Genomic DNA, 56,081 nt, shown 5'->3' on the forward strand with positions numbered 1-56,081 from the left:
GGCCCGAAGGATTGCGGGACTTGCGCAATCGTCGCGTCGCCATGGTATTCCAGAATTTTGGCCTGATGCCGCATCGGACCGTGCGAGACAATGTGGCGATGCCGCTTGAAATTCGCGGTACAGGTAAGGCGCGGCGCTGGGAAGAGGCCGAGCGTGTCCTTAACCTGGTGGAGCTGACCGGTTGGGAAGACAAATATGCGCATGAACTGTCGGGCGGGATGCAGCAGCGCGTCGGGTTGGCCCGCGCCATTGCGTCGGATCCGGAAATCCTGCTGATGGACGAGCCTTTTTCTGCGCTTGATCCATTGATCCGCAAACAGTTGCAGGATCAGTTCATGGCGCTGAGCCGCGAGTTGAACAAGACAACGATGTTCATCACCCATGACCTAGACGAGGCAATTCGCATTGGTCACCGAATTGCAATCATGAAGGATGGGCGCATCGTGCAGGTGGGCACCCCGGAAGAGATCATCCTTAACCCCGCAGATGACTATGTCGCGGACTTCGTCGCCGGAATATCAAAGCTTCACATGATCTTTGCACATTCCGTCATGACACCTGTTGATGAACACGAGGCCCAGAACGGTCCCATACCCGATGACCCTCATCAAGCGCATCCTGAGATGGATCTGGACGAACTCATGAACCTGTGCGTCGAAGGACATGGGATTGTTGCCGTCGTCGATGATGGCAAGACAGTCGGAGTGATCAATCGCACCGGCCTTATCCGCGCAATTCAACAAAATCAGGCGTGAGGACTGGCATGTCGGATATTAAACCGGAAACCGCCGAAAGACTGGGCCGTCTGGTCGAAGAATTTGTTGGCAACGGCGCGGATTACTACCGCAAAACATTTGCCTATATGATGGAAGCCCCTGGCTATCGCTTCACGCTGAATCTGGCCGCTGCAATCCTTGGGCCGCTCTGGTTTGGCGCGCGCGGTCTTTGGTCGTGGTTTCTGAGCTTTATGGTGCTGGAAACCTTTGCCTATATTCAGATTGGCAAAGGTCTTTTTGGGGATCTTGGCCGCGAAGCCCGGCAGCGCGCGGAAAAAATCGGAGAGACGCTCGACCTTCGTCGTGAACAGATCGCAGTCGCTGAGCAAACAGGGGCATCATCTCTGGATTCCTTGAAACGGGCTGCAGAGTCACTGGAAACAGCTCTGGCACAAGCTCAGGACGCGGCGGTTCAGGCGGATGCGACTGGACTTGGATTCATTATTGTTGGGCTGCTGTTGTTGGTGGCGTTCAAATTTATCCAAGCCGCTCTTGCCAACTGGACGCTTGAAGGCCAGTTCGCGCGGTGGCGCTCGGACCGAAGCGCAGCCAGTGGGTGGTCACCCCAGCGTCTGCTGGTCGCGGTGTTTCTTTTTGGCAGCGTTGTGAGCCTGTCGGTAATTAAGTTTGCCCAGCCTGATGCGTTTGCTGTGCTGAAGTCCTTTCCCACGGATCGCACCTGGAGATTGACCGTCGGCGATGGCGTTCAGGCCGTATTTGATTGGACCAAAACCACTGGACGCGGTTTTTTTGACAGTCTGACATTCGGCATGAGAACCCTTCTTGACTGCATAGAGGTTATTCTTGTGCAAACCCCGTGGCCCGTCGTCGGGCTTGTCATCGTGTTGCTGGCCTATCTCACTGCTGGTGCTCGCGTTGCCATCTTCACCGGGGCTGCGCTCGCATATTTGGGTTTGCTCGATTTCTGGGAAAAAGCAATGACAACCATTGCATTGTTAGGGGCTGCGGCGTTGATCTCGATCACGCTTGGCATCCCACTTGGGATCTATTGCGCCCGTCGTCCCAAGGCATTTGCAATTGTTCGTCCGATCCTCGATTTCATGCAGTCCATGCCAAGCTTTGTCTACCTGATCCCGGTTGTTGCATTTATCGGATCGGGCAAACCCGCGGGTGTCGTTGCGACCATGATCTTTGGCAGCCCACCGGTCATCCGTTTTACTGTACTCGGGCTTCAACAAGTGCCTGAAACCGTACGCGAAGCCGCATTGGCGTTTGGTGCGACACCGCGCTATTTGCTGTGGCGTGTCGATCTTCCGCTTGCGGCGAAGACCATTATGGCAGGCGTGAACCAGACTATTCTTCTGTCTCTGGCGATGGTGGTTGTGGCCTCACTGATCGGTGCTAAAGGGCTGGGTGAAGATGTGCTTGAAGCTCTGCAATACGCGGCAGCGGGACAAGGCATTCTTGCCGGTCTAGCGATCTTGTTCTGCGCTCTGATCCTTGACAGGATTGTCGCCGGAAAACGATAGCCGCCGCCTTTGCGAAGGAAAGTCGGTCTAGAGCAGAAGCTGTTTAACGCAAGTAAATGGCCAAAGGTGCGCCAAACCGGACACGCTTATCCGGCTTAGCGCCAAGCCAAGTTTGCGGGTGCTAACCTCAGACCGTTTCCGGCTCGGTTGCCGCCATGAGTGTTGGCAGGCCTCCGATCCGAGCAAGAAGAGACACGATATCATCCACCCCTTTGCGATGTCGAAGTGACGCAAATACGAAAGGTCTGCCGCTGCGCATCCGTGTCGCGTCGCGGTTCATGACGTCCAACGATGCGCCGACATGCGGTGCCAGGTCGGTTTTGTTGATAATCAGAATGTCGGATTTGGTGATCGCGGGGCCACCTTTGCGAGGGATTTCCTCGCCAGCGGCAACGTCGATTACGTAAAGCGTCACATCCGCAAGTTCCGGGCTGAATGTGGCTGACAGATTGTCGCCACCGCTTTCGATCAGCACCAAATCGACCTCCGGATGGCGGTCCTGCATTTCGGCCACGGCGGCAAGGTTGATCGAAGCATCCTCGCGGATCGCCGTGTGGGGGCAGCCTCCGGTCTCGACACCGATGATCCGGTCCTGCGGCAGGATCTGCATGCGCATAAGCGCTTCGGCATCTTCGCGGGTGTAGATGTCGTTGGTGATCACGCCCACCGAAAGCTTGTCGCGCAGTGCCTCTGCCAGAGCGGCGGTCAGGGTGGTTTTGCCTGCACCCACGGGGCCTCCGATGCCCACGCGTAGGGGGCCGTTCATACTGGTCATGTTCGGAACATCCTTGAATATTGGGTTTCGTGTTTCATCGACGCGATGTCGGACAAGAAGGCGGTCGCGCCAAGGTCGTCCATTTTAGCTGCAAGAGCACCCGTTGCGACGCGTTGGCACAACGGGGTCAAATCCCGGATCAACCGCTGGCTTTCTGTCTGGCCCAACGGCACAAGACGTGTCGCGCAGGCGACCAGGTTCGACATGAATGCCTGAAGGTACATCTGCGCGGTCAGCGCCAAGGGCAGCCCCCACAGTCCGGCGGCATGGCCCAGCGCGACAGGATAGGTCAGGGGTGGCAGGTCAAGCGACCAGACATCGGCTGTAAGCCCGCTGAACGCCTCACCCAGAAGACGTGTTTCCCGCAGACGCTCGGATGAGGGACAGAAGGCGCGTGCGGTTTGATCGATTTCGGCCAGAGCATCTGCCGGAGCGGCATATGCCGCCGACAGCAAGATACAATCGTTGCGTCCTGTGCCGAACTCGACGAGATCGGCAATCCACGCGCCTGTTTCGGCGACCGAGGAAACGCTGCCGCTCTCGATTTCCCATTCCAACCCATGCGAATAGGCAAATCCGCCTACGGGGTAGGCAGGTGAGAGCCATTGCGCCAGCGTCAGTATGTCGGTGTCAGTGGGCGTGGCCATGGGTCCTGCCGTGGCCATAGGCCCCACCTTCGGGGGTGAAAGGTTCGCGCACCTCTCGCACCGTGGCGCCAAGTTTCAGCAACATATCGCGAATGACGTGATCGATCTGTATCAGCAGACGCTCGGTTTCGACCTGGCAGGGCGTATGACGGTTGCCGATATGCCAGGCGATGCGGGTCAGGTCAGGTGCGGTGACTTCCAGTAATGCTTCGGGGGCGGCCTGAATGACCACCTCGCGCCCATCATCAAGGACAAGCGCGCCACCGTGATCTAGCGAGGTGGTCTGGGCGAGATCGATCAGAATTTGCTCGCCGCTGTCGCAGGTCAAAACCTTGCGGCGCAGAAAGCGGTCTTCATAGGTCAGCGACAGATGATCGGCCGGTTCACCATGTGAGTGGTTCGAATATTGGCGCGCGGTGCAGAGTAGGGCGGTCATATGCTTGCCCCCTCTGCAGCGGAGATTTTCAGAGCCAGATCGAGTCCGCAAATACCCGGTGAACGATCCGATCCCGTGTCAGTCCACGTTTGCGAAGTTCTTCGTCGCTGAGCGATTGCAGGAATTCGACTTGCCGTACGCGTGTCTGGACTTCGGCCACGCGGATCAATGCCAAATAGATTCGCGATGTGGTGGATGCGATCAGGCCGGACAGTGAAACCCGCGCCGGAGTGTGCGTTGCTGAATGTGCCATTTGGACCCTCGTTTCCGTTGGTCCTCCCATGAGCTTGAAAATGTGTCATGTCAGCCTCGTTGAGTAGTGGGTTTTTGGTCATGGCCGTGTTGCAAATGCCGCAACGCAGCACAATTTTTAGTCAAAACATAAAGTACCGCTGGGCCATCGGCAGAACCTCGGCCGGTTGGCAGGTCAGCAATTCGCCATCGGCGCGGACCTCATAGGTTTCTGGGTCAACCTCAACCTGCGGCGTGGCGTTGTTCAGCAGCAGGTCGCGCTTGCCGATATTGCGGGTGTTCTGCGCCGCAACGGTTTGCTTTGCCAGACCCAGTGTATCACCAATCCCCGCCGCCTGCGCCGCGCCCGAGACAAATGTGATCGCCGAATGCTCGACCGACCGCCCATAGGCCCCAAACATCGGTCGGCTATAGACCGGTTGCGGCGTCGGGATCGAGGCATTCGGATCACCCATCTGCGCGCAGGCTATGGTGCCGCCCAGCAAAACCATCTCGGGCTTCACGCCAAAGAATGCCGGGTTCCACAGGACCAGATCGGCGCGTTTGCCTTCTTCGATGCTGCCGATCTGATGGCTTAGGCCGTGGGCAATTGCCGGGTTGATGGTGTATTTTGCGATATAGCGGCGCACGCGCATATTGTCGTTCTCGCCGGTTTCCTCGGGCAGGCGACCGCGTTGTTTCTTCATCTTGTCGGCGGTCTGCCATGTGCGGATCAGAACCTCACCCACACGACCCATGGCCTGACTGTCGGAGGCGATGATGCTGAACGCGCCCATGTCGTGCAGGATATCCTCGGCCGCGATCGTCTCGCGCCGGATGCGGCTTTCGGCAAAGGCCACATCCTCGGGGATAGATTTGTCGAGGTGGTGGCACACCATCAGCATGTCCAGATGCTCTTCGACCGTGTTCACGGTGAAGGGGCGCGTCGGGTTGGTGGACGAGGGCAGAACGTGGTTCTCGCCACAGATCTTGATGATGTCGGGGGCATGACCGCCGCCTGCGCCCTCGGTGTGGAAGGCATGGATCGTGCGGCCCTTCATGGCGCCCACGGTGTTCTCGACAAAGCCGGATTCGTTCAGCGTGTCGGTGTGGATCATCACCTGCACGTCCATCGCATCGGCCACCGAGAGACAGCAATCGATGGCGGCAGGGGTCGTCCCCCAATCCTCATGCAGTTTCAGGGCGCAGGCACCTGCGTTGACTTGTTCTTCCAGCGCGGCGGGCAGCGAGGCGTTGCCTTTGCCTGCAAAGGCGAGGTTCATCGGAAAGGCGTCGGCGGCCTGCAGCATCCGCCCGATATGCCAGGGGCCAGGTGTGCAGGTGGTGGCCAACGTCCCATGGGCCGGGCCAGTGCCGCCGCCCAGCATGGTGGTCAGGCCGGAATGCAGCGCATCTTCGATCTGTTGCGGGCATATGAAATGGATATGGCTGTCGAACCCGCCGGCGGTCAGGATACGCCCTTCGCCCGCGATGGCCTCGGTGCCGGGGCCGATGATGATGTCAACACCGGGCTGCGTGTCGGGATTGCCGGCCTTGCCGATCTTGGCGATGCGTCCGTCTTTCAGACCCACATCCGCCTTGTAGATGCCCGAGTGATCCACGATCAGCGCGTTGGTGATGACCGTGTCCACGGCCCCCTCGGCACGCGTGGCCTGAGACTGCCCCATCCCGTCGCGTATCACCTTGCCTCCGCCGAATTTGACCTCTTCGCCGTAAAGCAACGCGTTGTCTCCGGTCCCCCCGGTTGCGGCGGCCCCCGCGCGTTCTGCGGTCAGGTCGCGTTCGACCTCGATCACCAGATCGGTGTCGGCCAGCCGCAGTTTGTCGCCGGTGGTGGGGCCGAACATGGCGGCATAGTCAGAGCGTTTGATTGTTGCTGGCATCAGAGCGACCCCATGACCTTTTGATTGAACCCGTAAACCTTGCGCGCCCCCCCGATGGGGATCAGCGAGACTTCGCGCGCCTGACCGGGTTCGAACCGAACGGCGGTGCCCGGCGCGATGTCCAGGCGCAGGCCATGTGCGGCAGTGCGGTCGAATTCCAGCGCGGGGTTGGTTTCGGCGAAATGATAGTGCGAGCCGACCTGAACCGGGCGGTCGCCGGTATTGGCGACCATGAGGGTGATTGCCTCGGCATTCGCGTTCAGGGTGATCTCACCCTCGGCTGGGAACAGCTCACCGGGGATCATTTGTTCAGCTTTGTCATCACGACCAAAGCTGCCAGCGCGACAACCGCCAAACCGACGCCCAAAGTGGCATAGTCTGTGCCATGCGCATGAATATGCGTGTCGGTATGGGCGGCTGCAGGGCCAGCAAGGATCAGGGCTGGGAAGAGCATACGGGTCATATTTGTGTTCCTTTGTTAGCGAATAGGGTTGTGGACGGTCACCAGTTTGGTGCCATCAGGGAAGGTGGCTTCGACCTGAACTTCGTGGATCATCTCAGGCACGCCTTCCATGCATTGCGCGCGGGTGATCACTTCGGCCCCGGCTTGCATCATGTCAGCCACCGATCGGCCATCGCGCGCTCCTTCGACCACGGCGTCGGTGATCAGCGCAATCGCCTCGGGGTGGTTCAGCTTGACGCCGCGGGCCAGCCGTTTGCGGGCGACCTCGGCGGCCATGGCGACCAGCAGTTTGTCTTTTTCTCGGGGGGTCAGGTTCATGTCAGATCATCCAGCATCTGGGAAGCGTGTCATTGTTCAGTCGCCGCAGAACCGGCATCAGCGTGCGGCGGAGGGTAAAGCTGTTCTCGGCCAGCACCCGGATTACCAGCAGATCGTCTTGGATCAGCGAGGCTCCGGCGGTTTCGGATAGCATATCGCGGATGGGGTCGAGCTGGCCCTCGGCTGTGGGAGAGACAAAGGCAACCAGCGCCATCGCCCCCGCGCCGCCTGCGATATGCGGTTTGGCCAGATGCGCGTGCAGATCACCGTCGTATTGCATCGCGTCCAGAAACAGCGGTGTGCCATCGCGCAGGATCTCGACCCGGTCGCGCAGGCGGATATCGGTCAGGGTCTCGCCCATCGCCATGCGGCCAAAGACCAGCGGTTCTACCATCAGTGCGGTTGCTTCCGGGGCAAGGTCGATCTGCAACCGACGCTCCAGCGCGCTGCCGTCAAACAGGATGGTTTCCTGCGGCAGCCAGTTCAGCCGCGCACCCGGAGCGACGCTTAGGTGGTTCACGATCTGGCCCGAGGGACCAGGTTTGGCTTTATACGCGCGCTCGCAGGCCTGAGTTGTTAGCGTCAGGGTGGTGTCGTCGCCCGCATGGCCGGTAAAGCGGAAATTGTCGCCGCCGGTGATCCCGCCAGCGGTGTTCAGCAGCACCGCGTTCAACGCGTCGCCATCGGTGCGCGGAAACAGGCACTTGAACGAGCCCGACTGCCGGAACCCGTCCAGAACCGAGGATGTGCCCAATCGTTTGGCACTCAGCCGAATCGCACCTTGCGCGCGCGGCGGGGTCGCGGCTTGCGTGGGCAATATCGAGGCATGATGTGTAATGGCGCACCTGCGGATCACTTTGTTCTGCCGCTTGTTTCGCCGTTTGGACGTCGGAACTCTATTCTGCCTTGTCGGAATTGGGCCAATATCCGGCGGATTGGATTAATTTTTGAGCGAATTGGTTAACGACTGCCTGAAAATTAAACAAATGAGGCGGATTGTCGGAAATGATCTGTCAACTATTTGCCAAATTCTCTGCGATGCAGAAACGGTATGGGTGCCCGCCACGGGGACGATCCCCGAGGGTGTGTGACGGCTGCGCGAATTGGACCTCGGACACAACCGCCACACGGATCGCAACAACAGTTGCGGGGATCAGGTAGAAGAAGAGTGCGTATCTGCGCAAGCCCTCTCTCCCGGCCCCGCCCAGGAGAATCATATGACATCTCTCAAATCCACGCTCGCCGGATCTCTTGTCTTTGCCGCCATGGCGACCGCTGCACTGTCTGCCGAAGACACGATCAAAGTCGGTGTATTGCACTCGCTTTCTGGCACCATGGCGATTTCGGAAACCACGCTGAAAGACACCATGTTGATGCTGATAGACCAGCAAAACGCCAAGGGTGGCCTGCTGGGCAAACAGCTTGAGGCGGTTGTCGTCGACCCCGCATCCGACTGGCCGCTGTTTGCTGAAAAGGCGCGCGAGCTGCTGACCGTGCATGAAGTGGATGTGATCTTCGGCAACTGGACCTCGGTCAGCCGCAAATCGGTTCTGCCGGTGATCGAAGAACTGAACGGCCTGCTGTTCTACCCGGTTCAGTATGAGGGTGAAGAATCGTCCAAGAACGTCTTCTACACCGGCGCCGCGCCGAACCAGCAGGCAATCCCTGCGACCGACTATTTCTTGGAGGAGCTGGGGGTCGAGAAATTCGCTCTGCTCGGCACAGACTATGTCTACCCCAGAACCACCAACAACATTCTGGAAAGCTATCTGAAGGGTAAAGGCATCGCGGACGAGGATATCTTCGTCAACTACACCCCCTTCGGTCATTCCGACTGGTCCAAGATCGTTGCGGACGTGGTCGCGCTGGGTGCAGACGGTAAGAAAGTTGGCGTGATCTCGACCATCAATGGCGACGCAAATATCGGCTTCTATAAGGAACTGGCAGCAGCAGGCGTTTCGGCGGACGATATTCCGGTCGTGGCCTTCTCGGTCGGAGAAGAAGAACTCTCGGGTCTGGATACCACCAACCTGGTCGGTCACTTGGCCGCGTGGAACTACTTCCAGTCGGCAGATACCGATGTGAACGCCGAATTCGTTGAGACGTGGAAAGCCACCATGGGTGAAGACCGCGTGACCAACGACCCGATGGAAGCACACTATATCGGCTTCAACATGTGGGTGAACGCCGCGACTGAAGCCGGCTCGACCGAAGTCGACGATGTGCGCGCCGCGATGTACGGCCAGGAGTTCCCGAACCTGACCGGTGGAACCGCAGTCATGCTACCGAACCACCACTTGGCCAAACCGGTTCTGATCGGTGAGATTCAGGAAGACGGTCAGTTCGACATCATTAGCGAAACTGACGTTGTTCCGGGCGACGCCTGGACCGACTTCCTGCCGGAATCGGCGGTACTGAAGTCTGACTGGAAAGATCTGGGCTGCGGTATGTACAACACCGAGACCAAGACCTGCGTTCAGACGCTGTCGAACTACTAAACGACACGCAAGGCGGGTGTGATCGCCCGCCTTGCCCTTAAGACACCTCGGGTTTCTCTACATGTTACGACTATTCCTTGCGGGCCTCGCAATCCTGTGCGCCTGCCTGACGGCCAACGCGCAAGAGGGCGGTCTGCAACCGATCCTGCAAGAGCATCAGGAGATCATCGCCAAAAGCTCGCGCAAGACGATCGGACCGGCGATTGAAGCGATTGCCAGCAGCGGGTTGCCGCAAGCGCAGGTCATGCTTGAGACGTGGGCCGCCAAAAACGTGTGGATGCGCAAGTCCGATGGCCTGTTCTTTGCCGGCAAAAAGGGTGAAGGGCGTTCATATGAGCTGACCGATTTCGACACCGGAGAGGTCGTCGGGACGTTTGAGAAATCCGACCTGAAACAGTTGAAACCCAATAGCGGCATCCGCGCGATGATCGGCACGGCACTGGTACAATTCCAACTGACCGACCCGGATCGTGCAAAACGACTGGCCGCTTTGACGTCTATCCAACGCGATCCCGAGGGCGCTCTGCTTGAGCCGCTGCGCGCGTCGATTGATGGCGAACCCGATGCCGATCTGAAAGCGCAGAAGCAACGCCTCGAGCGGTTGCTGACCATCGGCTACGACGAAGATACTGAAGCCCGTGTGGTCGCGATCGAGGAGATGTCCGACGATCTGGGTGTGGACGTGCGCGCGGCTTTGAACCCTCTGGTCGTGACCAGGCTGCAAACGGCGACAGATTTACCTTCGGATGTGAATATCGCCGGTGTACTGCAACCGGGCTCGAATGACCTGTCGCGTGATGCCGCCTATGATCTGTTGGTCGCCGGTGACCTAGCCAAACCCCGTGTATCGCCCGATGACATCCGCACGGCGCTGGCCGCCAATATAGACGGAGGCCGCGTGGGCGGTGTTCCGGTTGCGCAACTGACCACTGACGCCGCCCGGGCGCAGGCTTATGCGGCATTGGCCGAAGCCGGAACTGTCCCCGCGTTGATCACGCAGACTGACATCGACGCAGCGCTGGGTGCGCATGTGTTCTTTGAAACCTATGCAGAGCCGTCGGGCGAAGTCACAGCCGCCGCCGAAAAGGCGTTGGACCAGATCGAGCTAAAAGTCGGCCTGAACCAGACCCTCGACCTGACGCTGGACGCGATTTCTCTGGCTTCGATCTATTTCCTCGCCGCTATCGGTCTTGCCATCACCTTCGGCGTGATGGGCGTGATCAACATGGCCCATGGCGAGTTCATCATGATGGGCGCCTATACCGGCTATGTGGTGCAGCAGTTTATCCCCGACCATACGCTGTCGATCATCGTCGCCATCCCGATGGCCTTTGCCGTCACTTTCGCCATGGGCGTCGCGATGGAGCGGCTGGTGATCCGTTGGCTTTATTCTCGCCCGCTGGAGACTCTGCTGGCGACGTTTGGTATCTCTATTGCGCTGCAACAACTGGCCAAGAACATCTTTGGCACGCAGGCCCGCCCACTGACTGCACCGGGCTGGCTGGACGGAGCATGGGTGCTGAACGATGTGGTCTCGATCAGTTACATCCGTATCGCGATCTTCGTTCTGGCGATGATCTTTCTGGGACTGTTCCTGTACATCATGAAACGCACGCGGCTGGGGCTTGAGATGCGCGCCGTCACGCAGAACCCGCGCATGGCCGGGTCGATGGGCATCAACCCGGGGCGGGTGAACATGCTGACCTTTGGCCTCGGCTCGGGCATCGCCGGGATCGCGGGGGTTGCGATTGGGTTGTTCGCCAAGGTCACGTCCGACTTAGGCAGCGATTATATCGTGCAAAGCTTCATGACCGTGGTTGTCGGGGGTGTCGGCAACATCTGGGGTGCTCTGGCTGGTGCGGGCATGATCGGCTTCCTGCAAAAGGGGATCGAGTGGATGAACCCGTCGAATACCCTTGCAGCGCAGACCTACATGATCATCTTCATCATCATTTTCATCCAGTTCCGGCCAAGGGGCATCATCGCCCTCAAAGGCCGCGCGGCGGGGGATTGAGCCATGGAACGCAGCTTTGTTGCCAAAAACCCCTCGGTACTGGTCTTTCTGGCCATCCTGTCCCTGTTCACTTTGGGCGTCACCGTCCTGTCCGAAGGGTTCGGGATCGGCGTGATCTCGACCAGTTTCGTCAAGACGCTGGGCAAAACCCTGTGCCTTTGCCTGATTGCCGTAGCAATGGATCTGGTCTGGGGCTTCACCGGCATCCTTTCTCTGGGCCATTTCGCCTTTTTCGGGTTGGGCGGCTACATGATCGGCATGTGGCTGATGTATGAACGCACGCGGCTGATCGTCGTCGAGTCACTGTCGCAAGCCGAAATCCCTCCGACGTCATCCGAGGTCGTGGACGCCATCGGCACGCAGATCTTCGGTGTGGTCGGGTCGTCCGAGTTCCCGTTGATCTGGGCCTTCTCGGACAGCCTGTTCCTGCAGCTGGTACTGGTGGTGCTGGTACCGGGCCTGCTGGCGCTGATCTTTGGTTGGCTGGCGTTCCGCAGTCGGGTGACGGGCGTCTACCTGTCGATCCTGACCCAAGCGATGACTTTGGCACTGGCGCTGTACCTGTTTCAGAACGACAGTGGCTTGCGCGGCAACAATGGCCTGTCGGGCCTACAGAACCTGCCGGGTGTCACCGTCTCGCAGGACGTGGTGTCGATCTGGTTCCTTTGGGCCTCGGCACTGGCCTTGGGGCTGGGCTATTTGCTGGCGGCATGGGTGGTGTCGGGCAAGTTCGGCTCGGTCATTCGCGGCATCCGCGATAACGAGGCGCGGGTGCGGTTCCTCGGCTATTCGGTCGAGGTCTACAAGCTGGCCGTCTTCACTCTGACCGCCTGCATCGCCGCCATCGCGGGCGCACTCTATTATCCGCAGGCGGGCATTATCAACCCCGAGGAGATGGCCCCCATCGCCTCGATCTATCTGGCCGTTTGGGTCGCCATCGGTGGGCGCGGTCGCCTGTACGGTGCCGTCATCGGCGCGGCGTTCGTCAGTCTGCTTAGCACATGGTTCACCGGCGGGCAGGCCCCGGACATCCCGCTGGGCTTCTATACAATCAAATGGGTTGACTGGTGGCAGGTGCTGCTGGGCGTGTCCTTCGTGCTGGTCACACTGTTCGCCCCACAAGGGATCGGGGGGCTGTTCGACCTCTGGACCAACCGCAGGGCACCGCAGCGCCACGGTGCGGCCCTGGGGCCTGATGAAAGCGCGTTGCGCGAAAAGGAGGCCGCGGAATGAGCACTCTGCTAGAAGTCAGCGGCGTTTCCGTCACCTTTGATGGGTTCCGCGCCATCAACAACCTGTCGTTCCAGATCGGCAACGCGGAACTGCGCGCCGTGATCGGGCCGAACGGTGCGGGCAAGACCACTTTCATGGATATCGTCACCGGCAAGACACGTCCTGACGAAGGCCGCGTCATCTGGGGCGAGAAATCCGTTTCCCTGCTGCGCATGAGTGAGGCCAAGATCGCGCAGGCCGGGATCGGGCGGAAATTCCAGAAACCCACCGTGTTCGAAGATCAGAGCGTGCAGGAAAACCTGCTGATGGCGCTGAAGAACAAACGCGGATGGTTGGGCGTGCTGTTCTACCGCCCTTCAAAGGGCGATCTGGAGAAAGTCGAGGAACTGGCCGCCGAGATCGGCTTGAAGGACGAGTTGACCCGCAAATCGGGCGAACTCAGCCACGGGCAGAAGCAATGGCTTGAGATTGGGATGCTTCTGGCACAGGAGCCGCGCTTGCTTTTGGTAGACGAACCCGCTGCCGGGATGACCCCGCAGGAACGCGAACACACCACCGATCTTCTGGTGCAGGCCGCGAAAACCCGCGCCGTGGTTGTGGTGGAGCATGATATGGAGTTTGTCCGCCGTTTGAACTGCAAGGTGACTGTGTTGCACGAGGGCTCGGTTCTGGCCGAGGGGTCCTTGGACCACGTGACATCAAATCAGGACGTCATCGACGTTTATCTGGGGCGCTAGGCGATGCTGAAACTGAACGATCTGACCCTGCACTACGGGCATTCGCAAATCCTGCACGGTGTTTCGATGCAAGCCGCGCAGGGTGAGGTGACCTGCGTGATGGGCACCAATGGTGTCGGAAAGACCAGCCTGATCAAGGCAATCTCGGGCACGCATCCCCGCTCTGGCGGTACGCTGGAGCTGAATGGTGAGGCCCTCCCGCCCTTTCCGGCACATAAAATGGCGTGGAAGGGGGTGGCATACGTTCCCCAGGGGCGCGAGATCTTTCCCCTGCTGACTGTGCGCGAAAATCTGGAAACTGGCTTTGCCTGCCTGCCGTCCAGCGAACACTTTATCCCCGATGAGATTTTCGACTTGTTCCCGGTTCTCAAGAAAATGCAGAACCGCCGCGGAGGTGATCTGTCAGGTGGCCAGCAACAACAACTCGCCATCGCACGTGCCCTGATCACCAAACCCAGCCTGCTGCTGCTGGATGAACCTACCGAGGGTATTCAGCCCAACATCATCCAGCAGATCGGTGAGGTCATTCGCCATCTGCGCTCTAGAGGTGAGATGGCGATCGTTCTGGTCGAGCAGTATTTCGATTTCGCCTATGACCTCGCCGACCGCTTCGTTGTTCTGAGGCGCGGTGAGATTTTGATGCAGGGATCGCGGCAGGAGTTGTCGCGCGAGCAGGTCCTGCAAGGCGTGACCGTGTAGCACACCCAATCCGCGAATTGGGGGCAAATGTGGCCGATCTGTGTCCTCAGATCGGCCATAAATGTGTTTGCGGTGTGAAATAAGCGGGAATCACCGGTCGAATCGCTGATTCAACGCAAGAGCAAGGTCACAAATCCGCCTTAAACGACAAAAAATTCCCGTTATACGGGAAAACCTTTTCGTTTGTGGGGAGGCTCTAAAGGTTCACGGCTGGTAAACATTTTATTAACGGGGATGCTGCCTGGTACCTCGTAAGCGTGCGGATTTCGCACTTGGTAAAACAGTCTGGAGTAAAAATTATGTCGAAAACTATTCGCAAGTTCTTTCTGAAGCTGCGTAAAGACGAGCGCGGTGCGACCCTGGTTGAATATGGTATCGCCCTGCTGGTTGCGATCGTTGCCGGTGGCGGTGTTCTGATCACCGTTGCGCAGAGCACCAGCTCGAACTTCACTGAAGCTAACGGTTCGATCACCAACCGTACTCCGTCGCCGTAAGCGATAAGTTGCAACGGTTGCGTGAGCCGCTGTTTCTCGGTGTGTTAAGCAACTGGCCGCTCTAGGTTGCAAAGTCGGGTTTGACCTAGGCTTTGAAATAGCGGACCGAAAAACTCCAGCTTTCCCAGCTTTGCGCTGGGTAAGTTGGCCTACAAAGACCCAAAATTGCGTCAGTTTGAACGCTGATTTACTCAGTTTGATTGAACATCGCCCAAACCTGACAGCCAAAGCTCACTTCGGAAATTGGAGGGCAACATGCGCATTAAATCTTTATTGATGACTATCTTCGGTGTCGGCCTTGCTGGAGGCGCAGTTTTCTGGGCCCAGGACCAGCTGGCACGGAATCAAGCTGCTGCAGTAGACGCGAGCATCGTTCGCGTTGTTGCTGTTTCAGAAGACATCCCGTTTGGAAATCCGATTGAAGGCCACAAGTTAACCACTATCGAATGGCCCGCTGAGTCGGTCCCCGTTGGAGTGTTCACGAGTTTTGATGACGTGCTGCCAGCCGCAGGCGGGGAGCCGCGCCGGGCCAAGCGTGCGCTGGCGCAGGGTGAAATCCTGCTTGCTTCGAAAGTTTCGGAATTCGGAGAAAAAGTCACCATCGTTCAGACGATCGGTGAAGGCAATCGCGCGATGGCGATTAATGTCAACGCGCAGTCGGGCGTTGGTGGATTTGTCACGCCGGGTGACTTCGTGGATGTTGTTCTTACACGCGGCACAGATGAATCGCTGCGTGCCTTGACCATCCTTCAAAATATCCGCGTCATTGGTGTTGACCAAAAGGCTGATGAAGAGATCGACCAGCCCGGTATCGCGCGGACCGTCACCGTTGAGGTGACGCCGGAACAAAGCCAGCGGCTGGCTTTGGCGCAAAAAGCCGGACAGCTTAGCCTGTCTCTGCGTTCACTGGATGAGACTGAAAATAAACCTCTTGAGGCCGTTCGCCTCAGCGACATCCTGCTGGAAAAATCACCAGTCGAAGACGGTGCCCCGCAACCTGTTGTGAAAGTGCGCCGCGGTATTTCGGATATTCAGGAAGAAAAAGTGACAATTACGGCAACCGACGACGAGGTGCCGGAAGTTGAAATCACAGCATCCGAAGAAGAGGTCCCGGTCACGGATACATCAAGCACCGTGAATTGATACCAGTCAGGGTCAGGGAGGGTTAACGATGACTTTTGTTTCCAAGTTCAAGAAAGAAGAAGACGGAACGATCCTGATTTTTGTGGCACTTTGCCTGGCTATGATCCTCGGCTTCGCCGCCCTGACCTTTGACCTTGGCCGTATGGCCTCGACCCAGACCGACCTGCAGTCTTATGCCGACCATGTGGCTTTGGCCGCTGCGGGTGAGCTTGACGGCAATGCAGACGCAATTACCCGCGCTCGTACAGCCGCCGAGAACATGATCGCGGATCGCCAGTTCTTTGCCGATGGGGATCAGACGCTGGACTCGGCTGCCGATTTCAGCCTGCGCTTTCTGACCGGTTTGCCGGACCCTGCTGTCGACCCGGATGATGATGACGCGGTAGACGGGTTTTTGACCAACGATGCGAGTGCAGCCATCATGGTCGAGGTGCAAGCAACGCCGCGAACCGTTTTCCTGCCTTTTGCCCGTGGATTGGCAACGTTGTTGGGTGCTGCGGTTCCCAATGAACAAGTCGGAGCGACAGCGATTGCTGGGTATACGGGATTTGCCTGCGACGTGACCCCCTTGATGTTTTGCATTCCGGGCGGCTGGACGGCTAACGCAAATGTCGGTCAGGCTATCCAGTTGCGTACCGGTGGCAACGACTCGGCCTGGGGTCCTGGAAACTTCGGCTTTCTTGACCCTCAAGATATTGGGATCAATCCCAACGGCCCCTGTGCGGGTTTGAATGGATCAAGCCTTTATATCTGTCTTATCGCCGCCGAGGGCAACTTGACTAAGTGTGTGTCGCAGCGTGGGGTGGACACGGAACCGGGGCAACGGAACGGTATTGGTTCGGCCATCTATAACTCTCGTTTTGATTTATTCCTCGCAACGATGAACAGCTTGCGGAATGATCCGGCCTATGCCCCTGGTCCTCAAGTTATTGCTGGGTGGGAGAATCCGACCGGCCAGTGCTTGAAAAACAATCCAACGATTTCAGATGACACCATGCCGTTCCCGCGCGACGACTGTTTTGATGCCGGAAACTGCGCCACATTGGTGCCCGAAGGTGCCGGCCGCTTCGGTGATGGGGACTGGGATGATGGGAGAGCCGCCTATTTGGCGACGAACTATGGTACTGGAACAGACCCTTTAAACCCGCTGCAACCGCATCCGCTGATTGCTGATGGGACCATAAGCTTGCCTACCGGCAACACGCGCTACCAGATGTATCTGGATGAGATTACCAAGTTCGCTGGCCGTGACATTCTTGAGGGACGCAGTGAAACGGGTCGTCGGCAATGTGCGAGCACAACGAACCCTGACCCTGATCGCCGCACATTCATCGCCGCCGCTATCGATTGCGATGCCAATCCAGTTGTAGGTCGCGCCGTAGACGTGCCGGTGCAGGAATTCGTAAAAGTCTTTCTGATCCAGCCACTGGAGCAAACCTCGGGAACTGATTTCGATATCTACGTCGAAGTGGTCGAACAGGTCGGTGGCGCCGGAACCGGTATTGACGAAGGTATCTTCCGCGATGTCGTGAGGTTGTACCGGTGAAACGTTTGCTGTCCCATATCACTCGCTTCAAGCGCTGCGAATCCGGTGCCCCAATGGTTGAATTCGCCATGGTCATGCCCTTGATCCTGCTGTTTCTGGCCGTGATTATTGAAGGCGGCCGGATCACCTGGATCCATCAGGTGACTTCGGCAGGGGTGCGTGATGCTTCGCGCATGATTGCCCGAATTGCACCGCTGGATCTGTGCGCGGCTGGCACAGTCGGAACCTATGACGCGCTGGCAACGGACATTGTTCAGAACCAGCTGGGCGGGTCGACTGTCATCCCCGGAGGCGCGACACTTCTGGACGTCACGCCGACCTGCATTTCGCGTTCTGGAACCTATCGGCTTGACCCGACCTCGGTGGTCGAAGTTACCGCCGATGTGCGCATAGATCTGATTTTCGGCGGAATCTTCGACTTCTTTGGTGATGGGGTTGGCCCGCTGAATATCCAAATCGCGGATCAAAGCAGGGTGTATGGCGTATGAATCGGGTTCCACATATCCTTCAAGCCGTTGCCCGCAATCAGCGTGGTGCCGCTTTGGTCGAGCTGGCAATCGTTATTCCGTTGTTTCTGTTTCTGATTTTCGGGGTCGTTGACTACGGACGTCTGTACTGGTCGACAACAGCGGCGCAAAAAGCGATGCACACGGCCGCCCGTTTGGCGACGGTGGGTCCGCCGCAATGCGGGGCGCTGCCTGCAACACATACTCTTTCCAACGGTGCTCCTGCAAATACAAGATTTGGTGCTCTGTGCCGCAACGGCGGCATCTGCGCCGTGCCCAACCTGCCTGCGCCCTGCACGCTGGATACCTCAACCCCATACGGCGCGCGCATCTGGAACCAGATCGGTCCGCTGCTGCCGCCCGGTACAGGCCCACAGAACGTTCAGTTCACCTATTCGCATGATACCCGTCTGGGTTTCCTGGGTGGCCCCTATACTCCGGTTGTGACGGCCGATCTGATCAATGTCGATTTCAATTTCGTAATGCCGCTGGCTGGTCTGGCTGCGTTGGCCTCGGGCAATCCGGCGGTCACGTCCAATACCCCGAACAGTATTTCCCTTCCCGCGATGAGCACTTCGGTTCCTGCCGAAGACCTGGCTGTCGGGGCGGTAGAGTAAGGAGTAAGATAATGAATTCCAAGCAGATTTCAGTGTTTTTGATTTCGCCCGATGAAGAGATTTACTCGGCTATCGAAGGGTCTCTGGCGGATCAGGAGAATTGCAGCTTTACTGGTCGGAAAGAAACGGTGTCCGGCGTCAATGGAAAGGCCGCAAACCTTGCGTCTTTGCATGATGTTGTCCTGTTCGATGTCGAAGATGACGCCGATGGTGCGTTGAAGACGGCGCAGAATATCTGCGATGCGCGGATGCCAAACGCCATCATCATCGCACTGGCCCCCGAAGATCTGCCGCTGGAAAAGGCGCGGCAGCTCACGAAGCTGGGCGTGGACGAGGTTTTGCCCCGCAAAGCCATCAATGAAGAAATCGTGCCGCAGGTGGATGCAATCCGCAACCGCCGTCAGGCGCAACTGCCCACCGTTTGGAGTGGACATGCAACGCTCGGCAAGGTGATCGCGGTTGCCAAGTCGCGTGGCGGCGTCGGCTCTTCGCTGGTGGCCGCGAATATGGCCAACGAGTTGCAGGCCAAAGAGGGTTTCTTCAAGAAGAAAGCGACCAACGAGGTTGCGGTTGTGGATCTGGATTTCCAGTTCGGCTCGATCGCGGCGCTGATGGACGTGGAAGAAAGCGACGCGATGTGGCGCATGGCGATGGATGAAAGCATCCCCGACGGTGCGTTTCTGGAACAGGCTATGGTCAAGGCACCCTGCGGTGTTGACGTTCTGGCTGCACCCTCGCGCTACGGCCCGCTGTCAGCCATTCAGGAAGACCAGATCACGGCAATTCTGGATAACCTGAAGCGGACTCATGACTATGTGGTCGTCGATCTGCCGCGGGCCCTGGTGGAATGGATCACTCCGGTGCTGACACAGGCCGACAGGCTGTATCTGGTCACGGATGTCGCCGTCCCGTCGGTGCGGTCGGCCCGCAAACTGATGGATTTCTATCAAAGCGAGAACCCCGCCATCGATATCCAACTTGTGGCGAGCCTTGAAAAGAAACCTCTGTTGCCCGCAGCCCATCACCGCGCAGCGGCGAAGTTGCTGGAACAGGATTTTGCCCATTGGGTGCCCAAGGATGACCGCACGGTTCGTGAATCAGTGGACCGGGGCATCCCGTTGCAAGATGTTTCCAACCGTGCGCCAGCAACGCGAGCAATCAAGAAACTGGCCGATGACGCGCGCGCTGCTATGCCGCCGCGTGTTAACAACTCGTAATCGCATATCCGCAGACGTGAAGTGAATAGTAGTAAAGGTTTAAGAACATGTTTCGTGAATTTGACAGGACTGGTCGCACAACTTCGAACGCCGCGAAGGTCGTTCCGCTGGATACGAAGCAGGTTTCTGATAAAGCTTCGGATAACGTTGTGTTTGAAGCCGAGAAATTGGCGACCAAGCATGCCAGAGAGATGGACCGCATCGATCTGAAAGCGCGGATGCACAATTCGCTGCTGGACAAGCTGAACCTGGCGGTGATCGACAAAGTTGAAGAAGACACGCTGCGCGGTGAGATCGGCAAACACGCCACCGAACTGTTGCGCCACGAAGGCCGCGCCATGCGCAGCGAAGAGGTCAAGCAACTGGTCGAAGAGCTGATGCATGAGGTTTTGGGCCTTGGCCCGCTCGAGCCATTGCTTGCCGATCCGACGATCAACGATATCCTCGTCAACGGTCATCAACAGATTTTTGTGGAACGCTCTGGTATTCTTGAGAAAACCTCGGCCCGGTTCCGGGATGAGCGTCATCTTCTGCGCATCATCGACAAGATCGTCAGCCGCGTAGGTCGCCGCATCGACGAACGTCAGCCTTGGGTGGACGCGCGTCTTGAGGATGGCAGCCGTGTGAACGCGATCATTCGGCCCTGTGCGTTGGACGGCCCGGCCCTGTCCATCCGTAAGTTTGCCCGCGTACCGCTGACCATGCAGCGCCTTGTGAACAATGGCGCGCTGAATGAAAGTGCTGCGGCGCTGCTGCAAGGGCTGGTCGAAGCCAAGATGAACATTCTGATCTCGGGCGGTACCGGGTCCGGTAAAACGACGATGCTGAACGCTCTTTCGACTTATATTGGTGGAAACGAGCGGATCGTGACCATCGAAGACGCCGCTGAATTGCAACTGCAACAGGAACATGTGCTGCGCATGGAAACTCGCCCTGCTGGTTTGGATGGAACCGGTGCTGTTGCGCAGCGTGATCTGGTTCGAAATGCGCTGCGGATGCGTCCCGATCGTATCGTGGTGGGCGAGGTACGTGGTTCTGAAGCGTTCGACATGTTGCAGGCCATGAACACCGGCCATGATGGCTCGATGACGACGGTTCACGCTAACAGCCCGCGCGACGCGCTGTCGCGTGTAGAGCAGATGGTTCAGATGGGTGGTATGGAACTGCCGCACTCGGCCATCCGCGCGACCATCGCGTCGGCCATCCACTTCGTGTTGCAGCTTAACCGTCTGTCCGACGGGACCCGCCGCGTCACTTCGATCGCAGAAGTGACCGGTATGGAAGGTGAGATCGTCACCATGCAGGATATCTTTGTCTTCAAACGCGAAGGCAAGGACGAGAACGGTAAGGTTAAGGGGCGCTTCATACCAACGGGCATCCGCCCGAAATCAAGCGATGCGCTGGCCGCTGCGGGTATCGATCTGTCCTCGATCCAGTTCAATTAAGGGAGGACCGGCAAAATGGAACAGCTTCGCGCATTCATCGAGAACCTGGACCTCAGCGCAATTGTTGGTCCGGAAATGGAAGTCGCCGGATTTGATGTTCGGTTCGTGCTGGCCTTGGCCATCTTTGTCGGTGCATTGATCGCTTTCGAAGGGATCCGGCAGTTTGCCCGCCGTGGTGAAAACCGGGACGAGGCGATCAATCGCCGTATCCAAATGCTGAACGAAGGCAAGACGGGGGAGGATGTCCTCAATCTGCTTAAACCTCAGGAGGCGCGTCCGTTCCTGCGCAACTTCCCCTTTGTGGGGGACTTGCCCGCCGCCTTAAAAGCAGCTGGCCTGAACATGGTGCCCGAGATGTTTCTGCTCGGGTGTGGTGTTGCCTTCCTGATCTGTGCCATTGGCGGCTCGACAATTGCGAACCCGATTCAAGTTGTGGCATTGTCCGCTTTCGTCTTCCTGATCGCTCCCTTGATGCTTTTGGGAGCGACTTTGAACCAGCGTAAGGCGAACCTGCTGAAACAGTTGCCGGATGCACTGGATCTGATGTCTCGGGGCTTGAAGGTTGGTCATCCTTTGAACACCACCCTGCAAAGTGTGGCAGAAGAAATGCCGGATCCGATTGGAACGGAATTTGGGTTGGTTGTCGATCAGGTTGCCTTTGGCGAAGAACTGACGACGGCCATGAAAAGTATGGCTGATCGGATTGATGAGGAAGACGTCCGGTACCTGGCCGTTGCGCTGATGATGCAGCATGGCACAGGCGGTGATCTCGCCGGAATTCTGCGGACCCTGGCCCGCGTGATCCGTGCACGACTTTCGTTGCGTCGCAAGATCAAGGCCATTTCGGCCGAAGGACGCATGACCGCCTATATCTTGTCCGCTATCCCGGTCGCAATTGCGGTATTCATGACGATCCTGACCCCATCTTACTATGGCGACGTTATGGACGCTCCAGCATTTTGGCCCGTCATGGGAGCCATTGCAGTGGCAATCGTCCTGAACGCCATCGTCATGTTCAGACTCGTGAATTTCCGGATATAAGGAGGATTTACGATGGAATTCATAAATTCTTTGCTTCAAAACAACATTGTTTTACAGATCCTGATTTTCGGCCTGGTTCTGATTGGCGCGGTTGTAGCCTTCTTCGGCATCTCATCCTCGTTGAGCGAACGGTCGACCGCAGCTGAGCGGATGCTGCCCAGTCGCCCACGTCAAAATCTGGCGCGCGCGAATATCGATCGAGGGGAAGACCCCGAGCCGACTGGCCTGAGCGCAGCGCTGATCCCGGCGGACGCCAGTGTTCGTTTCGAAGTTGGTCAGGTTCTGGCGCAATCCGGTTTCCGTGGCAAGAACGCGATCGCCGGCTACTATATGATCCGTCTGGGTCTGGCGACGTCTCTACCGTTGCTCTTTATCCTGCTGTTGAACTGGCAGCCGCCGACCAGATTTGGCGCGTCCATTTCAGAATATATGTCCGGCCTGGACCTGATCGCGATACTTCGCAACGTTGCATTGCTGTGCGGGCTGGGATTTTTTGGCCCACACTACTGGATGAACGCGCGCATCAAGGAGCGCCGTCGCAAGATGGAAAATGCGTTCCCGAACATGCTGGATCTTCTGCAGATCGGGGTTGAGGCTGGGATGGGCTTTGATCAGGCGTTGCTGAAAGTAGCCGTAGAGATGCAGTTGGTCTCTCCCGAGATGTCCGAAGAGATTTTGATTGCGCTCAGCGAAATTCAAGCTGGCCGCGACCGGGACACCGCATTGATGCGTATGGCCCGTCGGACTGGGATTGAGGAAATGAGCTCATTTGTGAGTGTCGTTCTGCAATCGACCCGCTTTGGTGTGCCGTTGGCTTCGGCTTTGACGACTTACGCAAACGAAATGCGGGAGTTGCGCGAGCTGCGAGCGCAGGAATTGGCCAACAAATTGCCGGTAAAGATGTCAGCGGTTATGGCATTCCTCATGCTGCCAGCGATTGCGGGTTTGATCCTTGCACCGATTTTCATCCGCTATGCTGAAGCGTTTGGGAACTAAACGTTGAAAACCGACATCGCAATCATGGCCAAGCCTGACGCCCCTATGGCGATGCCCATCGGAAACTCTCGTGATTGCGCTGTCGACTCGAATTTGGGGGACAAACGCTTGGCGTAGCGCCGAAAGAGGGACATCCCGATCAAACCCAGAGCCATGGCCGCGGAAAATACAATCATGTATGTGGGCACGACGCTTGGGGGCATGGCCAAAAAAATGACTGGCAACATCTTTGCGTCCCCTCCGCCCAGCCAGTTGATCGCAAATAGCCCCAGGCAGATAAGAAAACACGCCCCGCCGATTAGCAAACGGATCAGCAATTCGTTCCAGTCCAAGAAAGGGGCGGCGACAACGCATAGTGCTAGGCCAATTAAGCAGTATAGGTTCGGGATACGAAGTTGGGTGAAATCGGTCCATGCGATCGCCACGAACAGCGGGGCGAACAGCCAAAGCGAGATCCAGTTTTGCCAGTCTAGTTGTGGCATTAAGCCCTTGCTTGATGCTGTTTCCCATGCAGAGCTTCACGCTCTTCAACGGATACTAGCCGACGGGCCAGCATATGGAAGTTGTCCAGACCTGTTTTGGAATAGATATGCTTGAGGTGTGTCCTGACAGTAGCAGCGCCAATGTCCAACTCGGCGCCAATAGCCTGCGAGGACAATCCTCGAGATACCAGTACACAGACCCGCCACTCAGCCCGCGTCAGGCCAGTCGGGTTGTCGGTGCTGAGAATCGCAACGTTTTCCGTGCTACTTTTCCGAATGGTCGCGACCGACTGGCGCGACAGCGCTTCGGTTACCAGACCGGGACGGCGACTTTGGAATGTTTCGGACAATTGGGGTGCAATTTGTTCAATTGCCTCTTTGAAACCCGGTTCCGGGTTGCGCCCGAAATGCAGCTCCAAGAAGTCAATCTCACCGCCCTGGTGATCAAGACAGACAAACAGAATTTCCGAAAGGCTGCGATGTGAAATCCACTCGGTCAGGACGGGGGAAAGATCGCTCGGGTCTTCGCCATCTTCAACCAGACTAAAGACCGAGGCCCGCTTGGGCATATTGCGAAACGGCCCCAACGCGTCATTCGCGAAAGACAGGAATAGAGGACGGCAATGGGCAGGATCTCGGGTGTCAGCCCTGGCGGCAACGCGATGAGAACCCTTGTTCAGCCACAGACGGCTGATTACGGCGCATTCGGCGCCAAATGCTTCGGCAATACCATTCAGCGCGGCGTCCAATACAAGACCGCCCTGACTCCAATGAATGAAATTGATGATCGCTCTGGCATGTTGCGCGTTTGGCAGCCACGCACCGCTATGAGCTTTCCCCCCAATCATGAGTTACCGTTCCACACTGGTTAAAACAACTTACTGGCTAATGGCACGAATTGTATTTTCGCCTCAACCGATTCTTCAATAGTCCAAAAATCCTACCAATCGTACATGAACCGAAAATTAACAATACATAAATCCTGACTGTGCATCTAATCATGTGTCTTATTGGTCGTAAGTCGGAGACAAACGGTTGTAAAGTATCGAAATGTGTCTTTGGAAGTCTCAATCAGAGATGCGTTCTATGCCCAGATATGGCGGCTCTCGCGTTAAAATTTGAACAAAATGGTTGCCGTGGCGTCGTTTCTCAAAGCGAAAGGCAGTTGGCACAAACCTTGATATTCTTAATGGAAATAGAGAGATAGCTGCGCTTCAGTCAGAGAACCCTGCTGACCTGGTGTGTTGTCATTGACGAGAGAGTGTTTCGAGGGCAGCTCGATGCTTTGAAACTGTTTTCTTGCACAACTCTGCGATGCCCCTCAGTTTCGGCTGTGACTGGATAGGTTTGACGGCATGACACGGGGAATGGAAAGAGTGGATGAGTAACAAATCTGTCACACGTCGCTACACGCTGACCGGTGGAGTCGTAGCGAGCACCGGCCTTGCGTTGCCTATGATCTTTCCCGCCTCGTCCTCTGATGCTTTCACGAATGCACCAAACGGAAGCACGGTTACGTTCGGCTTCAACGCTACTTTGTCTGGACCCTACGCAGAGGAAGGCAATGACCAGTTGCGCGGACAGAAACTGGCCGTCGAGCATCTTAATGGCCAAGGAGATGGCGGGTGCCTGAATACTTTTTCCTCGCGGGCTCTGTCCGGGAATGGTGTTTTGGGCAAGAAAGTCACGCTTGTCGTGGCAGATTCAGAAGGCAAGGCGTCCAAGGCGCATTCTTCTGCCAAGGCAATGATAAATTCCGATGGCGCAGTGATGCTGAATGGCGGATCGACGTCGGGCGAGGCCATTGCGGTTCAGAATTTATGCCAAGACGCGGGCGTGATCTTCATGGCTGGCCTGGCCCATGCAAATGACCTCACGGGTAAGGAGAAGAAAGCCAATGGTTTCCGCAATTACTTCAATGCCTATATGACGGGTGCCGCCCTTGCTCCGGTTTTGAGGGCTGAGCTGGGCACGGACCGCCGTGCTTATCATCTGAGTGCTGACTACAATTGGGGCTGGTCCCAGGAAGAGGCGATTGTTGCCTCGACCGAAGCGTTGGGATGGCAAACAATCAATCGGGTCAAAACCCCTCTGACATCGACGGAATTCACGACATATATCGCGCCGATTCTGAACTCGGGCGCGGATGTTCTGATCCTGAACCACTATGGTGCCAACCTGGAGGATTCGTTGGCCAGCGCGTTGCAATTCGGTTTGTTGGACAAGGTCGTGAATGGCAAGGATTTCAAGATTGTCGTCCCGGTACTTTCCGATCTCATGGCCGCGAAGGCGGGTGCGACTATCGAGGGCGTGCTGGGTTCGGTGAATTGGAGCTGGCAGCTGCAGGATAAAGGGACAAAGGCGTTCGTGTCGTCCTTTCAGGAAGCATATGGCTTCCCGCCTTCGATCGCGGCACAGACCGGCTATTCTCAGGTTTTGCTTTATGCCGATGCAGTCGAACGGGCGGGAACCTTCAACCCATGTGGTGTTGTCGAAGCTCTCGAAGATTTCGAGTTTGACGGTTTGGGTAATGGGCCAAGCTGGTACCGTGGTGCGGATCACCAGTGTTTCAAAGACGTACTTGTTGTGCAGGGACGTGATAGCCCGACCGACCCTTATGACAGGCTGGAAGTCGTCGATGTTACCCCAAGGGCGCAGGTCGAATATGACCCTCAGCATCCGATGTTTTCTGGTGGCCAGTTAGGAAAGTGCAATCCGGGCGCATAATTGACGCACAAGAATTTTCGACGAAAATTCTCTGTCTCGCCGAATACGGGAAACCCCCAATATCTTCGGAGGGCGCGGGCGGTTAACTCTAGTTCATCCAAGGTTATACCGAGGACAATCCACTTCCCCGGATGAGGGGCTGGCTACTTTCCCCCTCGGCCGGCCCTTCATTTTCGGGTCAGGCTGTTTCTTCCAACATCGTCAGCGACGCCCTCACCGCTGACGGCAATTCTATCGCTTGGTCATAGCTGAGCATGTGGGGGATCTCGTCAATCAATGATTTGCGATAGCCTTTCGTGAATAGCAGGAATGGAACCTTTGCGCGTTGCGCTGTTTCCGCATCGACCTCGCTGTCGCCGATGAACAAGCGCGGACCGGTTTGAGGGATCGCGTCAAAACTGGCGTGCAGATGGGCGGGGTCGGGTTTGCGGGTGTTCAGCGTATCGCCGCCGAAAACGGTATCGAAAAATTGCGACAGCCCTAGCGCGTCCAGGATGTGGCGAGCCGGGGCCTCGGGCTTGTTGGTGCAGATGCCAAGTACGCAGCCCATTTGCTGCAATTGGGCCAAAGCCTCCGGTACGCCCGGGTAGACAACGGTCTGCGCACTGGAGGCCGCCCCGTAGTAGTCCAGAGTTCGTTTGGCCAATTCGCTGTGGCGGTCTAGCGGTATGTCGCAGTGGCCCATCACACGCTCAACTAGTTTCGGCAGGCCGTTGCCCACGAATTTCTGGATGATCTCCTGCGGCAGCGCGGGTTTGCCTTCGTCGCCCAGCATCCGGTTCGCCGCTGCGGCGATATCGGGCAAGCTGTCAATCAGCGTACCATCCAGGTCGAACATCAGCGTTGCGGTCATTGAAACCTCGGTCGTTGAAATTGTTCAGTCAGACCTAGCCTTTTCGCAATTTCAGCGCAATTCCACACTCTTGGTTGCAGCGTATAGATTGCCGCTTGACATACCTGAGTAAAATAATCAGATTATCCAGCAAGACACATAGCCAACCCGGAATCGGGTCAGCCATCCCAAAAAATGAGAACAGAAATCGGCCTTTCGCCCGTGACCCTCTGGAGTTGACCTGATGAATGTGCAGAACCCGAACCCGACGCAATCCTACCCCGTATCGATGCTGCCGGCACACAAGGCCGAAGAGCTGACCAAAGGCGGGAACCTTGCTCATATCGCGTTGGGCGACCAGCTTTACACCCTGCGCATTACACGCGCGGGCAAGCTGATCCTGACTAAATGACCGCCTCGTTATCACGCGGAGGGGCGGCGGTTGGAAAGCTGTCCGATCTCAGCCCGATCGAGGCCAGCGCGGTCCTGTACCTGCGGCTTTGGGGCGACGCAACGGCGCGCAAAGATATCGCCTGCAAGATCGGGGTCGACCTTGGCACCGGACCTGAAGCTGTTGCAATGATGACCATTGATCGACTGTGTGCGCTCTGTGCGCATCACGGGCGACGCCCTTTGATCCGTCATCAGGTTGGGTGTTCCTGTCTTGGCGCGGATGAGAACTGTTTTGCGCAGATGATCGCTGCGGCCTCGGAAGGGGCGCGCGAGGACGCGATGATGATGGCGACGCTGATTGTCCGGCCGGACTTTGCCCCCGCACTTACCGCCTTGTCCGAAGAGCTGGGTCTGGCGCTGCGCCGGATGACCGCGCCGCAACCTCTGCCCTCAACCGGGCATCTATCCCCCTCGGCCGCGTTGCATTGACAGCGATGCCGATCCAGACCTCTGGTCATTTCTGGCCAGAGGTCTGATCGTTCAGCAGCACCCGCAGCCGGCATGGTGGTGATCATGATCACATGTTGGGGCAGGGGCATAGTCGCCCACCTCGGCCAAAACATTCCCCAATGCCCACAGAATCATGTCAACGTCCTCGGCTTCGATTGTCAGAGGCGGTCGGATTTTGAGGATATTGTCTTTGGGCCCTTCGCTGCCGATTAGAATGCGATGATCGCGCATCCGGTTCTTGACGTATTTGCAGATCTCGGTGCCCTCGGAGCCGTCTGAGTTGATCAACTCGACCCCCAGAAACAGGCCCATGCCCCGCACATCGCCGACACAACCGAAATCGGCCTCGATCCTGCGTAACCCGTCCATCAGCCGTCCGCCCATCACGCGGGCATTGTCCTGCAGCCCCTCGTCATCGACGATGTCCAGCACCTCTTTCCCGATCCGGCAAGACAAGGTCGATCCGCCGAAGGTCGAGAAGAACTCGATCCCGTTGTCAAAGCTTTGTGCGATTTCCCTGGTCGTGACCAACACGCCCAAGGGGTGCCCGTTGCCGATCGGTTTGCCCATCACCACGATATCGGGCAGCGCGCCCTGGTGCTCAAAGCCAAAGTAGTACTCACCCAGACGCCCCAGTCCGGTCTGCACCTCATCGGCGATACACACCCCTCCGGCGGCGCGGATTTTTTCGTAGACTGCGGGCAGATATCCTTTGGGAGGGATGATCTGACCCCCGACCGAGGGGAAGGTCTCGGCGATGAAACCGGCGATGCCGTGGCCCTTGTCCTGCAAAGCGGCAATCGCAGGGTCCACAAAATTCGCGAATTTTGTGGCGCGGTCGGGATCGTCGCGCTTGAACGATCCACGATAGTCGTTGGCCATTTCAACCAGTTCGACCCAATCCGCCTGACCCACGCCACCAGGCTTGTTGAACTTATAGGCCGAGATCGCAACCGCCGCATTCGTATTGCCATGATAGCCGTGATCGGGTGTCACGATCCCTTTGGCCCCGGTATGTGCGCGGGCCAGCCGCAGGGCCAGTTCGTTCGCCTCGGTGCCGGAGTTCACAAAGAAACAGACTTCAAGGTGATCAGGCAATTTCGACAGCACCTTATCGGCAAATTCGGTCTGCGCCGGGTGCAGATAGCGAGTGTTCGAGTTCATGCGCCGCAACTGATCAGACGCCACCGCTTGAATGCGCGGATGCGCGTGGCCTACATGGGGGACGTTGTTATAGGCGTCCAGATAGGGGCGACCCCATTCATCGAATAGGTGGTGCTTCCAACCGCGCACCAGCATGACTGGGTCGTCATAGGTCAGGCTCAGATTGCCTCCAAAGTGGTCGCGCCGCCCCTGCAGAATCGCGTGTTTGTCGGCCGGCTGATAAAACACCTTGTCATCGGGCAGGTTCAGCAGCGCCGCCGGGTTGGGGCAAACCGCCTGCCACAGCTCCATCTCATCCGGGTCGCCCACGCCGGGCCAGTCGCTTTGCATCCCGTCGGTGGTCATTGCCAGTTGAAAATGAACGTGTGGGGCCCAGCCGCCGTTCTGCTTGGCATCCCCCAACCGCGCGAACGCTGCGCCCTGCGCCACCGGATCACCGGGCTTCAGTCGATCACATACCTCGGGGTCGAGATGACCATACAGCGTATAGAACGCATCCCCTTCGGGCGTTTCATGATGCAGGATCACCACGCCGCCATAGTCCAGATGAGTATCGCGGTTCTCGACCGCCTCAACCCGCCCGCTGACCGGAGCATGCAACACGGTACCCGTCGGGGCAAAGACGTCTACGGCCAAATGCACCGTGCGCCGGTCAGAGGCCTTCCACGGCCCCTTGCGGAACCCGGGTTCGGCATAGATCAGGCGCGGCTCGTTATAGTAGCCTAGCCACAGGCCTTCGCCATATTCCTCACCTACGCGCGCGGCCTCGGCCAAGGGCATGTGGAACGGGTTTTGCGGCCAGACGCAGTTTTCAACCGACAGCGACCCCATCGGCACATCACTCAGATCCTGTCCGAAAATCGGGGCGAACTGCCCTCGATGTTCGGTTAGGTAAGCGTGGACCCGTTCGGCCCCATCGGTCACAGGCAACCCGCAGGCCACGCGCAACCGCGCGCCCATCAAGCCGCCATTGACCGTATCATTTTCCAGAAACCGCCAGGCAGGGGCCTGGCTAATTGTCACATAGGGATCATTTGGGTTCTCAATTGCCATCAAGGTCGAGTTTACAACCGACACCGCCAACCGCATCCGCAACAGCGGCCAGATCAGATCAACCTCATCTGCCCGCAATCGATTGGCCGCATGATACCCTCGTACCAAAGCGGCCAGCGCTCTCTCAGGCTGTGGGTGGTCTAGAACGATATAGGCACCAGCGATCGCCAGATCACAAATCCGGGGTGCCGCGCACATGTCCCCAAGATCAATTAAGCCTGCGATAGATTGGCGCTGCCCTAATTCTCCCTCAACCAAAATGTTGTAGTCATTGGCATCGTTGTGGATGGCTTGTCTCGGAAGGTCGTTCAAAGTCTCCCGGACAGTGTCGAACTCTGCGCAAATGTCGGACAATAACAAGTGGCGCGCGGCGTCACTGATCGTATCCAGATGATCCGCAATCCAACTGGCTTGCATCAGGTCCCATTTGAAACCCGCGCGATGCAAACCCTCGTGATCGAACCGCTCAAGCGCTCGGTCGGTCGCTCCCAGAACTCGGCCCAGTTTCAGGATCAATTCCTCGGATTTAGGCGCGGCGTTGGCGTAACACGAACCCGGCAAACATTCGAGCAGCCACACCAGCCGGGGGTTTTCGTCCTGATCCGTAATCTGGGGCAATAGCCTCCCATTCAAATCGCTAAGCACCTTGGGAAACGGGAGTCCGGGCGCTTCCGAGGCCAGATGCTCCAACGCCTTGATCTGCAAGTCCACCAGCCCGGCCTCGCATCCTGGCCGCATAACCTTCAGAACATAATCCTGCCCATTGGTCGCCCGCGCCAAGAAGTTCAGATCATATTCGCCATCCAGCCGGGTCAGCTTGGCGTCCAATCCCCATTGCGTCCGCAACGCGGCCGCCCAGAACACAGTTATATCGTCCATTCCAAACCCTGACCCGCGCAAAACGGGATCCTCTTCATCTGGCCAAAAATATCCTTGGGGGGAATCGCGCCCCGGCGCGATGGGGGGCAGACCGCCCCCCTTTCCCTATCACCCCAAAGCGCGCAACCGCTTGATCAGCGAGGACGTATCCCACCGTCCCCCGCCCAGTTTCTGCACATCCTTGTAGAACTGATCGACCAAGGCTGTCACCGGCAGCGAGGCTCCGGTCTCATCCGCGGTATCAAGGCAAATCCCCAAATCCTTGCGCATCCAGTCGACAGCAAAACCATGGTCGAAATGATCGTCCAGCATCGTCTCATAGCGATTGGCCATCTGCCAGCTGCCGGCCGCCCCCTGGCTGATCACTTCAACAACCGATCGCCCGTCCAACCCGGCCTTTTCCGCGAAATGCAGCGCCTCGCTCAGACCTTGCACCAATCCGGCAATGGCAATCTGGTTGCACATCTTGGTCATCTGACCTGCGCCGCTTTCGCCGATACGGCGACAGATTTTGGAATAGACCTGCATCACCGGTTCTGCCGCATCATAAGCCGCCTGATCTGCGCCGCACATGATTGACAAGACCCCATTCTCAGCCCCCGCCTGACCGCCTGAGATCGGAGCATCAACAAACGCAATACCTGCGGCTTTTCCGGCCTCGTAAAGCTCACGCGTGACTTTGGCGGATACGGTTGTGTGATCAATAAATATCGACCCGTCGGACATACCATGAAACGCGCCGTTCGGACCATTGCAGACCATGCGCAGATCGTCGTCATTGCCCACACAAGCCATGACAAACTCTGCGCCCTCAGCGGCTTCGCGTGGTGTCGCCGCCATCGAGCCACCATGCTGGGCGACCCAAGCCTCAGCTTTGGCTGTGGTGCGATTATAAACGGTGACGTCGTGACCGGCGGCTTGCAAATGGCCGGCCATCGGATAGCCCATTACACCCAAACCCAAAAACGCGACTTTTGCCATGTGGAGATCCTCTCTGCTGTCCGATACCCACCTAGTGCAGCAGATCGGAATGTTTAGCAGAGACAAAGCAAAGCTGCGGGAAAAGGGCAACCCTGCGCTATGGTTTGCCGCCCAAATCTTGCAGGATCGGACAATCTGGACGGTCGTCCCCGGCACAGGCCTCTACCAGATGGCGCAGCGTATCCCGCATGGCGTTCAGATCGGCGATCTTGGCCTCGATCTGCGCGAGATGTGCCCGGGCGACCTTTTTGACATCCGCGCTGGCGCGGGTTTCGTCCTCATAAAGTGCCATCAGGGTTCGGCAGTCTTCGATGGTGAACCCTAAGGCGCGAGCGCGGCCCAGAAAGTTCAGCTTGTGCACGTCCTGGCTGCGAAATACCCGATACCCGTTGTCGTCCCGCAGCGGTTTGACTAGCCCGATGTCTTCATAGTACCGGATCGTTTTGGCGGGCAGGCCCGTCTGGGTCGACACGTCTCCGATATTCATTAGGCCACCGCCTGAGTTTGGTGTTTCATGTCCCGTTCGGGCAGGCTGGCCCGCACCCGTCGCAAACGCAGGGCGTTGGTGACGACAAAGACGCTGGACAAGGCCATCGCTCCTGCTGCCAAAGCCGGGGACAGCAGCGGTCCGCCAAGGGGAAACAAAGCGCCCGCCGCCACCGGGATCAAAAGGGTGTTGTACCCGAAGGCCCAAACCAGGTTCTGACGGATGTTGCGCATCGTCCGGCGGCTGATCTCAACGGCATTGGCCACACCGCGCAGATCGCCGGACATCAGCACGACATCGGCGGTTTCAATCGCCACATCCGTGCCGGTTCCAATCGCCACGCCGGTGTCGGCAGCGGCCAGCGCAGGGGCGTCGTTGATGCCATCGCCCACAAAGGCCAGCGCGCCAAATTGGTCCCGCAGAGCATTGATCGCCTGCAACTTGCCATCGGGCAGCACCTCGGCGGTCACGTGGTCGATGCCCAGCTTATCGGCCAGCGCCTGCGCTGTGCGGGCGTTGTCCCCCGTGACCATGGCAAGTGTCAGGCCCATCGCGTGCAGCCTGTCCAGAGCCTCAATCGTGCCGGGTTTGACGGGGTCCGACACCGTCAGCAAAGCCGCAGCCTGACCGTCAATCGCCACAAACAAAGGCGTGGCCCCTGCGGCGGCGCGCTGATCTGCCTCGGGCGTCAGGCCCGACAAATCCACCCCGTTCCGGTCCATCAGCCGGGGAGAACCGATCACCACCTCGCGCCCTTCAACCACGGCCCGGACGCCCAGCCCGGTCTGAGATGTGAATTCTGTTGGCTGCGGCAAGTCCGCAGGCCCGGCGCGCGTGATGGCGGTGGCGACGGGGTGCTCGGAGCGCGATTCCACCGCAGCGGCCAGGCGCAACACGTCGTCGCGATCGAACCCGTTGACGGTGGTGACACTTTCCAGCTCGGGCCGGCCCATGGTCAGAGTACCGGTCTTGTCCAAGGCCACAACTTTGGCCTGTTGCAACTGTTGCAGCGCATCGCCCTTACGGAACAGAACACCCAACTCAGCCGCGCGCCCGGTGCCGACCATGATCGAAGTTGGCGTCGCCAGACCCATCGCGCAGGGGCAGGCAATGATCAGGACCGAAACCCCCGTGACCAGCGCCATCGGCAGGGCAGGTGCTGGTCCGAAGATCAGCCAGATCGCAATGGTCAACAGTGCAACAGCCAGCACGGCAGGCACAAACCACGCGGTAATCTTGTCGACCAGCCCCTGAATTGGCAGCTTGGCCCCCTGCGCCTGTTCAACCATCCGGATCACCTGCGCCAGAACCGTATCGGCCCCGACCCGCGCCGCACGCACGCGCAGTGCGCCGGTGCCGTTCACCGTGCCGCCCACCACCTGATCGTCGGGGGCTTTACCAACCGGAACGGGCTCGCCGCTGATCATGCTTTCATCGACATAGGACGTGCCGCCCAGCACCACGGCATCAACCGGAACCCGCTCGCCTGGGCGAATTTGCAGGACGTCGCCGACGTTGATCTGGGAAATCGGGCGGTCCACGGTGGTGTTGCCCTGTTCGACGCGCGCGGTTTTTGGCTGCAGGCCTACCAGCTTGCGGATCGCAGCGCCGGTACGGCCTTTGGCTCGCGCCTCCATCGCGCGGCCCAGAAGGATGAGGACAACGATGACCGAGGCAGCCTCGAAATACACATTCGCGCTGCCTTGCGGTAAGAGGTCCGGCGCGAAAGTGGCGATGACCGAGTACAGATACGCCGCGCCCGTACCCATTGCAACCAGCGCATTCATATCCGGTGCGCGCCGCAGCAGCGACGGAATACCCTTGACGTAAAACACCCGGCCCGGTCCGACCAACAAGGCCGAGGTCAGGGCGAATTGGATCAGGTGGCTGGCCTGCAATCCTATGGTCTGATGTACCCAATGATGAAAGGCGGGGATCATGTGTCCGCCCATTTCAAGGACAAATACGGGCAAGGCCAGCGCTGCCGCGATCAAAGTCGTGCGGGTCAGTGCCGTGGCCTCATGTGCCTTGTCGGCGGAGGTCTCGTCCGTCTGGGCGATATGCGCCGGATACCCTGCATCGCCCGCCAGTTTTGCAAGCGAGGCAGGGTCTGTCGCGCCCTCTACATAGCGGATCGTTGCGCTTTCGGTGGCCAAGTTCACATCCGCTGCGATCACGGCGGGGTCGGCGCGCAACACACGCTCGACCCGGTTCACACAAGAGGCGCAGCTCATCTGGTCGATCTTCATCGTGACATCGGCTGTTGCAGCCGGATACCCCGCAGCCTGCAGCGCTTGCGTTACATCGCTGAGGGGGCCGTCGTACGCGACCTGCGCCGTCCCGGCCGCGAAATTCACCGTTGCCTCGGACACGCCCGCGACGCCTTGCAAGGCCGCTTCCACGCGCCCCACGCAGGATGCGCAGCCCATTCTTGTGATGTTCAATCGGGTTTCATGTGCGGTGGTCATCCGACTCATCCTGATCTGCTGTTGCCCTCTAAGTGGGGGTTCCAGTCACGGGAAGGTCAAGGGTTTATGCCGCATACCCGCCATGCATTGTGGCTCAGCGCTGGGGCAAGGCTTGCAACAACAGCGAGTTATACTGCGCAGGCGGCGCTGCGCGCACCGCTTCGGGCGAGGCAAAAAAGCCCAGCATCAGGACCGATACGCAAGCCAGCAGGCCCAAAAGGCACAGGCCGGTGAGGTTGAGTGTCGTGCGTAGCATTGACAGTTTTTCCATTCCTAAACTCACTGAGACCTTTCGGGTCGGTTCAAGATCTTTGTGCCAGCTCTTGCCTTAACTTTTCGTTCTCGGCCTGAAGCTGCGCCAATTGCTGGCCAAGCGTGTTCAGATGCGGGCGCAATTCGGCCTCGGTAAAGCGCGGCGTGATGTGTCGGGGGCAGTTCCAGTCCAGCCCCTCCACCCGGATGATCGCGGCGCGTTCGGCTGGTGCTTCGGCCCCATCGGGATAGAGGCTGGCGGCGGCGGCTTCGCCCTCGGTGAACTCTACCCGACCCAGTATTTTCAACCGGCGTTGGTTGGCGTAGTCCATCAGGATAATCGCTACCCGGTCATTCCCGTCCAGATTCCCGCGCGAGATATATTGCTTGTTGCCCGAAAAATCGGCGTAGCCGATAGTCGTGGGCCCCAGCACGCGCAGGAACCCAATCGGCCCGCCGCGATATTGTACATAGGGCCAGCCGGTCTCGGACACTGTAGATTGGTAAAACCCGTCCCGCGCCTCGATAAACGCTTTCTCTGCCGGACCGATCTGGTGCCCTTGCTGCGGCCCGTCTTCGATGAACTTGGCATAGGTCCTTGCTGATCCCATCCGTTCCTGATGGGCCAGAACCGCCGGGGTGAAGGTCAATTCGGAAAAGGCGCGGGGCATGGGCGATCCTTTCTACAGGCCCAGATCAGACAGGCCGGGGTGATCTTCGGGCCGTGGGCCTTGAGGCCAGCGGAACAACCGGTCTTCCTCGGCAATCGGCAGGTCGTTCAGCGACGCATGGCGCTTGGCCATCCGGCCATCTTCGGCAAATTCCCAATTCTCATTGCCATAAGACCGGAACCATTGGCCGCTGTCGTCGTGCCATTCATACGCATAGCGCACAGCAATCCGGTTGCCGGAAAAGGCCCAGAGTTCCTTGATGAGACGGTAGTCCAGTTCTTTGTTCCATTTGCGGGTCAGGAAGGCATGGATGTCTTTGTGTCCCGATAGGAATTCAGCGCGGTTTCGCCATTGGCTGTCCTCGGTGTAAGCGGGCGTTACCAGATCGGGGTCGCGGCTATTCCAGCCATTTTCAGCCATGCGCACTTTTTGTGTAGCAGTTTCCAGGGTGAAGGGGGGCAGAGGGGGTCGGCTCATGTCTTGATCTTTCAGGTCAGCGCGGCGGCAAGCATCGCAAGTGCCAACAGGAACGGGACGTACTGAGGGGAAAACGGGCTGGTGCGGCGTTTCATTGTCAAGCTCCTAAGTTTACTGATCGGTACATCTTGAAGAGAATGTGTACTGATCGGTAAACTTTTGCAAGTCTCAAAGTGAAAAAACTTTGCGACCGACGCTAAATCGGCTTCTTTTCAGGGCTGTTGACGTTGGATTTCGTGTAACCTTGTCGCGGGACGCGGCTACAATTATGTACTGATCAGTACACTCAGGAGCCGAATCATGCGCCCCAACAAACGCGACGAACTTGTCCGCAATGCGCTGCAGGTCTTTTACAGGAACGGGTTTCACGCCACTGGTATGGACAAGCTGGTGGCGGAAACGGGCGTCTCAAAAACCTCGATGTACAAACACTTCCGGACCAAGGAAGAGTTGATCGTCGCGGCCCTGCAGCTGAGGGACGAGAACTTTCGCACTTGGTTTTATCAGCGGATCGATGCGCTGGGCCAAACGCCGGCGAAAAAGCTGTTGGCCAGTTTCGATGCGTTGGCTGAATGGTTTCAGGAAGACGGATATCGCGGCTGTATGTTCATCAAGGCAGGGGCTGAATATCAGGATAAGGATCACCCGATCCACGTTCAGGCGGCCGAGCACAAGCGTCTGTTGTTGGAGTACTTCACGGATTTGGCCCGCGCCGCCGGGGCGGCTGATCCTGAAAAGCTGGGCTGTCAGATATTGATCTTGAAAGAAGGCGCTATCGTGTCCGCTGTTCTGTTGAAAAGCTGCGATCCGGCACGTGATGCAAAAGACGCGGCGCTGACTCTATTGAAAGGCGCGCTGCCTGGATGGGAAAAAGCCTGAAAGACGTTACGTTGTGGCGTCTTTTGGCGCATTGGATTGCAGTGAGACGAAGAGTACCTTCCGGAGAAATTGATATGGGAGGACACTTGATGTCTTTGTTTACAAGCTCTGCAAGCTGGGTCACTGAAGAACACCGCATGTTCGCCGAAATGGCGGATCGGTTCATGCAGGACGAACTGGTCCCCAACGAAGAGCGTTGGAATGATCAGGGGATGGTCGACCGCGCATTCTGGCAAAAAGCCGGTGAGATGGGCCTGATGGCTGGCTCGATCGCAGAGGAACATGGCGGCGTTGGCGGGGATCTGGGGTTTGATGCGGTCACTCTCTATGCCCAGTCGTCGCACGGCAATTGCGGCTGGGGCTATCCGATCCAGTCGATCGTGATCCACTATTTGATGGCCTACGGCAGCGAAGAGCAAAAGCAGAAATGGCTGCCGAAACTGGCCTCGGGTGAGATGGTCGGCGCACTGGCTATGACCGAACCCGGCACCGGGTCGGACGTGCAGGCGATCCGCACCACCGCAGATAAGGACGGCAATTCCTACCGCCTGAACGGCTCGAAGATCTTTATTACCAATGGTCAGTCGGCCGATCTGATCCTTGTGGCGGCCAAGACCGACAAGTCGCAAGGCTCTAAGGGTGTGTCGCTGATCGCGGTCGAGACCGAGGGCGCCGACGGTTTCCGCAAGGGGCGCAACCTCAAGAAGCTGGGCATGAAGGCCAACGACACGGCCGAGCTGTATTTTGAGGACGTCAAAGTGCCGATGACCAATCTGGTTGGTCCTGAAGAGGGGCAGGGCTTTTATCAGATGATGAAGCAGCTGCCCTGGGAGCGGTTGACGATTGCTCTGATCGCTCTGGGTTCGATTGATTTCGCCATTGCCGAGACTGTGCGCTATACGCAAGAGCGTAAGGCCTTTGGTCAGCGCGTGATGGATTTCCAGAACACGCGCTTCAAGCTGGCGGAGTGCAAGACCAAAGCCGAAGTTCTACGCAGCTTCCTCAACGACTGTCTGGCTCAGTTGCAGGCGGGTACGCTAGATGCGGCCACGGCGTCGATGGCGAAATACTGGGGTAGCGAAATTCAGAATGAAATCATGGGTGAATGCCTCCAGCTCTTTGGCGGTTATGGATTCATGATGGAATACCCGATTGCGCGGCTTTACGCGGATGCGCGGGTACAGACGATCTATGGCGGCACCAATGAGATCATGAAAGAACTCATCGCCCGCTCGCTGGACAAATAAGAACGACAGGGCGCTCTCGCCCGTCGTTGACGTTTCTGGCGAAACATCTCCTCCTGTTGGGCCGGGCAGGCGCGGGCTCAGCCCACGCCTGCCCGGCCCCCTGCCGTCCGCAGGACGCAAGGCCGAAGGCCGCGCAGTTTGCTACTGTTGTTACGCGTGCTGGTTTAAGGTTTGGGTTACCCGACCTGTCCGCGTAGCCATTCAACAAAGGATTTCAACGGCTCGGATTCGGCCCTGGATTGGGGCCAGACCAAGTAGAAATCTCCCAGACTGACGCCCGGACCGTGCCAAGCGGGAACAAGACGCCCTGAGCGCAGGTCATCTTTCACAAGGTAACTCGGCAGCAGAGCCACACCCAACCCGTGAACGGTTGCCTGCCCCATGGTCGAAAACTGGTCGAACAGCATTCCGCCAAGCCCAGACACCTCTTTGCCCTGAAACGCAAACCATCTCTCCCACGCATCCGGGCGGGTTTCGAGGTGGAGCAAAGGCGCGCTGAGCAGCCAGTCGATGCGATCTGCCCGCTCTGGCAGGATCGAGGGGGCACAGACCGGCACGACATCCTCACGCATGATGGGCAAGAAATTCACGCCCCGCCAATCCCGTTGTCCAAAATGAATGGCGGCATCGAAATGCTCGACCTCGAAATCAAAAGGTCGGAGCCGTGTGTTGAGGTTCACCGTTACCTCGGGATGGCGGCGTGCAAAATCCTGAAGGCGGGGGGCCAGCCAGTGCATGCCGAAGGCGGGCAGGATCGACAGGTTCAGCGACCCGCCCTTGGGGTTTGCTTTCAACTTGACCGAAGCCTGTGCCAGTTGATGCAGCACAGTACGCGCGACCTGAACATATTCTTTGGCTGCCGGGGTTAGTTGGAGGCGCATCTGGCTGCGCTGGATCAGATCGACGCCCAGTTGTTCCTCCATTGTTTTGAGTTGGCGACTGATTGCGCTTTGTGTCAGCGAGAGTTCTTCGGCCGCCGCAGAGGCGCTGCCAAGGCGGTCCACAGCTTCGAGCGCCAGCAGGGACGGGATGGAGGGCAGGAAACGTCGGGGGGCGATCATATGATTATTCCTCATACCTTTCGGATGGATTATCACTGGCATTTCGATTGCACCAGCCTGATAGATTGATGCGTTTTAGCGCGGTCTTCGGCGGCGATGATCCGGCAGAGGTCTTGCCCGCCAATCGTGGGCGCGATTATTGCTGTAACAGAAGACCTGGCCGTTCGTAGGCCACCACGGGGATCACAGGGCACGGCAGCGCCCATGATCCGACAACAAAAGGACGGAGGCGCAGATGGATCGCGCTCAGATCGTGCATGAGAACTTCCTCAAACGCGTCACCGCGCGCGATTTTCCCGCAGGCAACGCGCCCCGGTCCGGTCTGAGCGATGCCGATGCCGTATCACTGTTCCGCTCGCAAGTGCTGAGTCGCGCGCTGGACCGCACCAGCCGCGCCATGCAGAAGGCGGGGCAGGGGTTCTACACGATCGGCTCATCCGGGCACGAGGGGATGGCGGCCGTGGCCAATGCTCTGCGCCCCACGGATATCGCCTTTCTTCATTACCGCGATGCCGCGTTTCAGATCGCCCGCGCAGAGCAGGTACCGGGCCAGCAGATCGCCTGGGACATGCTGCTGAGTTTTGCCTGTTCTTCCGAAGACCCCACGTCGGGCGGACGGCACAAGGTGTTGGGGTCCAAGGCGCTGACCATCCCGCCGCAGACCTCGACCATTGCCAGCCATCTGCCCAAGGCGGTCGGCGCAGCTTATTCTCTGGGCGCGGCGCGGCGGCATGCGCCTGAGCACCGTGAGTTGCCTGAGGACGGGATCGCCATGTGTTCCTTTGGTGATGCCTCGGCCAACCACTCGACCGCACAGGGCGCGATTAACACGGCGGGCTGGACCAGCGTGCAATCGACGCCGCTGCCCTTATTGTTTGTGTGTGAGGACAATGGAATCGGCATCTCGGTCAAAACGCCAAAGGGCTGGATACAGACGTCGATGGAGCATCGCCCCGGTGTTCGATATTTTCAGGCCAACGGGCTGGATATCTACGAGACCTATGCCGTCGCGCAAGAGGCCGCCGACTATGTGCGCACCCGCCGCAAACCCGCATTCCTGCACCTGAAAACCGTACGTCTTTACGGTCATGCCGGTGCTGACGTACCGACCACCTATATGCCCAGATCCGAGGTCGAAGCGGATGAGGCAAATGACCCTTTGCTGCATTCTGTGCGCCTTTTGGATCAGGCCGGGGCACTGTCGCCGGATCAGGCGCTGGAGATATATCAGGACACCTGCGCCCGCACTGATCGCATCGCTGCCGAGACCACCACGCGCCCGCATTTGGGCGCCGCCGCCGAGGTGATGGCCAGCCTGATCCCGCCCAAGCGCGTTTGCAAACCCACCAATGGCCCTAGTGCCGAGGCGCGCGCAAAGGCGTTTGGTGGCGATATGCGGGCGATGAAAGACCCTCAGCCCATGAGCCGTCTGATCAACTGGGCGCTGACCGATCTGATGCTGGAGCATGGCGAGATCGTCTGCATGGGCGAAGATGTGGGCCGTAAGGGGGGCGTCTATGGCGTCACGCAAAAACTGCAACAGAGGTTCGGGCCGGACCGGGTGATCGACACGCTGCTGGACGAGCAGTCGATTTTGGGGCTGGCGATTGGCATGGGCCATAACGGGTTTGTGCCGATCCCCGAGATCCAGTTCCTCGCCTATCTGCACAACGCAGAGGATCAGATCAGGGGCGAGGCCGCGACGCTGCCGTTTTTCTCGAACGGGCAGTTCACCAACCCTATGGTCGTGCGAATTGCCGGGCTGGGCTATCAGAAAGGGTTCGGCGGGCATTTCCACAATGACAACTCGCTGGCCGTGCTGCGTGATATTCCGGGGGTAGTCATCGCCTGTCCTTCGACCGGAGAGGATGCGGCGCAGATGCTGCGCGAATGCGTCCGCCTGGCGCGCGAAGAACAGCGGGTGGTGGTGTTTCTGGAACCCATTGCGCTCTATCCCATGCGTGACCTGAATGGGGCGCAGGACGGGAGGTGGATGACGACCTATCCCGCACCGGATCAACGGATTGCGCTGGGTGAAGTGGGGGTGCATGGCGACGGTACCGATCTGGCCATCGTGACCTATGGCAACGGGCATTACCTGTCGAAACAGGCGCTGCCCGAACTGCAGGCGGCGGGGTTGAACGTGCGGATCATCGACCTGCGCTGGCTGGCGCCACTGCCTGTTCAGGCGTTGTACGAGGCCACCGAGGGCTGCGCACATGTGCTGATCGTCGACGAATGCCGCCGCACCGGCAGCCAGTCCGAGGCGCTGATGACTTTCTTCGTCGAAGAAAGTCCGGCCACTCCAATCGCCCGTGTTGTCGCCGACGACAGTTTCATAGCAACCGGCCCCGCCTATGCTGCGCCCTTGCCGTCGAAAGACGGGATTGTGGCCGCCGCATTAAACCTGACCGGAGGTCGCCAATGACCCGCACCGCTGTTCTGATCTGCCCCGGTCGGGGGACATACAACAAACCCGAATTGGGCTATCTGCATCGCCATCATGCTGACCGGATGCAGCTGTTTGCCCAGTTTGACGCAATTCGCGCAGAGGCAGGGCAAGAAGGGGTCACGGCCTTGGATGGTGCAGGTCGGTATACGGTCAGCACGTATTCTCGTGGCGATATCGCGTCGCCTTTGATTTACGCAGCCTCGCTGGCCGATGCGCAGTCGCTGGCGGTTGATATCGAAGTCGTTGCCGTCACCGGAAACTCGATGGGGTGGTACATCGCTTTGGCGGCGGGCGGCGCGGTCACGCCAGAAAACGGATTCCGCGTGGTGAACACCATGGGCACGCTGATGCAGGACCACCTGATCGGCGGGCAGCTTGTGTATCCGTTCGCCCGAGAGGATTGGTCGAACGACGCCGAGCGCAAGGCTGAACTGTTGGCCGATGTCGTGCGGATTGACGCTCTGGACGGGCACGAGTTGGCATTGTCGATTGATCTGGGCGGTATGCTGGTTCTGGCAGGTAATGAGGCCGGCCTAAGCGCGTTTGAACACGCGCAACCAACTGTGCAGGATCGCTTTCCCATGCGCTTGGCAAACCACGCCGCGTTTCACACTGCGCTACAAGCGCCGGTGGCCGCCGAAGGGCGGGCGCGTTTGTCTGCGGATATGTTTGACCCGCCCGAACGCCCTCTGATCGATGGGCGTGGAAAAATCTGGTGGCCAGGGGCGACGGACACCCAAGCGCTGTGGGACTACACCCTAGGGCATCAAGTCACCGAGACCTATGATTTCACCCGCGCCATCCAGACTGCCGCGCGCGAGTTTGCGCCCGATCTGTTCATCGTCACCGGACCAGGGGCAACCCTGGGTGGGGCGGTGGCGCAGTCGCTGGTTCTGGCCGATTGGAAGGGTATGTCCGACAAAGCGGCATTTCAGGCGCAGCAGGACGCACAGCCCTTTCTGATCGCTATGGGGCGAGAAGATCAGCGTTCGCTTGCAACCGGCTGACGCAGCCCTGATGATCTGCGCATGCGCAAGGAGCCCGATGTGAGCGACCATGACCAGTCCCTCTGGCTGAACACCTGCCGCGAGCATGTGGACAGCACCCCTCTGACCGACGATCTGACGGTCGATCTGGTCGTAATCGGCGGCGGCTATACCGGCTGTTCGGCGGCTTTGACGGCGGCACAATCGGGGGCGTCGGTGACGCTGCTAGAGGCGCAGGAGATCGGGCATGGCGGGTCGGGTCGCAATGTGGGCTTTGCCAATGCGGGGCTATGGCTGCCACCGGACGAGATCCGGACGCATCTCGGGGCTGAGCCGGGCAATCGCCTAATCGAGCTCTTGGGCGCCGCACCGGGGGATGTGTTCGACCTGATCGCGCAGCACGGGATCGATTGCGAGCCTGTCCGCAACGGCACCCTGCATTGCGCGCATTCGGGGGCGGGGTTCAGGGACTTGGAAAACCGCCATGCGCAGCTCAAGGCGGCAGGCGCGCCGGTGGAGCTGTTGAGCACCGATCAGGCCGGGCAACGCACCGGCAGCGCAGCCTTTCACGGGGCGCTTTTCGATCCGCGGGCGGGAACGATTCAGCCTCTGGCCTATGTGCGGGGCTTGGCTCGCGCCGCGACTCAGGCCGGGGCGCAGGTCTTTACGCATAGTCCGGTTCTCTCTCTGTCCCATGATGGCGATGTCTGGACCCTGACAACAGCCCAAGGCTCTGTCCGGGCGAAGGCGTTGATACAGGCCACGAATGCCTATCACCGGGCCATGCCGGATACCGCGCCCGCCTATGTGCCGGTTTATTACTTCCAGTTTGCCACGGCCCCTTTGTCGGACAACCTGCGCGCCAGTATCCTGCGCGGGGGCGAAGGGGCGTGGGATACCGGGTTGATCATGACGTCTTTCCGGCTGGATCAGGACGGGCGGTTCATCATCGGCGCGATGGGGGATCTTGGTCATGCAGGAAGCAGTGCCCATAAGGCGTGGGCGAAACGCAAGATAGCGGCGCTTTATCCGCAGCTGGCCGACCAGCCGTTGGTGCAAGGTTGGCACGGGCGGATCGCAATGACCTCGGACCACATTCCGAAAATCACGCGGATCGGTCCGAATGCGCTGGCGGCGCACGGGTTTTCAGGACGCGGGATCGGGCCGGGGACAGTTTTTGGCCGCCAGATGGCCGACAGTTTGCTACGCGATGATCCCGCCCTGTTGCCCGTCCCGGAAGTTGAGGGATACAGCGAAAGCTGGACCGGGCTGCGGCGCGCATATTTTGAGACCGGTGCAGCGCTGACGCATCTCATCAAAGCCCGGTTCTGAACCGCCACATTCATAGCGCGGCGGCGATCCGTTCGATCCGGTCGCGCAGCCAGCGATGGGCCGGGTCATTCGCCGATCTCTGGTGCCAGACCATGTAGATCGAGACCTCCTCACACGTGAAAGGCAACGGCGCACAATCCAGCGCCGCCAACGGCCCGCGTTTCATCAAGGCGGTGTCGGTCGAGATCAGGTCGCTGCCTTTCACAAAGGACGGGATGGCGTTGAAATGGGGCAGGGTGACGGTGGGCGGTCTGATCTGGTTTTGATCCACGCCGCGCATCACCGCGCGCGAGCTTCGACCATCGGCGAACCGCACCTCGACATGTTCGGTGCTGCAATAGACGTCCCAACTGTCCGGCGGTTTGCGCTGTGCGGCGTCATAGAAGATCATCAGCGGGCTGCTGAGGATGCGTTTTTGAAAAATGTCCGGCCCGTCGGGCGGAAGCGGTGTCAACATCAACTGGCATCGGTCGCTGCGCAGAAGGTCCGGGTCCGGCACGCCCGATGGGATGAACCCCAGATGCAGGCCAATGCCTTCAGATCGCGCGGTCCGTAGCAAAGTAGGAAAGATCAACTCGCGCGGCATATCGTTGGTGGCGATCTGGATCTGCATCTGTTCGGCTTGCGGATCAAAGGGGCGGTCTTCGGTCAGGGCGCGCATCCCGTCCAGAACACGCTGAACCGGGTCTTTCAGCGCCAAGGCGCGCTCGGTCGGGGTCAGGCCCTGGCCCGAGCGCACGAATAGCGGATCGCCCAGAACCTGCCGCAGCTTAGCCAGCGTATGGCTGATGGCCGATTGCGTGACGCCCAACCGGTCGGCCGCCTTCGAGACCGAGCTTTCCTCGAGAATGGTCAGGAAGACACGAAGGACCTTGCCGTCCAGATCGGTAAAATCAATATTTCTCATATCATCTATGATTATTCATGAATGGTTTTGAGGTCCATGGCGGATTAGGGAAAGCTGAACCCAACAGGAGGCACAGGATGGCAATCCGCTTTTTCTCGGACAAGAACAGGCCCGTTCACATGGGCGGCTATCCGTCAGAGCGGCTGGCACGGCAAGCGGAAATGCCTGATCTGTCGGCGGTGCCGCCGATGCAGTCGCTCAGCTTTCATCGCCCCAAGCGCCCGGAAAGCATCGTCAACGCGATGGGGGAGTTTCAGGCGATGCTGGACACGATCCGCGATGGGTTCGTGAATCCTGTGGTCTCCGAGGTGCCTGCTGACGTGACCGAGCGCGCCAACCATCTAAAAGCGTTTGGCTATTTCAATGATGCCTCGATGATGGGGTGTGGTCCTCTGCCGCGCGAGGCATTGTTGACCGAACCCCGCCGCAACCCCGATATTGACCGTCTGGCCCATGCGCTGAAGACACGGCAGACCAAGACGCTGGCTTCGGGGATCGACCTGATCATGGCCGATCTCAAAGAAAGCATAGAGGCCACGCCGCGCCCGATGGACACCCATCGCCATGCAATTGTCTTTCTGTACGAACACAACCGCGACCCGGACCCCAACGAGACCGGCGCGGATTGGATCATGGATGCGCAGGATCACCGCGCCTGTCTGCTGGCGACCGAGAATGCGGTGGTCGTGGCCAACTACCTGCGCGTTCTGGGCTTTGATGCGCGGGCGCATACAGTCATGTCCTCTGAGGTTGATCTGGGTAAGCTGGCCGTCGCGGCGGGGCTGTGTTCGGTCGAAGACGGAGAGCTGGTCGCGCCGTGGCTGGGTAAACGGTTCGGACTGGCTGCGGTCACGACCGAGATGGAGATCGCACACGATCAGCCTCTGCAACCCATGACGCAGCAGCCGTGGTTTCGTACTCAAGGCCCCGCGTGGTGGCTGGGCGCGGGCTTTGCCAAGAACGCGCTGAACCGCGATCCTTATGCCAATCGGCGCTATGTGGACGGGGCGCACCCGTTTGAGAACCTCAGGCGGGTTGATGCGCCCACTACCTATATTGATGAGGAAAACGTGGCCCGCGTCCCCAAGCGCGCCGATATGTTCGCCCGCGCACAGTTCGGGGATATGGGTAAGCATCTGCAAGACGGGGCCAAGGGCGGGTATTACGTGCGCAAGGCCGCGCCTAGCACCGCACAACGCCGCGCGCTGGGCGCGTTCGTGCTGTTGCAGGATGGGGAAAGCGCTGAAACTGCTAGGCCGACCGATGCCGCGCGCAACGCCGCGAATATCAAGGCAGCAACGTATTTTCTGGGGGTCGATGCGGTGGGTCTCAGCCGGTGCCCGGACTGGGCTTGGTACTCGCATGATGCAACGGGCGAGGAGATCACACCGCCTCACGACCAGGCCATCAGCATGATCATCGACCAGGGTTATGAAACGATGGAGGGTGCCAGCGGCGATGACTGGATCAGCGTGGCGCAGTCGATGCGCGCTTATCTGCGGTTCTCGCTGCTGGGTGGAGTGATCGCTCAGCAGATCCGAAACTTGGGCTACAAAGCCCGCGCGCATACGGTGATGGATGGCGAGGTGTTACAGCCGCCACTGCTGTTGTTGTCTGGGCTGGGCGAGGTCAGCCGGATCGGAGAGGTGATCCTGAACCCCTATCTGGGCCCCCGTCTGAAATCCGGCGCGGTGACGACTGATATGCCGATGGCGCATGACAAGCCGATCGATTTCGGTCTGCAGGCCTTCTGCGAAAGCTGCAACAAATGCGCCCGCGAATGCCCTTCGGGTGCGATCACGGCCGGGCCGAAGCTGATGTTCAACGGCTATGAGATCTGGAAGTCTGACAGCCAAAAATGCGCCACCTACCGGGTGACCACGCCGGGTGGGGCGATGTGCGGGCGGTGTATGAAGACCTGCCCTTGGAACCTTGAGGGCATCTTCAAGGAACGCCCCTTCCGCTGGGCCGCTATGAATATTCCCAAGGCCGCTCCCGCGTTGGCGCGGTTGGATGATGCCGTGGGCAATGGCGGGCTGAACGACGTCAAGAAATGGTGGTGGGATCTGGAGCTGCAACCGGACGGCGCCTATCGCCCGACCGACCAACCGCTGAACCGGCGCGATCTGCAAACCGATCTGGACCTGAAATATGAGGATCAGACTCTGGCCGTTTACCCTGCCTATCTGGCTCCGCATCCCTGGCCCTATCCGTTCGCCATGGACCGCGAGGCTGGGATCGCAGCCTATCAGGCTATGGTGACGGCCGAGGAATACAAAGCTCGCAAGGCGGCGGGCGATCTGTCGGTGATCCACCGCTATACCATCGCGGGCGATGCCCCGGTTATGCGCGTCGCACTGACCAAGGTCGACAAGATGACTGCGGATGTGACCAAGTACGAATTCTCGACGCTGGACGGCTCACCACTGCCCGAATGGACGGCGGGCGCGCATCTGGACGTGCTGGTCGCGCCGGAATTCCTGCGGCAATACTCTATGTCTGGCGACCCGTCCGACCGCGCCACCTATCAGATCGGTGTATTGCGCGAGGATGAGGGACGCGGTGGCTCAGCTCTGCTGCACCGCATTTTCAACGAGGGGCGGAAAGTTTTCATCTCGAAACCCATCAACCATTTCGAACTGGACGAGGGCGCAACGAAGACCTTCTTGATGGGCGGCGGGATCGGCATCACTCCGATGATCGCTTTTGCCCACCGTCTGCATGCCTTGGGCAAACCGTTCGAGCTTCACTATTCCGCCAGTACCCGTGCCGGGGCCGGGTATCTGAAGGATCTGGCAGCGATGCCTTGGGCGGATCACGTGCACTATCATTTCTCGGACGAAGGCACACGGGCCGATTTGGATGTAATCCTGCAGGGGTATCAGGATGGATGGCATGTCTATACCTGCGGTCCTGATCGCTTTATGGACGGAGTTATGCAAGCAGCTGAGCGTCAGGGATATCCCGACGAGGCGCGGCATCTGGAGTATTTCTCGGTTCCCGAACAGCCGGACTATGAGAATCACGCCTTCACCCTGCGGCTGGCAAAATCGGGCCGCGATCTGACTGTACCCGCCGACAAAGATGCAGCGCAGGTGATGAACGACGCGGGCATTCACGTTGACGTGAAATGCGCCGATGGCATCTGTGGCGTTTGTAAATGCGGCGTGATTTCGGGTGAGGTCGAACACCGAGATTTCGTTTTGTCCAAGAAACAACGTGAGAGCGCTATCATCCTATGTCAAAGCCGGGCAGCGCAGCCGGATGGTGTGATCGAGATCGACCTCTGAGCCAAGGTTGAGAAACGAAATTCTGAAACGCAAAAATTGGTCGCTCTGGCCATGGACGTTACGGCACGGCTGCACTAACGTCCCCAGCGAACCCTAGTGAATCCTGATCAACAGGTGCGAGGTATTTTCATGGATTATCACAGCCCCGCCAGTTTTGCCGAGGCGTCGGCTCTGGCTGCAAACGCAAAGGGGGTCACCCGCTTTTTGGCCGGAGGCACGGACGTTCTGGTGCAGTTGCGCTCGGAACTGGTCACGCCCGATACGCTGATCGACATCAAAAAGATCGACGGCGTCAGCGATATAACCCGCAACGCGGACGGCAGTTGGACACTGGGTGTTGCTGCCACAGGTGCCGAGATGAGCGAGCACCCTGAGCTGGGCAGCGACTGGCCTGGCGTGGTCGAAGCGATGGACCTGATCGGATCGACCCAGGTTCAGGGTCGCGCAACGCTGACCGGAAACCTGTGCAATGGCTCTCCGGCGGCGGATTCGGTGCCTGCGATGGTTGCCGCTGGTGTGACCGTTACGGTCACTGGCCCCGATGGCAACCGCGAGGTGGCCGTTGAAGACATTCCCACCGGACCCGGAAAGACATCGCTGGCCAAGGGTGAGGTGATCTCGGCTGTGAAAATCCCCGCACGCGGAGACAATGCGGGTGACGCCTATCTGCGGTTCATCCCGCGCACCGAGATGGACATCGCCGTTGTTGGCGTGGGTGTCAGCCTGCGTCTGGCCGGTGATACCGTGACTGAGGCCCGCGTCTCGCTGGGCGCGGTCGCGCCGACTGTCCTGCTGGTTGAAGACTGTGCCAAGGCCATCATCGGTAGCACTCTGGACGATGCTGCGCTGGACGCGCTGGCGGCTGCGGCATCGGCCGCCTGTAACCCAATCGACGACAAACGCGGCACGATCGCATTCCGCACCGAGGTCGCTGGTGTTCTGGCCAAGCGCGCCGCGAAAATCGCCTATGCCCGCGCGAAGGGAGAGAAAGCATGAGCAAGCTCCACGTAACGACCACCGTGAACGGCGATGAGGTCGATTTTCTGTGCGACCCGCGCGAAACCCTGCTGGACTGCCTGCGCGACAAGCTGAACCTGACCGGCGCTAAAGAGGGCTGCGGCACCGGCGATTGCGGTGCCTGTTCGGTCACTGTGGATGGCCGTCTGGTCTGTTCCTGCCTGATGCTGGGCGCTGAGGCCGAGGGTAAGACCATCGAAACCGTCGAAGGTATCGCGGATGGTGACGTGCTGCACCCTCTGCAACAGAAATTCATCGAACATGCCGCCCTGCAATGCGGCATCTGCACGCCGGGCATTCTGGTGGCGGCCAAATCGCTGCTGGAGAAAAACCCCAACCCGACCGAGGAAGAAACCCGGTACTGGCTGGCAGGCAACCTGTGCCGCTGCACCGGCTATGACAAGATCATTCGCGCCGTCATGGAAACGGCAGAAGAATTGCGGGAGGCTTCGTAATGGCTCTGGACGATCGTAAAACGGAATTCACTTTTGTTGGCACCCGTCCGAACCGCCCTGACGGCTTGGACAAGGTGACGGGCCGCGCCAAATTCGGCGCGGATATGTCTGCACCCGGCATGCTGCATGGTGCGATCCTGCGCTCGCCCCACGCCCATGCCCGGATCGTGAAAATCGACACATCGAAGGCCGAGGCGCTGAAAGACGTCAAAGCCGTCGTGACACGCGCTGATTTCGCCGACGTGCCGTTCAAACCCGGTTTGGCGGGCGAATTCTGGAACGTGCTGGAAAACGTCATGGCCGGTGAGAAAGCTCTCTATGATGGTCATGCGGTGGCTGCTGTGGCGGCGACCTCGGCACTGGCCGCGCGGGATGCGCTGAAGCTGATTGAGGTTGAGTACGAGGTATTGCCTCATGTGACCGACGTAGACAAAGCGATGGCCCCGGATGCGCCGGTCATCCGCGAAGGTGCGGCAGATTATTCCGTGCCCGAAGGGATGCACCCCAACGTCGTGCGGTATCACGAAAGCGGTCATGGCGATGTCGACGCAGGCTTTGCCGAGGCCGATCTGGTCCTCGAAGACAGCTTTGTCACCGAGGCGACCCATCAGGGCTATATCGAGCCACACGCCTGTCTTGGCCTGCTGGGCAATGACGGCAAAGGTGAACTTTGGTGCACCACCCAAGGCCATTGGATTGCGCAAAAGACATGTGCGGCATTGCTGGGCATCGAAACCTCGCAGCTGCGCGTTACCGCGTCCGAGATTGGCGGCGGCTTTGGCGGCAAGACCACGGTCTTCATCGAACCGGTCGCGCTGGCGCTGAGCCGCAAGGCGAACCGCCCGGTCAAGCTGGTCATGACCCGATCCGAAGTGTTCCGCGCGACGGGGCCGACGGCCTCGGCTTCGATGGATATCAAGATCGGCATGAAGAAGGACGGCACGATCACCGCCGCGCGTGGTGAGTTCCGTCTGCAAGGCGGCGCGTTCCCCGGTGCGCCGGGCGACATGACCGCCATGTGTGCCTTTGCGGCCTATAACCTGACCAACGTCAAACAGATCGGCTATGACGTGATGGCCAACCGTCCCAAGCAAGCCGCTTATCGCGCGCCCGGCGCGCCGATGGGCGCGTTTGCGGTCGAGTCGGTCATTGATGAGATGTGCAACAAGCTGGGCCTCGACCCCATTGAAGTGCGCCTGAAGAACGCTGCGCATGAGGGCACCAAGGCCAGCTATGGCCCGCGCTATGAACGCATCGGTCTGGTGGAAACGCTCGAGGCCGCCAAGGCGCATCCGCATTATTCGGCGCCGTTGAAGCCGGGGCAGGGACGCGGCGTCTCCTGCGGCTTCTGGTTCAACCACGGGGGTGAAACGTCGGTAACCCTGGCATTGTCCGAAGACGGATCAGCCCAGTTGATGGTGGGCACGCCCGACATTGGCGGCTCGCGCGCGTCGATGGCACTGATGGCGGCTGAGGTGCTGGGCATTCCATATGAGAACATCCGTGTCACCGTCGCAGACACCGCAACGCTGGGGTATAATGACGTCAGCCACGGTAGCCGGGTAACCTATGCTTCGGGTCTGGCGACGATCAAGGCGGCGCGCCATGCTGTCGAAAAACTGTGCGAACGTGCAGCGGCCAAATGGGATATCCCGGTTGAAGCCGTGAAGTGGGAAAACGGTTGCGCCGTGCCTTCGGGCCCGAACGCGGGCGACTTTGACCCGATGCCGCTGGCAGATATCACTGCCAAAATGGGACGCACCGGGGGTCCGATCTCGGGCCATTTTGAGGCGACGCCCGAAGGCGCAGGCGTGTCCTTTGGCACCCACATTGTTGACGCCGAGGTCGACCCGGAAACCGGCAAGACCACGATCACCCGCTATACGGTCATTCAGGACGCTGGTAAGGCGATCCATCCGACCTATGTCGAGGGCCAGTTCCAGGGCGGTGCCGCGCAAGGTATCGGCTGGGCGCTGAATGAGGAATATATCTATGGCGAGGATGGACGGTTGCAGAACTCGATCTTCCTTGACTATCGCATTCCGGTCGCCAGCGACCTGCCCATGATCGACACGGTGATCGTCGAAGTGCCCAACCCCGGCCACCCCTTCGGTGTGCGCGGCGTGGGTGAGACGGGCATCGTGCCGCCCTTGGCCGCCATCGCCAATGCTGTGTCCAACGCAGCTGGCGTGCGGATGAAGCAACTGCCGATGTCCCCGCCGCGCATTCTGGCGGCGCTCAAGGACAATGGTTGAGGTCCACCTCTGGTCCGGCCTCCGGTCTTTGACCGGGGGTCAGCAGGTGGTGGAAGTCGAGGCCAAAACCACCGGCGATCTGTTGCGGGAACTGATCCGGGCGCATCCGCAATTGGAAGGCCCGATTGAGGCGGGCGTGTCCATCGCCATCGACGGGCGCGTCATCGCAACCGGTCTGACCGAACCGATCCCCGAAGGCAGTGAAGTTTACCTAATGCAACGTCTGCGCGGCGGTTAGGACGGCGACCAAGGCTCGCGGCCAACCATGCGGTCGGCCTCGGCCGTGATGTCATTCATGTGTTGTTCAAGGCTGAGGCGCAGGGCTTCGATCTGCTCGTCCGAGGCTTTGCGCGGGACGGTTTCCGTCCATTCACGGCATATAAACACGCCCTTGTTGCGCCAGGGGCGCGGCATCAGAAGACGATCCCATGTGCTCGCCTCGCGACCATGTTCTGCCGAAAAAGTAATCCCGAACACCCGCTTGCCCGAGGTTCTTGCCCAGACTAAAGGCACCGTGGACAACACCCTTTCCGGCCCACGTGGACCGTCGGCGGCGATGCCGATGGAAATGCCTTGCTTCATTTTGCCGATCACTTCGCGCGACACGGCAATGTTGTTCGATTTCTTGCTGGTCATGGCGATCGTGTCCATGCCGAACAGCTTTTGCACGCGACCAACCATGCTGCCGGCTCGAGCAGACGAAGTGATGGAGCAGATGGGCCCCTTGTCCAGCGGGTAGAAATAGGGCGATTGCGCCAGCCTTTGGTGCCACAGCACCACAATGACCGGTTCGCCCTGCTCGGCCAACTGGTCCAGTTCCTCATAGCCAATACGCTGCCATTCGGTGTTGCGATTGACCAGCCGGATATACCACGCAATGCGCCGCGCAGCCCAGTTCAACAGGGCTTCACTATCAGCGATCTTCTTGCGGATACTCACGAGCGGGGTCCTTCTGCCAAGCAAATTGTGTCTTATAGAACTCAACGCCATGCGCAACTTGTTTGTCGCATGGGTTTAGAGCGGCGGAATCTGAAAAAGCCTCTTGAGTCCGCCGCGCGGCTGGCATATCTGATGCCCACCTTAGGGGTATAGCTCAGTTGGTAGAGCGACGGTCTCCAAAACCGTAGGTCGCGGGTTCGAACCCTGCTGCCCCTGCCATTTCCCAATATCGCTGACATCCACGCGCCAATTTGGGCCATTCCTTTGCATTCCGGTTTCCTCGGGCCAGCGATTGGCATAATGTCCGGCGAAACACCCAAGGACCGGATGAGGATACATGTCGCGTTTCGATGGATATTTCCTGCGGCAATTGCTGATTCTGTTCGGCTTTTTCACGCTGGTTCTGGTGGGGGTCTTCTGGATCACCCGTTCGGTCAGCCTGTTTGATCGTGTGATCAGCGGCGGTCAATCGGCGATGGTGTTTCTGGAATTCACCGCGCTGACCCTGCCGACCCTGATTCGAACGGTGATGCCCATGGCTGTGTTTGCCGCCGCCGTTTATGCCACCAACCGCCTGAGCCGCGAAAGCGAGCTGACGGTTATGTTGGCGACGGGCTCCAGCCCATGGCGTCTGGCGCGGGCAGTATTTCTGTTCGGGCTAGTAACAGGTTTGATGATGGCCGCGATCAGCGTGTTTCTGCGCCCGGCCTCGGTCGAGCAGCTTGAACAACGACAGGCCGAGGTCGCAAGCGATGTCACCGCGCAGCTTCTGAACGAGGGTGAGTTTCTACATCCTGCCAGCGGCGTAACGGTTTATATCGGACGGATTGACCTGGATGGTACACTGTACGAAGTCTTCGTCTCGGACCGCCGGGATCGGGCCAGTACAGTCACCTATTCCAGTAAAACCGCTTATCTGGTCAACAATGGCAGCGGCATTCATCTGGTTATGGTGGACGGGGTGGCGTTGCGCTTGGATCAGCAGGGCAGGACCTTGTCATCGACCCTGTTCGAGGATGCTTCATACGACATATCCGAACTGGCTCATGGCAACGATATGAGCCAACGAAGTCTTGAGGCGATCCCGACCCTTGAATTGTTGGAAAACCGTCAGGCGTTGACCGCAAACGAAGGGTTCAGCGAAGGAGAGCTGGTCGATGAGCTGCACCAGCGGTTCTCATGGATTGCCATCTGCGTAGCGGTGGCCATGGCGGGATATGCAACCCTGATGCTGGGCAGCTTTTCCCGTTTCGGTTTGTGGCCGCAGATTTTTGGGGCGTTTACTATTCTCGTTTTGCTGGAAGGTGTTCGGGGGTTCGTGTCGCCTATTGTGATCGACGATCCCGCGCTGTGGGCGGTTCTCTACCTGCCTGCGGTTATCGGCATCCTCATATCCTGCCTGTTCTTGCTGATTGCGGGTCGTCCACTATTGCGGAAAAAGCTGCGAGAGAGCGATCTCGCCTGGCCGCAGGCCTAAAGCGCTTTGGGTTTAACTTGAGAAACGAATACCTTGCCACGCCTGCTGCGTTCTCGGGACATTCGTGTCGCAGAGTGATTCAAGTAAAACCCGAAACGCTCTAAGCCGTCCGCAATTCCTGCAGGCAATTTAGAACATCGCCAAATGCTGGGCTGTCGCGGCGCGTGACCAGATAGAGCGGCAACATCAGGTCATTGGCATCTGCAACGGGCGTAACCTGCCCATAATACAGGTGTTCCGCGATGACATAATGTGGGAAATACCCTATCCCGCCGCGCCGCAGGATATAGCGTAAGGCCATCATGCAATTGCCCAGAAACACCGTCTGGCCCGAAGCCCGATGCGCGGTGGATCGAATGTGATCCTGATAGACCTCCCCCAGTTCCAAATTGACGAAAATCGGGTCAGTTTCGGCATCAGGGGTTTGGACCAGCACCAGTCGCTCGGGCGGCAATTCGTGAAACATGACCCGTCTGTCCGACGGTTTCTCGTGGGTCAAGGCCGCGTCAAGAACGTGGGTGGCTACCGCATCAACCATATTCAGGTCATGATCATAGTTGAGCGTCAACAGCAGCTGCCCCAGGTTGTCCTCATAGCGGATTGCCAGATCGACCAGCAGCGGGTCCCAGATGCTCAGTTGCGCGCCCAGGCGCAGGGCGACCCGGTTCTGCGACTGCGCGGGCAGATCGCGTGAGGCAAAGGACCAGAGCGACAGCATCTGTTCCGCATAAGGTCGGAACTGTCGCCCGAACTCGGTCAGGCCGGTCCCGCCTGCACCACGGGTGAACAGGGCTTTGCCGGTTTCATCCTCGATCAGACGAATGCGGGCGCTGACGGCGGTTTGCGTCACGTTCAGCTTACGGGCGGCGGCGTGGAAGCCTCCGGTCTCGGCGACACACAAAAAGGTCTCAAGGGCTTTAATCTGCATGGCGAAAGTATTTTTTGATCGAAGTGATAAAATCAATTCATTTTTTCGGTCAATTTAGGTGCGGTAAGCTTTCGTAAAGGGATCGATGAAAGGACCGCTTCCATGCTGGACAAAAGTCACAAACCCACCTGGACCAGTTTCGAAGAGGCGACAAAGGCCGATTGGGATGCGGTCATGGAGTATGAAGAGGCGTATAACGCGGCTTTGCCCGACCGTATTCTGGACGCTATCCGATCGCTGGACGAGGAGTGGAC

At 58.8% G+C, this 56,081-nt stretch carries 54 protein-coding genes and 1 tRNA gene (2 of these 55 running past the window's edge); 32 read left to right on the forward strand and 23 right to left on the reverse strand.

Translation table 11 applies throughout. The features are described 5' to 3' along the window. Both ACR0C5_RS14350 and ACR0C5_RS14355 read left to right on the forward strand, forming a co-directional pair. Positions 1-755, forward strand: partial view of a quaternary amine ABC transporter ATP-binding protein gene (locus ACR0C5_RS14350; RefSeq protein ID WP_170790642.1) — the 3' portion only. The gene continues 295 nt to the left of window position 1, outside the view; 755 of the gene's 1,050 nt are visible here — the last part of the coding sequence; its start codon lies beyond the left edge, outside the window; the stop codon is at positions 753-755. 8 nt (positions 756-763) lie between these two features. Continuing rightward, entirely contained in the window at positions 764-2,266 is a 1,503-nt protein-coding gene (locus ACR0C5_RS14355) for an ABC transporter permease (protein WP_170786971.1), read from the forward strand. 127 nt (positions 2,267-2,393) lie between these two features. On the opposite strand, the gene ureG is transcribed toward ACR0C5_RS14355, so the two are convergent. From ureG to ACR0C5_RS14400, 9 genes are all read right to left on the reverse strand, one after another. Further along, entirely contained in the window at positions 2,394-3,041 is a 648-nt protein-coding gene (ureG, locus tag ACR0C5_RS14360) for an urease accessory protein UreG (protein WP_170786970.1), read from the reverse strand. Then, positions 3,038-3,706, reverse strand: coding sequence for an urease accessory protein UreF (locus ACR0C5_RS14365; RefSeq protein ID WP_480877495.1), 669 nt, complete (start codon positions 3,704-3,706; stop codon positions 3,038-3,040). Before ACR0C5_RS14365 ends, ureG begins: the two co-directional genes overlap by 4 nt. After that, a complete protein-coding gene (locus tag ACR0C5_RS14370) occupies positions 3,672-4,124 on the reverse strand; it encodes an urease accessory protein UreE (RefSeq protein WP_170773775.1) in 453 nt (150 codons plus the stop codon). Before ACR0C5_RS14370 ends, ACR0C5_RS14365 begins: the two co-directional genes overlap by 35 nt. Positions 4,125-4,152: 28 nt before the next feature. Then, positions 4,153-4,377, reverse strand: a complete 225-nt coding sequence (locus tag ACR0C5_RS14375; RefSeq protein WP_170773777.1) for a DUF1127 domain-containing protein — start codon at positions 4,375-4,377, stop codon at positions 4,153-4,155. 121 nt (positions 4,378-4,498) lie between these two features. After that, positions 4,499-6,259: an urease subunit alpha gene (ureC, locus tag ACR0C5_RS14380; RefSeq protein ID WP_170773779.1), complete on the reverse strand. Its 1,761-nt coding sequence runs from the start codon at positions 6,257-6,259 to the stop codon at positions 4,499-4,501. Beyond that, positions 6,259-6,564, reverse strand: a complete 306-nt coding sequence (locus ACR0C5_RS14385; protein WP_170773781.1) for an urease subunit beta — start codon at positions 6,562-6,564, stop codon at positions 6,259-6,261. Before ACR0C5_RS14385 ends, ureC begins: the two co-directional genes overlap by 1 nt. Beyond that, the gene (locus ACR0C5_RS14390) at positions 6,561-6,722 is read right to left on the reverse strand and encodes a hypothetical protein (protein WP_170773783.1); all 162 of its coding nucleotides are present in this window, start codon (positions 6,720-6,722) and stop codon (positions 6,561-6,563) included. The genes ACR0C5_RS14385 and ACR0C5_RS14390 overlap by 4 nt, the downstream gene beginning before the upstream one ends. 15 nt (positions 6,723-6,737) lie before the next feature. After that, positions 6,738-7,040 (reverse strand): urease subunit gamma, encoded by a 303-nt coding sequence (locus tag ACR0C5_RS14395; RefSeq protein ID WP_152460019.1) that lies wholly within the window; start codon positions 7,038-7,040, stop codon positions 6,738-6,740. Position 7,041: 1 nt separating this feature from the next. Continuing rightward, the gene (locus tag ACR0C5_RS14400) at positions 7,042-7,896 is read right to left on the reverse strand and encodes an urease accessory protein UreD (RefSeq protein WP_480877498.1); all 855 of its coding nucleotides are present in this window, start codon (positions 7,894-7,896) and stop codon (positions 7,042-7,044) included. A gap of 361 nt (positions 7,897-8,257) precedes the next feature. On the opposite strand from ACR0C5_RS14400, the gene urtA reads away from it, so the two are divergent. The 14 genes from urtA (at position 8,258) to ACR0C5_RS14470 (ending at position 23,226) form a co-directional block, all read left to right on the forward strand. Continuing rightward, positions 8,258-9,538, forward strand: a complete 1,281-nt coding sequence (urtA, locus tag ACR0C5_RS14405) for an urea ABC transporter substrate-binding protein (RefSeq protein WP_480505053.1) — start codon at positions 8,258-8,260, stop codon at positions 9,536-9,538. Positions 9,539-9,599: 61 nt separating this feature from the next. Then, positions 9,600-11,552: an urea ABC transporter permease subunit UrtB gene (gene urtB / locus ACR0C5_RS14410; protein ID WP_480877500.1), complete on the forward strand. Its 1,953-nt coding sequence runs from the start codon at positions 9,600-9,602 to the stop codon at positions 11,550-11,552. A gap of 3 nt (positions 11,553-11,555) precedes the next feature. After that, complete coding sequence (urtC, locus tag ACR0C5_RS14415; RefSeq protein WP_480877502.1) at positions 11,556-12,785, forward strand: urea ABC transporter permease subunit UrtC; 1,230 nt, start codon at positions 11,556-11,558, stop codon at positions 12,783-12,785. Then, on the forward strand, positions 12,782-13,522 hold the full coding sequence (gene urtD / locus ACR0C5_RS14420) for an urea ABC transporter ATP-binding protein UrtD (protein ID WP_170773791.1): 741 nt from the start codon (positions 12,782-12,784) through the stop codon (positions 13,520-13,522). The genes urtC and urtD overlap by 4 nt, the downstream gene beginning before the upstream one ends. A gap of 3 nt (positions 13,523-13,525) precedes the next feature. Next, the gene (gene urtE / locus ACR0C5_RS14425) at positions 13,526-14,221 is read left to right on the forward strand and encodes an urea ABC transporter ATP-binding subunit UrtE (RefSeq protein WP_170786955.1); all 696 of its coding nucleotides are present in this window, start codon (positions 13,526-13,528) and stop codon (positions 14,219-14,221) included. 299 nt (positions 14,222-14,520) lie between these two features. Next, a complete protein-coding gene (locus tag ACR0C5_RS14430) occupies positions 14,521-14,715 on the forward strand; it encodes a Flp family type IVb pilin (protein WP_170790673.1) in 195 nt (64 codons plus the stop codon). A gap of 255 nt (positions 14,716-14,970) precedes the next feature. Next, complete coding sequence (gene cpaB, locus ACR0C5_RS14435) at positions 14,971-15,858, forward strand: Flp pilus assembly protein CpaB (protein ID WP_170790675.1); 888 nt, start codon at positions 14,971-14,973, stop codon at positions 15,856-15,858. Positions 15,859-15,886: 28 nt separating this feature from the next. Next, positions 15,887-17,404 carry a pilus assembly protein TadG-related protein gene (locus tag ACR0C5_RS14440; protein WP_170773800.1) on the forward strand — a complete coding sequence of 506 codons (1,518 nt, stop codon included), beginning with the start codon at positions 15,887-15,889 and terminating at the stop codon, positions 17,402-17,404. Continuing rightward, a complete protein-coding gene (locus ACR0C5_RS14445) occupies positions 17,401-17,892 on the forward strand; it encodes a TadE/TadG family type IV pilus assembly protein (protein ID WP_480877505.1) in 492 nt (163 codons plus the stop codon). The genes ACR0C5_RS14440 and ACR0C5_RS14445 overlap by 4 nt, the downstream gene beginning before the upstream one ends. Further along, positions 17,889-18,527, forward strand: a complete 639-nt coding sequence (locus ACR0C5_RS14450; RefSeq protein ID WP_480877507.1) for a TadE/TadG family type IV pilus assembly protein — start codon at positions 17,889-17,891, stop codon at positions 18,525-18,527. Before ACR0C5_RS14445 ends, ACR0C5_RS14450 begins: the two co-directional genes overlap by 4 nt. An 11-nt stretch (positions 18,528-18,538) precedes the next feature. Further along, complete coding sequence (locus tag ACR0C5_RS14455; RefSeq protein ID WP_170773806.1) at positions 18,539-19,744, forward strand: CpaE/TadZ family protein; 1,206 nt, start codon at positions 18,539-18,541, stop codon at positions 19,742-19,744. A gap of 47 nt (positions 19,745-19,791) precedes the next feature. Continuing rightward, positions 19,792-21,189: a TadA family conjugal transfer-associated ATPase gene (locus tag ACR0C5_RS14460; RefSeq protein ID WP_480877509.1), complete on the forward strand. Its 1,398-nt coding sequence runs from the start codon at positions 19,792-19,794 to the stop codon at positions 21,187-21,189. Positions 21,190-21,204: 15 nt separating this feature from the next. Then, positions 21,205-22,230, forward strand: a complete 1,026-nt coding sequence (locus ACR0C5_RS14465) for a type II secretion system F family protein (RefSeq protein WP_480877511.1) — start codon at positions 21,205-21,207, stop codon at positions 22,228-22,230. A gap of 12 nt (positions 22,231-22,242) precedes the next feature. Beyond that, positions 22,243-23,226: a type II secretion system F family protein gene (locus ACR0C5_RS14470; RefSeq protein WP_170773813.1), complete on the forward strand. Its 984-nt coding sequence runs from the start codon at positions 22,243-22,245 to the stop codon at positions 23,224-23,226. Here the strand turns inward: ACR0C5_RS14470 and ACR0C5_RS14475 are convergent. Both ACR0C5_RS14475 and ACR0C5_RS14480 read right to left on the reverse strand, forming a co-directional pair. Then, positions 23,223-23,708, reverse strand: a complete 486-nt coding sequence (locus tag ACR0C5_RS14475) for an A24 family peptidase (RefSeq protein WP_170773815.1) — start codon at positions 23,706-23,708, stop codon at positions 23,223-23,225. The genes ACR0C5_RS14470 and ACR0C5_RS14475 overlap by 4 nt on opposite strands. After that, a complete protein-coding gene (locus ACR0C5_RS14480) occupies positions 23,708-24,556 on the reverse strand; it encodes a response regulator transcription factor (protein ID WP_480877513.1) in 849 nt (282 codons plus the stop codon). The genes ACR0C5_RS14475 and ACR0C5_RS14480 overlap by 1 nt, the downstream gene beginning before the upstream one ends. 532 nt (positions 24,557-25,088) lie before the next feature. Between ACR0C5_RS14480 and ACR0C5_RS14485 the strand changes: the two genes are divergently transcribed. Continuing rightward, positions 25,089-26,435, forward strand: a complete 1,347-nt coding sequence (locus ACR0C5_RS14485) for a substrate-binding protein (protein WP_480877515.1) — start codon at positions 25,089-25,091, stop codon at positions 26,433-26,435. A 178-nt stretch (positions 26,436-26,613) separates the two neighbouring features. Here ACR0C5_RS14485 and gph read toward each other — a convergent pair whose 3' ends face one another. Then, on the reverse strand, positions 26,614-27,288 hold the full coding sequence (gph, locus tag ACR0C5_RS14490; protein ID WP_170790705.1) for a phosphoglycolate phosphatase: 675 nt from the start codon (positions 27,286-27,288) through the stop codon (positions 26,614-26,616). 223 nt (positions 27,289-27,511) lie between these two features. On the opposite strand from gph, the gene hemP reads away from it, so the two are divergent. Continuing rightward, on the forward strand, positions 27,512-27,679 hold the full coding sequence (hemP, locus tag ACR0C5_RS14495) for a hemin uptake protein HemP (RefSeq protein WP_170773822.1): 168 nt from the start codon (positions 27,512-27,514) through the stop codon (positions 27,677-27,679). Further along, positions 27,676-28,149 carry a hypothetical protein gene (locus ACR0C5_RS14500; protein WP_170790707.1) on the forward strand — a complete coding sequence of 158 codons (474 nt, stop codon included), beginning with the start codon at positions 27,676-27,678 and terminating at the stop codon, positions 28,147-28,149. Before hemP ends, ACR0C5_RS14500 begins: the two co-directional genes overlap by 4 nt. Before the next feature lie 51 nt (positions 28,150-28,200). Here the strand turns inward: ACR0C5_RS14500 and ACR0C5_RS14505 are convergent, their stop codons facing one another. The 7 genes from ACR0C5_RS14505 to ACR0C5_RS14535 form a co-directional block, all read right to left on the reverse strand. Then, positions 28,201-31,266, reverse strand: coding sequence for an aminotransferase class III-fold pyridoxal phosphate-dependent enzyme (locus ACR0C5_RS14505; RefSeq protein ID WP_480877518.1), 3,066 nt, complete (start codon positions 31,264-31,266; stop codon positions 28,201-28,203). A 108-nt stretch (positions 31,267-31,374) separates the two neighbouring features. Then, positions 31,375-32,292 carry an NAD(P)-dependent oxidoreductase gene (locus tag ACR0C5_RS14510; RefSeq protein WP_480877609.1) on the reverse strand — a complete coding sequence of 306 codons (918 nt, stop codon included), beginning with the start codon at positions 32,290-32,292 and terminating at the stop codon, positions 31,375-31,377. Positions 32,293-32,344: 52 nt separating this feature from the next. Further along, positions 32,345-32,734, reverse strand: coding sequence for a Cu(I)-responsive transcriptional regulator (cueR, locus tag ACR0C5_RS14515; RefSeq protein ID WP_480877520.1), 390 nt, complete (start codon positions 32,732-32,734; stop codon positions 32,345-32,347). Further along, positions 32,734-35,202 (reverse strand): heavy metal translocating P-type ATPase, encoded by a 2,469-nt coding sequence (locus ACR0C5_RS14520; protein ID WP_480877522.1) that lies wholly within the window; start codon positions 35,200-35,202, stop codon positions 32,734-32,736. The genes cueR and ACR0C5_RS14520 overlap by 1 nt, the downstream gene beginning before the upstream one ends. A gap of 94 nt (positions 35,203-35,296) precedes the next feature. Further along, positions 35,297-35,473: a hypothetical protein gene (locus tag ACR0C5_RS14525; protein ID WP_170773835.1), complete on the reverse strand. Its 177-nt coding sequence runs from the start codon at positions 35,471-35,473 to the stop codon at positions 35,297-35,299. A gap of 31 nt (positions 35,474-35,504) precedes the next feature. Continuing rightward, a complete protein-coding gene (locus ACR0C5_RS14530; protein ID WP_480877524.1) occupies positions 35,505-36,125 on the reverse strand; it encodes a pyridoxamine 5'-phosphate oxidase family protein in 621 nt (206 codons plus the stop codon). Positions 36,126-36,137: 12 nt separating this feature from the next. After that, positions 36,138-36,602, reverse strand: a complete 465-nt coding sequence (locus ACR0C5_RS14535) for a nuclear transport factor 2 family protein (RefSeq protein WP_170790715.1) — start codon at positions 36,600-36,602, stop codon at positions 36,138-36,140. Between the two features lie 300 nt (positions 36,603-36,902). Between ACR0C5_RS14535 and ACR0C5_RS14540 the strand changes: the two genes are divergently transcribed. Both ACR0C5_RS14540 and ACR0C5_RS14545 read left to right on the forward strand, forming a co-directional pair. Then, positions 36,903-37,481 (forward strand): TetR/AcrR family transcriptional regulator, encoded by a 579-nt coding sequence (locus ACR0C5_RS14540; protein WP_480877526.1) that lies wholly within the window; start codon positions 36,903-36,905, stop codon positions 37,479-37,481. A gap of 89 nt (positions 37,482-37,570) precedes the next feature. Continuing rightward, the gene (locus ACR0C5_RS14545) at positions 37,571-38,728 is read left to right on the forward strand and encodes an acyl-CoA dehydrogenase family protein (protein ID WP_480505090.1); all 1,158 of its coding nucleotides are present in this window, start codon (positions 37,571-37,573) and stop codon (positions 38,726-38,728) included. 176 nt (positions 38,729-38,904) lie between these two features. Here ACR0C5_RS14545 and ACR0C5_RS14550 read toward each other — a convergent pair whose 3' ends face one another. Beyond that, positions 38,905-39,789 carry a LysR family transcriptional regulator gene (locus tag ACR0C5_RS14550; RefSeq protein WP_480877528.1) on the reverse strand — a complete coding sequence of 295 codons (885 nt, stop codon included), beginning with the start codon at positions 39,787-39,789 and terminating at the stop codon, positions 38,905-38,907. A 235-nt stretch (positions 39,790-40,024) separates the two neighbouring features. Here ACR0C5_RS14550 and ACR0C5_RS14555 point away from each other — a divergent pair, with 235 nt between their 5' ends. From ACR0C5_RS14555 to ACR0C5_RS14565, 3 genes are read left to right on the forward strand one after another with little or no spacing between them, the layout of a single operon-like run. Next, a complete protein-coding gene (locus tag ACR0C5_RS14555; protein ID WP_480877530.1) occupies positions 40,025-42,217 on the forward strand; it encodes a dehydrogenase E1 component subunit alpha/beta in 2,193 nt (730 codons plus the stop codon). Further along, on the forward strand, positions 42,214-43,248 hold the full coding sequence (locus ACR0C5_RS14560) for an ACP S-malonyltransferase (protein ID WP_170773849.1): 1,035 nt from the start codon (positions 42,214-42,216) through the stop codon (positions 43,246-43,248). Before ACR0C5_RS14555 ends, ACR0C5_RS14560 begins: the two co-directional genes overlap by 4 nt. A gap of 39 nt (positions 43,249-43,287) precedes the next feature. Then, a complete protein-coding gene (locus tag ACR0C5_RS14565) occupies positions 43,288-44,559 on the forward strand; it encodes an NAD(P)/FAD-dependent oxidoreductase (RefSeq protein WP_480877532.1) in 1,272 nt (423 codons plus the stop codon). Between the two features lie 10 nt (positions 44,560-44,569). On the opposite strand, the gene ACR0C5_RS14570 is transcribed toward ACR0C5_RS14565, so the two are convergent. After that, positions 44,570-45,466, reverse strand: a complete 897-nt coding sequence (locus tag ACR0C5_RS14570) for a LysR family transcriptional regulator (RefSeq protein WP_480877534.1) — start codon at positions 45,464-45,466, stop codon at positions 44,570-44,572. A 77-nt stretch (positions 45,467-45,543) separates the two neighbouring features. Here ACR0C5_RS14570 and ACR0C5_RS14575 point away from each other — a divergent pair, with 77 nt between their 5' ends. The 5 genes from ACR0C5_RS14575 (at position 45,544) to ACR0C5_RS14595 (ending at position 52,721) form a co-directional block, all read left to right on the forward strand. Then, positions 45,544-48,756, forward strand: coding sequence for a reductive dehalogenase (locus ACR0C5_RS14575; protein WP_480877536.1), 3,213 nt, complete (start codon positions 45,544-45,546; stop codon positions 48,754-48,756). A 129-nt stretch (positions 48,757-48,885) separates the two neighbouring features. Beyond that, positions 48,886-49,752 (forward strand): FAD binding domain-containing protein, encoded by an 867-nt coding sequence (locus ACR0C5_RS14580; RefSeq protein ID WP_480877538.1) that lies wholly within the window; start codon positions 48,886-48,888, stop codon positions 49,750-49,752. Further along, positions 49,749-50,228: a (2Fe-2S)-binding protein gene (locus tag ACR0C5_RS14585; protein WP_170353362.1), complete on the forward strand. Its 480-nt coding sequence runs from the start codon at positions 49,749-49,751 to the stop codon at positions 50,226-50,228. Before ACR0C5_RS14580 ends, ACR0C5_RS14585 begins: the two co-directional genes overlap by 4 nt. Further along, a complete protein-coding gene (locus ACR0C5_RS14590) occupies positions 50,228-52,483 on the forward strand; it encodes a xanthine dehydrogenase family protein molybdopterin-binding subunit (RefSeq protein WP_170773860.1) in 2,256 nt (751 codons plus the stop codon). The genes ACR0C5_RS14585 and ACR0C5_RS14590 overlap by 1 nt, the downstream gene beginning before the upstream one ends. Then, positions 52,476-52,721, forward strand: a complete 246-nt coding sequence (locus tag ACR0C5_RS14595; protein ID WP_209195191.1) for a MoaD/ThiS family protein — start codon at positions 52,476-52,478, stop codon at positions 52,719-52,721. Before ACR0C5_RS14590 ends, ACR0C5_RS14595 begins: the two co-directional genes overlap by 8 nt. On the opposite strand, the gene ACR0C5_RS14600 is transcribed toward ACR0C5_RS14595, so the two are convergent. Next, entirely contained in the window at positions 52,718-53,422 is a 705-nt protein-coding gene (locus ACR0C5_RS14600) for a lysophospholipid acyltransferase family protein (protein ID WP_480877541.1), read from the reverse strand. The two genes, ACR0C5_RS14595 and ACR0C5_RS14600, sit on opposite strands and share 4 nt — an antisense overlap. 143 nt (positions 53,423-53,565) lie before the next feature. Here ACR0C5_RS14600 and ACR0C5_RS14605 point away from each other — a divergent pair. Both ACR0C5_RS14605 and lptF read left to right on the forward strand, forming a co-directional pair. Continuing rightward, positions 53,566-53,641: transfer RNA gene (locus ACR0C5_RS14605), tRNA-Trp, on the forward strand. A gap of 118 nt (positions 53,642-53,759) precedes the next feature. Continuing rightward, on the forward strand, positions 53,760-54,899 hold the full coding sequence (gene lptF, locus ACR0C5_RS14610; protein WP_480877543.1) for an LPS export ABC transporter permease LptF: 1,140 nt from the start codon (positions 53,760-53,762) through the stop codon (positions 54,897-54,899). 100 nt (positions 54,900-54,999) lie between these two features. Here lptF and ACR0C5_RS14615 read toward each other — a convergent pair whose 3' ends face one another. Beyond that, complete coding sequence (locus ACR0C5_RS14615; RefSeq protein WP_480877545.1) at positions 55,000-55,827, reverse strand: LysR family transcriptional regulator; 828 nt, start codon at positions 55,825-55,827, stop codon at positions 55,000-55,002. 102 nt (positions 55,828-55,929) lie between these two features. On the opposite strand from ACR0C5_RS14615, the gene ACR0C5_RS14620 reads away from it, so the two are divergent. Next, a protein-coding gene (locus tag ACR0C5_RS14620) for an HD domain-containing protein (RefSeq protein WP_170752218.1) crosses the window boundary here: on the forward strand, positions 55,930-56,081 show its 5' end (the start). The gene runs 439 nt beyond the window's last position; the window shows 152 of its 591 coding nt (coding positions 1-152); the start codon lies at positions 55,930-55,932; its stop codon lies off the right edge, out of view.

The organism is Ruegeria sp. N8, assembly GCF_056531325.1.

What these genes read in the sequence shown, in the direction of transcription:
- ACR0C5_RS14355 (WP_170786971.1), top strand. Translation starts at nt 764, where the DNA reads ATGTCGGATATTAAACCGGAAACCGCCGAAAGACTGGGCCGTCTGGTC.
- ureG (WP_170786970.1), bottom strand. Translation starts at nt 3,041, where the DNA reads ATGACCAGTATGAACGGCCCCCTACGCGTGGGCATCGGAGGCCCCGTG.
- ACR0C5_RS14365 (WP_480877495.1), bottom strand. Translation starts at nt 3,706, where the DNA reads ATGGCCACGGCAGGACCCATGGCCACGCCCACTGACACCGACATACTG.
- ACR0C5_RS14370 (WP_170773775.1), bottom strand. Translation starts at nt 4,124, where the DNA reads ATGACCGCCCTACTCTGCACCGCGCGCCAATATTCGAACCACTCACAT.
- ACR0C5_RS14375 (WP_170773777.1), bottom strand. Translation starts at nt 4,377, where the DNA reads ATGGCACATTCAGCAACGCACACTCCGGCGCGGGTTTCACTGTCCGGC.
- ureC (WP_170773779.1), bottom strand. Translation starts at nt 6,259, where the DNA reads ATGCCAGCAACAATCAAACGCTCTGACTATGCCGCCATGTTCGGCCCC.
- ACR0C5_RS14385 (WP_170773781.1), bottom strand. Translation starts at nt 6,564, where the DNA reads ATGATCCCCGGTGAGCTGTTCCCAGCCGAGGGTGAGATCACCCTGAAC.
- ACR0C5_RS14390 (WP_170773783.1), bottom strand. Translation starts at nt 6,722, where the DNA reads ATGACCCGTATGCTCTTCCCAGCCCTGATCCTTGCTGGCCCTGCAGCC.
- ACR0C5_RS14395 (WP_152460019.1), bottom strand. Translation starts at nt 7,040, where the DNA reads ATGAACCTGACCCCCCGAGAAAAAGACAAACTGCTGGTCGCCATGGCC.
- urtA (WP_480505053.1), top strand. Translation starts at nt 8,258, where the DNA reads ATGACATCTCTCAAATCCACGCTCGCCGGATCTCTTGTCTTTGCCGCC.
- urtB (WP_480877500.1), top strand. Translation starts at nt 9,600, where the DNA reads ATGTTACGACTATTCCTTGCGGGCCTCGCAATCCTGTGCGCCTGCCTG.
- urtC (WP_480877502.1), top strand. Translation starts at nt 11,556, where the DNA reads ATGGAACGCAGCTTTGTTGCCAAAAACCCCTCGGTACTGGTCTTTCTG.
- urtD (WP_170773791.1), top strand. Translation starts at nt 12,782, where the DNA reads ATGAGCACTCTGCTAGAAGTCAGCGGCGTTTCCGTCACCTTTGATGGG.
- urtE (WP_170786955.1), top strand. Translation starts at nt 13,526, where the DNA reads ATGCTGAAACTGAACGATCTGACCCTGCACTACGGGCATTCGCAAATC.
- ACR0C5_RS14430 (WP_170790673.1), top strand. Translation starts at nt 14,521, where the DNA reads ATGTCGAAAACTATTCGCAAGTTCTTTCTGAAGCTGCGTAAAGACGAG.
- cpaB (WP_170790675.1), top strand. Translation starts at nt 14,971, where the DNA reads ATGCGCATTAAATCTTTATTGATGACTATCTTCGGTGTCGGCCTTGCT.
- ACR0C5_RS14440 (WP_170773800.1), top strand. Translation starts at nt 15,887, where the DNA reads ATGACTTTTGTTTCCAAGTTCAAGAAAGAAGAAGACGGAACGATCCTG.
- ACR0C5_RS14450 (WP_480877507.1), top strand. Translation starts at nt 17,889, where the DNA reads ATGAATCGGGTTCCACATATCCTTCAAGCCGTTGCCCGCAATCAGCGT.
- ACR0C5_RS14455 (WP_170773806.1), top strand. Translation starts at nt 18,539, where the DNA reads ATGAATTCCAAGCAGATTTCAGTGTTTTTGATTTCGCCCGATGAAGAG.
- ACR0C5_RS14460 (WP_480877509.1), top strand. Translation starts at nt 19,792, where the DNA reads ATGTTTCGTGAATTTGACAGGACTGGTCGCACAACTTCGAACGCCGCG.
- ACR0C5_RS14465 (WP_480877511.1), top strand. Translation starts at nt 21,205, where the DNA reads ATGGAACAGCTTCGCGCATTCATCGAGAACCTGGACCTCAGCGCAATT.
- ACR0C5_RS14470 (WP_170773813.1), top strand. Translation starts at nt 22,243, where the DNA reads ATGGAATTCATAAATTCTTTGCTTCAAAACAACATTGTTTTACAGATC.
- ACR0C5_RS14475 (WP_170773815.1), bottom strand. Translation starts at nt 23,708, where the DNA reads ATGCCACAACTAGACTGGCAAAACTGGATCTCGCTTTGGCTGTTCGCC.
- ACR0C5_RS14480 (WP_480877513.1), bottom strand. Translation starts at nt 24,556, where the DNA reads ATGATTGGGGGGAAAGCTCATAGCGGTGCGTGGCTGCCAAACGCGCAA.
- ACR0C5_RS14485 (WP_480877515.1), top strand. Translation starts at nt 25,089, where the DNA reads ATGAGTAACAAATCTGTCACACGTCGCTACACGCTGACCGGTGGAGTC.
- gph (WP_170790705.1), bottom strand. Translation starts at nt 27,288, where the DNA reads ATGACCGCAACGCTGATGTTCGACCTGGATGGTACGCTGATTGACAGC.
- hemP (WP_170773822.1), top strand. Translation starts at nt 27,512, where the DNA reads ATGAATGTGCAGAACCCGAACCCGACGCAATCCTACCCCGTATCGATG.
- ACR0C5_RS14500 (WP_170790707.1), top strand. Translation starts at nt 27,676, where the DNA reads ATGACCGCCTCGTTATCACGCGGAGGGGCGGCGGTTGGAAAGCTGTCC.
- ACR0C5_RS14505 (WP_480877518.1), bottom strand. Translation starts at nt 31,266, where the DNA reads ATGGACGATATAACTGTGTTCTGGGCGGCCGCGTTGCGGACGCAATGG.
- cueR (WP_480877520.1), bottom strand. Translation starts at nt 32,734, where the DNA reads ATGAATATCGGAGACGTGTCGACCCAGACGGGCCTGCCCGCCAAAACG.
- ACR0C5_RS14520 (WP_480877522.1), bottom strand. Translation starts at nt 35,202, where the DNA reads ATGACCACCGCACATGAAACCCGATTGAACATCACAAGAATGGGCTGC.
- ACR0C5_RS14525 (WP_170773835.1), bottom strand. Translation starts at nt 35,473, where the DNA reads ATGGAAAAACTGTCAATGCTACGCACGACACTCAACCTCACCGGCCTG.
- ACR0C5_RS14530 (WP_480877524.1), bottom strand. Translation starts at nt 36,125, where the DNA reads ATGCCCCGCGCCTTTTCCGAATTGACCTTCACCCCGGCGGTTCTGGCC.
- ACR0C5_RS14535 (WP_170790715.1), bottom strand. Translation starts at nt 36,602, where the DNA reads ATGAGCCGACCCCCTCTGCCCCCCTTCACCCTGGAAACTGCTACACAA.
- ACR0C5_RS14540 (WP_480877526.1), top strand. Translation starts at nt 36,903, where the DNA reads ATGCGCCCCAACAAACGCGACGAACTTGTCCGCAATGCGCTGCAGGTC.
- ACR0C5_RS14545 (WP_480505090.1), top strand. Translation starts at nt 37,571, where the DNA reads ATGTCTTTGTTTACAAGCTCTGCAAGCTGGGTCACTGAAGAACACCGC.
- ACR0C5_RS14550 (WP_480877528.1), bottom strand. Translation starts at nt 39,789, where the DNA reads ATGATCGCCCCCCGACGTTTCCTGCCCTCCATCCCGTCCCTGCTGGCG.
- ACR0C5_RS14555 (WP_480877530.1), top strand. Translation starts at nt 40,025, where the DNA reads ATGGATCGCGCTCAGATCGTGCATGAGAACTTCCTCAAACGCGTCACC.
- ACR0C5_RS14560 (WP_170773849.1), top strand. Translation starts at nt 42,214, where the DNA reads ATGACCCGCACCGCTGTTCTGATCTGCCCCGGTCGGGGGACATACAAC.
- ACR0C5_RS14570 (WP_480877534.1), bottom strand. Translation starts at nt 45,466, where the DNA reads ATGAGAAATATTGATTTTACCGATCTGGACGGCAAGGTCCTTCGTGTC.
- ACR0C5_RS14575 (WP_480877536.1), top strand. Translation starts at nt 45,544, where the DNA reads ATGGCAATCCGCTTTTTCTCGGACAAGAACAGGCCCGTTCACATGGGC.
- ACR0C5_RS14580 (WP_480877538.1), top strand. Translation starts at nt 48,886, where the DNA reads ATGGATTATCACAGCCCCGCCAGTTTTGCCGAGGCGTCGGCTCTGGCT.
- ACR0C5_RS14585 (WP_170353362.1), top strand. Translation starts at nt 49,749, where the DNA reads ATGAGCAAGCTCCACGTAACGACCACCGTGAACGGCGATGAGGTCGAT.
- ACR0C5_RS14590 (WP_170773860.1), top strand. Translation starts at nt 50,228, where the DNA reads ATGGCTCTGGACGATCGTAAAACGGAATTCACTTTTGTTGGCACCCGT.
- ACR0C5_RS14595 (WP_209195191.1), top strand. Translation starts at nt 52,476, where the DNA reads ATGGTTGAGGTCCACCTCTGGTCCGGCCTCCGGTCTTTGACCGGGGGT.
- lptF (WP_480877543.1), top strand. Translation starts at nt 53,760, where the DNA reads ATGTCGCGTTTCGATGGATATTTCCTGCGGCAATTGCTGATTCTGTTC.
- ACR0C5_RS14615 (WP_480877545.1), bottom strand. Translation starts at nt 55,827, where the DNA reads ATGCAGATTAAAGCCCTTGAGACCTTTTTGTGTGTCGCCGAGACCGGA.